Origin of the sequence: Lysobacter zhanggongensis (genome assembly GCF_046638635.1) — a bacterium.
Classification (GTDB): Bacteria; Pseudomonadota; Gammaproteobacteria; order Xanthomonadales; family Xanthomonadaceae; genus Novilysobacter; species Novilysobacter luteus.
Genome location: NZ_JBJXHK010000010.1, coordinates 1 through 50,513 on the forward strand (window position 1 = coordinate 1; position 50,513 = coordinate 50,513).

At 68.1% G+C, this 50,513-nt stretch carries 43 protein-coding genes, 2 tRNA genes and 1 pseudogene; 31 read left to right on the forward strand and 15 right to left on the reverse strand.

Annotation, left to right across the window (positions count from 1 at the left end; all coding sequences use genetic code 11):
- A partial coding sequence (locus tag ACKVMH_RS03200) for a hypothetical protein (RefSeq protein WP_412699203.1) occupies nucleotides 1-1,608 on the forward strand: 1,608 nt, incomplete at its 5' end.
- 90 nt (nucleotides 1,609-1,698) lie between these two features.
- Here the strand turns inward: ACKVMH_RS03200 and ACKVMH_RS03205 are convergent.
- On the reverse strand, nucleotides 1,699-2,130 hold the full coding sequence (locus ACKVMH_RS03205; RefSeq protein ID WP_215217937.1) for a c-type cytochrome: 432 nt from the start codon (nucleotides 2,128-2,130) through the stop codon (nucleotides 1,699-1,701).
- A gap of 11 nt (nucleotides 2,131-2,141) precedes the next feature.
- Nucleotides 2,142-2,504, reverse strand: a complete 363-nt coding sequence (locus ACKVMH_RS03210) for a c-type cytochrome (protein ID WP_215220315.1) — start codon at nucleotides 2,502-2,504, stop codon at nucleotides 2,142-2,144.
- Between the two features lie 270 nt (nucleotides 2,505-2,774).
- Here ACKVMH_RS03210 and ACKVMH_RS03215 point away from each other — a divergent pair, with 270 nt between their 5' ends.
- From ACKVMH_RS03215 to ACKVMH_RS03225, 3 genes are all read left to right on the forward strand, one after another.
- Nucleotides 2,775-3,911, forward strand: coding sequence for an efflux RND transporter periplasmic adaptor subunit (locus ACKVMH_RS03215; RefSeq protein ID WP_215217938.1), 1,137 nt, complete (start codon nucleotides 2,775-2,777; stop codon nucleotides 3,909-3,911).
- Between the two features lie 87 nt (nucleotides 3,912-3,998).
- Nucleotides 3,999-7,424 (forward strand): efflux RND transporter permease subunit, encoded by a 3,426-nt coding sequence (locus tag ACKVMH_RS03220; protein WP_412699228.1) that lies wholly within the window; start codon nucleotides 3,999-4,001, stop codon nucleotides 7,422-7,424.
- The gene (locus ACKVMH_RS03225) at nucleotides 7,421-10,498 is read left to right on the forward strand and encodes an efflux RND transporter permease subunit (protein ID WP_412699204.1); all 3,078 of its coding nucleotides are present in this window, start codon (nucleotides 7,421-7,423) and stop codon (nucleotides 10,496-10,498) included. The genes ACKVMH_RS03220 and ACKVMH_RS03225 overlap by 4 nt, the downstream gene beginning before the upstream one ends.
- An 80-nt stretch (nucleotides 10,499-10,578) precedes the next feature.
- On the opposite strand, the gene ACKVMH_RS03230 is transcribed toward ACKVMH_RS03225, so the two are convergent.
- The 7 genes from ACKVMH_RS03230 to ykgO form a co-directional block, all read right to left on the reverse strand.
- Nucleotides 10,579-11,784: a TraB/GumN family protein gene (locus ACKVMH_RS03230; protein WP_215220317.1), complete on the reverse strand. Its 1,206-nt coding sequence runs from the start codon at nucleotides 11,782-11,784 to the stop codon at nucleotides 10,579-10,581.
- A 172-nt stretch (nucleotides 11,785-11,956) separates the two neighbouring features.
- Entirely contained in the window at nucleotides 11,957-12,793 is an 837-nt protein-coding gene (locus ACKVMH_RS03235; RefSeq protein WP_412699205.1) for an alpha/beta hydrolase, read from the reverse strand.
- A 108-nt stretch (nucleotides 12,794-12,901) separates the two neighbouring features.
- Nucleotides 12,902-13,510 carry a TetR/AcrR family transcriptional regulator gene (locus ACKVMH_RS03240; RefSeq protein ID WP_412699206.1) on the reverse strand — a complete coding sequence of 203 codons (609 nt, stop codon included), beginning with the start codon at nucleotides 13,508-13,510 and terminating at the stop codon, nucleotides 12,902-12,904.
- Nucleotides 13,511-13,566: 56 nt separating this feature from the next.
- Entirely contained in the window at nucleotides 13,567-14,451 is an 885-nt protein-coding gene (locus ACKVMH_RS03245) for a carbon-nitrogen hydrolase (protein ID WP_412699207.1), read from the reverse strand.
- Nucleotides 14,452-14,525: 74 nt separating this feature from the next.
- On the reverse strand, nucleotides 14,526-15,563 hold the full coding sequence (locus ACKVMH_RS03250; protein ID WP_412699208.1) for an agmatine deiminase family protein: 1,038 nt from the start codon (nucleotides 15,561-15,563) through the stop codon (nucleotides 14,526-14,528).
- A gap of 16 nt (nucleotides 15,564-15,579) precedes the next feature.
- A complete protein-coding gene (locus ACKVMH_RS03255) occupies nucleotides 15,580-15,909 on the reverse strand; it encodes a hypothetical protein (RefSeq protein WP_215217944.1) in 330 nt (109 codons plus the stop codon).
- Between the two features lie 225 nt (nucleotides 15,910-16,134).
- Entirely contained in the window at nucleotides 16,135-16,260 is a 126-nt protein-coding gene (ykgO, locus tag ACKVMH_RS03260; protein ID WP_036206164.1) for a type B 50S ribosomal protein L36, read from the reverse strand.
- Nucleotides 16,261-16,416: 156 nt separating this feature from the next.
- Here ykgO and cmk point away from each other — a divergent pair, with 156 nt between their 5' ends.
- The 9 genes and pseudogenes from cmk (at nucleotide 16,417) to ACKVMH_RS03305 (ending at nucleotide 26,207) form a co-directional block, all read left to right on the forward strand.
- Nucleotides 16,417-17,109, forward strand: coding sequence for a (d)CMP kinase (cmk, locus tag ACKVMH_RS03265; RefSeq protein ID WP_215217945.1), 693 nt, complete (start codon nucleotides 16,417-16,419; stop codon nucleotides 17,107-17,109).
- 186 nt (nucleotides 17,110-17,295) lie between these two features.
- On the forward strand, nucleotides 17,296-18,990 hold the full coding sequence (gene rpsA, locus ACKVMH_RS03270) for a 30S ribosomal protein S1 (protein ID WP_215217946.1): 1,695 nt from the start codon (nucleotides 17,296-17,298) through the stop codon (nucleotides 18,988-18,990).
- 143 nt (nucleotides 18,991-19,133) lie between these two features.
- Nucleotides 19,134-19,436 carry an integration host factor subunit beta gene (locus ACKVMH_RS03275; protein ID WP_215217947.1) on the forward strand — a complete coding sequence of 101 codons (303 nt, stop codon included), beginning with the start codon at nucleotides 19,134-19,136 and terminating at the stop codon, nucleotides 19,434-19,436.
- 79 nt (nucleotides 19,437-19,515) lie between these two features.
- Nucleotides 19,516-19,785, forward strand: coding sequence for a lipopolysaccharide assembly protein LapA domain-containing protein (locus tag ACKVMH_RS03280; protein ID WP_412699209.1), 270 nt, complete (start codon nucleotides 19,516-19,518; stop codon nucleotides 19,783-19,785).
- A 1-nt stretch (nucleotide 19,786) separates the two neighbouring features.
- Nucleotides 19,787-21,057: pseudogene (gene lapB / locus ACKVMH_RS03285) on the forward strand (lipopolysaccharide assembly protein LapB).
- 154 nt (nucleotides 21,058-21,211) lie between these two features.
- Nucleotides 21,212-22,051 carry an MraY family glycosyltransferase gene (locus ACKVMH_RS03290; protein WP_412699210.1) on the forward strand — a complete coding sequence of 280 codons (840 nt, stop codon included), beginning with the start codon at nucleotides 21,212-21,214 and terminating at the stop codon, nucleotides 22,049-22,051.
- The gene (locus ACKVMH_RS03295) at nucleotides 22,048-23,961 is read left to right on the forward strand and encodes a polysaccharide biosynthesis protein (protein ID WP_215217951.1); all 1,914 of its coding nucleotides are present in this window, start codon (nucleotides 22,048-22,050) and stop codon (nucleotides 23,959-23,961) included. Before ACKVMH_RS03290 ends, ACKVMH_RS03295 begins: the two co-directional genes overlap by 4 nt.
- The gene (galU, locus tag ACKVMH_RS03300) at nucleotides 23,961-24,860 is read left to right on the forward strand and encodes a UTP--glucose-1-phosphate uridylyltransferase GalU (protein ID WP_412699211.1); all 900 of its coding nucleotides are present in this window, start codon (nucleotides 23,961-23,963) and stop codon (nucleotides 24,858-24,860) included. Before ACKVMH_RS03295 ends, galU begins: the two co-directional genes overlap by 1 nt.
- Nucleotides 24,861-24,902: 42 nt before the next feature.
- Entirely contained in the window at nucleotides 24,903-26,207 is a 1,305-nt protein-coding gene (locus tag ACKVMH_RS03305; RefSeq protein ID WP_412699212.1) for an NAD(P)/FAD-dependent oxidoreductase, read from the forward strand.
- A 76-nt stretch (nucleotides 26,208-26,283) separates the two neighbouring features.
- On the opposite strand, the gene ACKVMH_RS03310 is transcribed toward ACKVMH_RS03305, so the two are convergent.
- The 3 genes from ACKVMH_RS03310 to ACKVMH_RS03320 are packed head-to-tail and all read right to left on the reverse strand — an operon-like array spanning nucleotide 26,284 to nucleotide 30,564.
- Nucleotides 26,284-27,504, reverse strand: a complete 1,221-nt coding sequence (locus tag ACKVMH_RS03310) for an acetyl-CoA C-acyltransferase (protein WP_412699213.1) — start codon at nucleotides 27,502-27,504, stop codon at nucleotides 26,284-26,286.
- Between the two features lie 20 nt (nucleotides 27,505-27,524).
- Entirely contained in the window at nucleotides 27,525-29,915 is a 2,391-nt protein-coding gene (locus ACKVMH_RS03315) for a 3-hydroxyacyl-CoA dehydrogenase/enoyl-CoA hydratase family protein (RefSeq protein ID WP_412699214.1), read from the reverse strand.
- Between the two features lie 28 nt (nucleotides 29,916-29,943).
- Complete coding sequence (locus ACKVMH_RS03320; RefSeq protein ID WP_412699215.1) at nucleotides 29,944-30,564, reverse strand: TetR/AcrR family transcriptional regulator; 621 nt, start codon at nucleotides 30,562-30,564, stop codon at nucleotides 29,944-29,946.
- A 239-nt stretch (nucleotides 30,565-30,803) separates the two neighbouring features.
- Between ACKVMH_RS03320 and ndk the strand changes: the two genes are divergently transcribed.
- From ndk to tadA, 13 genes are all read left to right on the forward strand, one after another.
- Nucleotides 30,804-31,229: a nucleoside-diphosphate kinase gene (ndk, locus tag ACKVMH_RS03325; protein ID WP_215217956.1), complete on the forward strand. Its 426-nt coding sequence runs from the start codon at nucleotides 30,804-30,806 to the stop codon at nucleotides 31,227-31,229.
- Between the two features lie 20 nt (nucleotides 31,230-31,249).
- Nucleotides 31,250-32,500 (forward strand): dual-specificity RNA methyltransferase RlmN, encoded by a 1,251-nt coding sequence (rlmN, locus tag ACKVMH_RS03330; protein WP_215217957.1) that lies wholly within the window; start codon nucleotides 31,250-31,252, stop codon nucleotides 32,498-32,500.
- Between the two features lie 43 nt (nucleotides 32,501-32,543).
- Entirely contained in the window at nucleotides 32,544-33,317 is a 774-nt protein-coding gene (gene pilW / locus ACKVMH_RS03335; RefSeq protein WP_412699216.1) for a type IV pilus biogenesis/stability protein PilW, read from the forward strand.
- Complete coding sequence (locus tag ACKVMH_RS03340) at nucleotides 33,317-34,126, forward strand: helix-turn-helix domain-containing protein (protein ID WP_412699217.1); 810 nt, start codon at nucleotides 33,317-33,319, stop codon at nucleotides 34,124-34,126. The genes pilW and ACKVMH_RS03340 overlap by 1 nt, the downstream gene beginning before the upstream one ends.
- A gap of 91 nt (nucleotides 34,127-34,217) precedes the next feature.
- On the forward strand, nucleotides 34,218-34,847 hold the full coding sequence (locus ACKVMH_RS03345) for a YfgM family protein (RefSeq protein WP_215217960.1): 630 nt from the start codon (nucleotides 34,218-34,220) through the stop codon (nucleotides 34,845-34,847).
- Complete coding sequence (bamB, locus tag ACKVMH_RS03350; RefSeq protein WP_412699218.1) at nucleotides 34,847-36,055, forward strand: outer membrane protein assembly factor BamB; 1,209 nt, start codon at nucleotides 34,847-34,849, stop codon at nucleotides 36,053-36,055. The genes ACKVMH_RS03345 and bamB overlap by 1 nt, the downstream gene beginning before the upstream one ends.
- A gap of 151 nt (nucleotides 36,056-36,206) precedes the next feature.
- Nucleotides 36,207-37,607, forward strand: coding sequence for a ribosome biogenesis GTPase Der (der, locus tag ACKVMH_RS03355; protein WP_215217962.1), 1,401 nt, complete (start codon nucleotides 36,207-36,209; stop codon nucleotides 37,605-37,607).
- Between the two features lie 14 nt (nucleotides 37,608-37,621).
- Nucleotides 37,622-38,746, forward strand: a complete 1,125-nt coding sequence (moeB, locus tag ACKVMH_RS03360; protein WP_412699219.1) for a molybdopterin-synthase adenylyltransferase MoeB — start codon at nucleotides 37,622-37,624, stop codon at nucleotides 38,744-38,746.
- Nucleotides 38,747-38,829: 83 nt separating this feature from the next.
- Complete coding sequence (locus ACKVMH_RS03365) at nucleotides 38,830-39,834, forward strand: DUF2272 domain-containing protein (protein WP_412699220.1); 1,005 nt, start codon at nucleotides 38,830-38,832, stop codon at nucleotides 39,832-39,834.
- Between the two features lie 37 nt (nucleotides 39,835-39,871).
- Nucleotides 39,872-40,759 (forward strand): bifunctional methylenetetrahydrofolate dehydrogenase/methenyltetrahydrofolate cyclohydrolase FolD, encoded by an 888-nt coding sequence (folD, locus tag ACKVMH_RS03370; protein WP_215217965.1) that lies wholly within the window; start codon nucleotides 39,872-39,874, stop codon nucleotides 40,757-40,759.
- An 87-nt stretch (nucleotides 40,760-40,846) separates the two neighbouring features.
- Nucleotides 40,847-42,304: an IMP dehydrogenase gene (gene guaB, locus ACKVMH_RS03375; RefSeq protein ID WP_412699221.1), complete on the forward strand. Its 1,458-nt coding sequence runs from the start codon at nucleotides 40,847-40,849 to the stop codon at nucleotides 42,302-42,304.
- Between the two features lie 3 nt (nucleotides 42,305-42,307).
- Nucleotides 42,308-43,873 carry a glutamine-hydrolyzing GMP synthase gene (gene guaA / locus ACKVMH_RS03380; RefSeq protein WP_412699222.1) on the forward strand — a complete coding sequence of 522 codons (1,566 nt, stop codon included), beginning with the start codon at nucleotides 42,308-42,310 and terminating at the stop codon, nucleotides 43,871-43,873.
- Between the two features lie 36 nt (nucleotides 43,874-43,909).
- Nucleotides 43,910-44,392 (forward strand): tRNA adenosine(34) deaminase TadA, encoded by a 483-nt coding sequence (gene tadA, locus ACKVMH_RS03385; RefSeq protein WP_412699229.1) that lies wholly within the window; start codon nucleotides 43,910-43,912, stop codon nucleotides 44,390-44,392.
- Here tadA and ACKVMH_RS03390 read toward each other — a convergent pair.
- The gene (locus tag ACKVMH_RS03390; RefSeq protein WP_412699223.1) at nucleotides 44,389-44,859 is read right to left on the reverse strand and encodes a DUF2721 domain-containing protein; all 471 of its coding nucleotides are present in this window, start codon (nucleotides 44,857-44,859) and stop codon (nucleotides 44,389-44,391) included. The genes tadA and ACKVMH_RS03390 overlap by 4 nt on opposite strands.
- 79 nt (nucleotides 44,860-44,938) lie before the next feature.
- On the opposite strand from ACKVMH_RS03390, the gene orn reads away from it, so the two are divergent.
- Complete coding sequence (gene orn, locus ACKVMH_RS03395; protein ID WP_412699224.1) at nucleotides 44,939-45,517, forward strand: oligoribonuclease; 579 nt, start codon at nucleotides 44,939-44,941, stop codon at nucleotides 45,515-45,517.
- Nucleotides 45,518-45,583: 66 nt separating this feature from the next.
- On the opposite strand, the gene ppsA is transcribed toward orn, so the two are convergent.
- Nucleotides 45,584-47,962, reverse strand: a complete 2,379-nt coding sequence (gene ppsA, locus ACKVMH_RS03400) for a phosphoenolpyruvate synthase (RefSeq protein WP_412699225.1) — start codon at nucleotides 47,960-47,962, stop codon at nucleotides 45,584-45,586.
- Nucleotides 47,963-48,093: 131 nt separating this feature from the next.
- Between ppsA and ppsR the strand changes: the two genes are divergently transcribed.
- The 4 genes from ppsR (at nucleotide 48,094) to ACKVMH_RS03420 (ending at nucleotide 49,774) form a co-directional block, all read left to right on the forward strand.
- A complete protein-coding gene (gene ppsR / locus ACKVMH_RS03405; protein ID WP_412699226.1) occupies nucleotides 48,094-48,915 on the forward strand; it encodes a posphoenolpyruvate synthetase regulatory kinase/phosphorylase PpsR in 822 nt (273 codons plus the stop codon).
- 101 nt (nucleotides 48,916-49,016) lie between these two features.
- The gene (locus ACKVMH_RS03410; RefSeq protein WP_215217973.1) at nucleotides 49,017-49,511 is read left to right on the forward strand and encodes a DUF1249 domain-containing protein; all 495 of its coding nucleotides are present in this window, start codon (nucleotides 49,017-49,019) and stop codon (nucleotides 49,509-49,511) included.
- Between the two features lie 45 nt (nucleotides 49,512-49,556).
- Nucleotides 49,557-49,632, forward strand: a tRNA-Ala gene (locus ACKVMH_RS03415).
- A gap of 66 nt (nucleotides 49,633-49,698) precedes the next feature.
- Nucleotides 49,699-49,774, forward strand: a tRNA-Glu gene (locus ACKVMH_RS03420).
- Nucleotides 49,775-49,894: 120 nt separating this feature from the next.
- On the opposite strand, the gene ACKVMH_RS03425 is transcribed toward ACKVMH_RS03420, so the two are convergent.
- Nucleotides 49,895-50,513 (reverse strand): TolC family protein (locus ACKVMH_RS03425; protein WP_412699227.1); only part of this gene is annotated, 619 nt, incomplete at its 5' end.

Consider the following 50,513-nt stretch of genomic DNA (forward strand, 5'->3'; position numbering starts at 1 on the left):
GTGACCGGCGCGCCGCCGCAGGCGCTGGTGGACCTGCTCGCGCAGCGCCCCTTGGCGGGGCCGCCCCGGCCGGCCGGTGAACTGACCCGCTGGCAGGCGTTCAGCGCGCTCTGGCGTCAACAGTGGCAACCCCCCGAACCCGAAGACCGCGGCGTGCGCTGGCTCGCCGGCGGTATTTCTGCGGTCTGGCATCTGGTGCTCGCAGGTCTGTTGTTGTGGTTGATGTACCTGGACCTGACGTCCGAGGCCACCGCGCCCCCGAAGGGCGAGGAGCTCGTCGTGCAGATCGAGTACGTCGGCGCCGGTACGCCGGAAGAGGTCGGTGGTGGGCCGGAGCTGCCGACCGAACCGCGTCCGGAAGTGGCGGCCGCATCGGCGCAACCGTCGCCCGCGCCGGCCGTGCCGACGCCGATCGCCCCGGAGCCCGCCCCGGCCCCGGCGGAACCCCAGGTCGCGCCGGACATGCCCGTGGTGGACCTGCGCCCGGTGGATATGTCGCAATCGGCCTTGGAGATGCCCGCGCCGGAGGTGGTTGAACGGGAGATCGCGCTGGCCGAGCCGGCACCCGCCCCACAGGAGCTGACGGTGAGCGAGCCGGTGCCGGATACGAGCGAGGCATTCGTCCTGCCGCCCCCGTCACCGCCGATTCCGGCGCCCGCCATCGCCATGCCGGAACTTGAAGCCACGATGTCGCAACTGGAGGTCGTCGACATTCCGCGCATGCCGCGGCCCAGCGCGCAACGCCTGCCGACGCCGACCATCGAGCAGCCGGTGTTGTCGGCACCGGCGCCGGAGGTCGCGATCCGTGACGTGCCCGCGCCAACGCCATCGCCTGCGCCTCAACCCGTGGTGCCGGTGATCCGTCCGCAGGCTCCCGAAGCGCCTCGCATGCAGGCCGACGTTCCGCCCGTGCGCGAGCGCGCTATTGCGGTGCAGCCGCGGGAAGTGCCGGCCACTCCAGCTTCCCCGGTGCAGTCGCGGCCGGAAACTGGCGCCGACGCGCCCGCCCGCCCGCCCGCGGCGGCGGCACCTGAGCGCGAGTCCGGCAGCGATGCGCGACCCGCGCCAGCGCCTTCGACGTTGGCCGGGCCGGAAAAGGCGCCGGCACCCGGTGGCTGGCCGACGCCGGAACGCGCGGACGACTGGGGCATGGCCGATACCGAACAACCCGGCGCGCAGCTCGGTCAACCGCCTGGGCTGTACAACAGCGATGGCAGCGTCCGCCTGGCCGAGACGCCGGGGTCCGCGGCGCCCGGCCAACCGCCCGGCACCATCACCGAAGAGATCGCCGACCTCGACCGCGCAGGCACCTGGCTGCGGCGCGCGCCCAACGACTACGAGCCGACTACGTTCGACCCGTATTGGCGCCCCAACGAAACCTTGCTGGCGGAGTGGGTCCGCAAGAGCGTCAGCACGATCCGGATCCCGATACCGGGAACCAACAAGCACATCGTCTGCCAGACCGTCCTGCTGGTGGTGGGTGGCGGTTGCGGGATCCAGGACCCCAACCTCAACGAGCAGCCCGCGACCGCACGTCCGCCGCCGGACGTTCCGTTCAAGCCAGAGCTGCAGGAAGACAACGGCAGCCGGTCGCCCGCCGGGGGCTGAGGCAACTCCGCAACGCGGCTGCCCTGCAAACCACCAAAAAAAAGCCCGCACGATGGCGGGCTTTCTCGTGACCGGTGCCGGTGGCGCCGGTCAGTCGTTCATCCGCGTCAGGTCGACCAGGTCGCCGTTGCGCGACGCGAAGTACGCCGAGAGGTCGGCGATCTGCTGGTCGGTCAGCGACTTGGCCTGCGCCGACATCAGCGCATGGTCACGCGTGCCGTTGCGGTAGCCCGACAGGGCATGGCCGAGGTAATCGGCGTACTGGCCACCCAGCTTCGGGTAGCTCGGATCGATCGGCGCATTGCCATCGGCGCCGTGGCAGTCGATGCAGGACTGGCCGGTGGCCGCACCCTTGGTGTTGGCGAGTTGCTCGCCGGCGGCGATGTTGCCTTCCGGTAGCCCGGCCGAGGACGAACGCGGGGCGCCGGCTTCGGCTTCGGCGTGGTCACCCGAGCCGGAACAGGCGGCGAGCAGCAGCGCAGCGGCGAGGGCAGGGGCGATGGCGAGGTTGCGAATCGTCATTGGCGGTCTGCTCACTGGCTCAGGCTGGAGAGGAAGGCGGCGATGTCGGCGATGTCCTGGTCCGAGAAGCTCTCGGCCTGGGCCTGCATCGTGGGATGCACGCGCGAACCCTGCTGGTACGCGGTCAGCGCGTTGACCAGGTAGACGGAGGACTGGCCGCCGATCCGGGGCACGTGATAGTTCGGGTAGGCGTTCTTGTAGCCCTCGACGCCGTGGCAGCCCTGGCAGGTGTACGCCAGCATGCGGCCATTCTCGAGGTCGCCGGCGGTCGGGTCGGCCGACTGTGCGGCGGCCGGGGCCGGGGTGTCCTGCGCCAGCACCGGAGTGGCGAAGGCAGTGGTAAGCGCCAAGGCGGCGATCGTCAGCGGTCGCATCATGTCGTGCAATCTCTGGTAGCTGGCAAAGGTATCGAAGTCGGCTGCGCGGCGGAGCGTATCCGCATCCCCTGCGCGCAATCCGCCGAGTATAGCCCGCGACCCCGGATCAACGAAGCCTGCCGGTCCGCGACGGTGCCACCGGGCGGTGCCGTCGCTCACCATGACCTCTGGCGCATGGTGTTTTCAGGAGTGGGTGATATACCTACATACAACACCGGCATACGCCCGGCATGACCACGTCCGCCACCTTCCATCTGGGGTCTTTCGATGCGCCACCACACCTTGTCCCGCGGCCACGTCCGCGCCGTTGTCCTCGCTCTGGCCTGCGTGCTTTCGGTGGCGGCCTGCAAGGGCGGTTCGCCGGATGGCGCCGCCCCCGGCGAGGACGGCAAGAAGGGTCCCGAAGCGGTGACCGTTGAAGTCGCAGCGGTCGAGACGCGCCCGGTTGCTGCCAGCTATTCCGGCACCGCGCCGTTGGAGGCGCCCGCCGAGGCGCAGGTGGTCGCCAAGACGTCTGGCGTGGCATTGAGCGTGCTGGTCGAGGAGGGCGACGTGGTGCGGGCCGGCCAGACGCTGGTTCGCCTGGACGCATCGCGCGCCGAATTGCAGGCGGCGCAGACGGCCGCGCAGATGAACAAGTTGCAGAACCAGTTCGCCCGCGCGCAGACGCTGGCGAAGGAACAGCTGATCGCCGCGTCGGACTACGACCAGATTCGCTACGACCTGGAAAACGCGCGCGCGGCGAACCGCCTTGCCAACCTCGAGCTGTCCTACGCGGCGGTGAAGGCGCCGATCAGCGGCGTGGTCGCCTCGGTAACGCCCAAGCCCGGCAACTTCGTGCAGATCAACACCCCCATCGTCCGTATCGTCGACACCTCCACCCTGGAGGCGGTGCTCAACGTGCCCGAGCGCGAGCTGGCGACGATGCAGGCCGGCCTTCCAGTCGACCTGCGGGTCGACGCGCTGCCCGGCAAGACCTTCACCGGCACCATCGACCGCATCTCGCCGGTGGTGGACTCCGGCAGCGGCACCTTCCGCGTGATCGCCGAGTTCGACAGCGGCGGACTGCTGCAGCCCGGCATGTTCGGTCGCATCGGCATCGATTACGACAAGCGTGCCAACGCGACAGTGGTGCCGCGCGCGGCGCTGCTGGATGCCGGCACCAATGCCGCGGTATTCGCGGTCCGCGATGGCAAGGCCGCGCGGGTACCGGTGACGCTGGGCTACATGGACGGCCAGTGGGCCGAGGTGCGCGAGGGCCTCGCGGTCGGCGAGCAGGTCGTCGTTGCCGGCAAGGCTGCCCTGCGCGACGGCAGCGCCGTCACGGTGATCGGGCAGCCCGGGGACAAGGCGGTCGCTGCGTCCGAAGGCGGCGCCGTCGCCCCCGTCGCAAACAACCAGTAACCCCGGGATCCGCACGTGAGCGATATCAATCGTCCTTCCCCGCGGCCGGACGAGTCCCAGGACTCGCACGCCTCGCGCAGCTTCAGCCTGGTGGAGTTCTCCACCCGCCGCCGGGTCACCGTGGCGATGGTGACGATCACCTTCCTGCTGTTCGGCCTGATCGCGCTGGGCAACCTCAAGGTCAACCTGCTGCCGGACCTGAGCTATCCCACCCTGACCGTGCGCACCGAGTACACCGGTGCCGCCCCCGCCGAGATCGAGACGCTGATCTCCGAGCCGGTGGAGGAGGCCGTGGGCGTGGTCAAGGGACTGCGCAAGCTGAAGTCGGTGTCGCGTACCGGCCAGAGCGACGTGGTGCTCGAGTTCGCCTGGGGCACCGACATGGACCAGGCCAGCCTGGAGGTCCGCGACAAGATGGAGGCACTGCAACTGCCGCTCGAGGCCAAGCCTCCGGTGCTGTTGCGTTTCAATCCGTCGACCGAACCGGTCGTGCGACTGGCGCTGTCTGCGCAGGGGGATGAGGACGCGGTGTCACAGCTGACCGCACTGCGCCGTTACGCCGACGACGACCTGAAGAAGAAGCTCGAGCCCGTCGAAGGTGTCGCTGCGGTCAAGGTCGGCGGTGGCCTGGAGGACGAAGTCCAGGTGCTGATCGACCAGCAGAAGCTGGCCCAGCTCAACCTTCCCATCGACCGTGTCATCCAGCGCCTGCAGCAGGAGAACATCAACATCTCGGGCGGCCGTCTGGAAGAAGGCTCGCAGCGCTACCTGGTCCGCACGGTCAACCAGTTCGCCAGCGTGGAGGAGATCGGCAACATGCTGGTGTCCACCAGCAGCGGGGGCGACAGCGCCGCGCAGGACGCGGCATTGCAGATGGCGCGCGTGGCCGCGGCGACCGGTTCGGCCGATGCGATGGCGGCGGCTGCGTCGGTGCAGAGTGCGTCTTCGGGCGCCGGCTCGACCGTGGCCGGCGGCATGCCGGTGCGGCTCCGTGACGTGGCGACGGTCAGCCAGGGCCACAAGGAGCGCGAGGCGATCATCCGGCTGGACGGGCGCGAAGCGGTCGAACTGGCGATCTACAAGGAGGGCGACGCCAACACCGTCGCCACCGCCGATGCCCTGCACGAGCGCCTGGAGCGGATCCGCGAGCAGGTCCCGCCGGACATCGAGCTGACCGTCATCGAGGACCAGTCCACCTTCATCCGGCACGCCATCTCGGACGTGAAGTTCGACGCGATGGTGGGCGGCGTGCTGGCGATCCTGATCATCTTCCTGTTCCTGCGCGACGGCTGGAGCACGTTCGTGATCAGCCTGTCGTTGCCGGTCTCGATCATCACCACGTTCTTCTTCATGGGCCAGCTGGACCTGAGCCTCAACGTCATGTCGCTCGGAGGCCTCGCGCTGGCGACCGGCCTGGTGGTGGACGACTCGATCGTCGTGCTGGAGTCCATCGCCAAGGCGAGGGAACGGGGGCTCGGCATCCTCCAGGCGGCGATCGAAGGCACCCGCGAGGTCAGCATGGCGGTCGTTGCATCGACGCTGACCACGATCGCGGTGTTTTTGCCGCTGGTGTTCGTCGAGGGTGTCGCCGGCGAGCTGTTCCGCGACCAGGCGCTGACCGTGGCATTGGCCATCGGCATCTCGCTGGTGGTGTCGATGACGCTGATCCCGATGCTGAGCGCACTCAAGGGACGGCCGCCGATGGCGTTCCCCGAAGAGCCGCCGCACCCGCAGTGGCGCCCGACCTCGAAGCTGCAGAAGCCGCTCGCACTGGCCGAGCGGGGCGTCGGCGCGGGGGCGCGTGGTGGGTTCTTCGGCCTGGCCTGGCTGGTGGTGCGCGCCTGGCGTGTACTGGTGGCGGTGGTCGGCCCGGTCATGCGCAAGGCGAGCGACATCGCGATGGCGCCGTACGGCCGCGCCGAGCGTGGGTATCTGAAGCTGTTGCCGGCCGCCTTGTCGCGTCCGGTGCTGGTGATGGGGTCGGCCGCCGCGGCTTTCGTGCTGACCCTGCTGATGGTGCCCTTGCTGGGGGCGGACCTGATTCCGCAGCTGGCGCAGGACCGTTTCGAGATGACCGTCAAGTTGCCGCCGGGCACCCCGCTGGCGGAGACCGACGCGCTGGTGCGCGAGCTGCAGCGCAAGCACGCCGACGAGCCGGGTCTCCACGCGATGTACGGCGTTAGCGGAAGCGGCACCCGGCTGGACGCCAGTCCGACCGAGAGCGGCGAGAACATCGGCAAGCTCAGCATCGTGATGGCCGACGGCGGCAGCGAAGAGGTGGAGGCGGCCACCACCGAGCGCCTGCGCGAGACCATGCAGGCCCATCCGGGCACGCAGGTCGACTTCAGCCGGCCGGAGCTCTTCAGCTTCTCACCGCCGCTGGAAATCGAGCTGCAGGGCAACGACCTGGCCGAGATCGAGCAGGCCGGGCGGCGCATGGCCGAGCTGCTGCGGGCCAACCCGCACTACGCCGACGTCAGCTCGACCGTGGAGCAGGGGTTCCCCGAGATCCAGATCCACTTCGACCAGGAGCGCGCGGCATCGCTGGGGCTGACCACGCGGCAGATTGCCGACGCGGTGGTCGCCAAGGTGCGCGGCGAGGTGGCCACGCGCTACAGCTTCCGCGATCGCAAGATCGACGTGCTTGTGCGCGCACAGCAGACCGACCGCGCTTCGGTACAGGACATCGGCAACCTGATCGTCAACCCGTCGGGCAGCGCGCCGGTGCGGCTGTCGTCGGTGGCCGACGTGGTCGCGACCACCGGTCCGAGCGAGATCCACCGCGCCGACCAGGTCCGCGTCGCGATCGTGTCCGCCAACCTGCGCGACATCGACCTGGGCAGCGCGGTGCAGGAGGTGCGGTCGATCGTGGAGCAGAACCCGCTCGGTCCGGGCGTGCGGATGAACATCGGCGGCCAGGGCGAGGAGCTGGAGCAGTCGCTGAACTCGCTGCTGTTCGCGTTCGGCCTGGCGATCTTCCTGGTCTACCTGGTGATGGCCTCGCAGTTCGAATCGCTGCTGCATCCGTTCGTGATCCTGTTCACGATCCCGCTCGCGATGGTCGGCGCGGTGCTGGCGCTGCTGCTGACCGGCTCGACGGTGTCGATCGTGGTGTTCATCGGCCTGATTCTGCTGGTCGGCCTGGTCACCAAGAACGCGATCATCCTGATCGACAAGGTCAACCAGCTGCGCGAAGCGGGCGCGGCCAAGCGCGACGCGCTGGTGGAGGGCGCTCGCTCACGCCTGCGCCCGATCATCATGACGACGCTGTGCACGCTGTTCGGCTTCCTGCCGCTGGCGCTCGCGTTCGGCGAAGGCTCGGAGGTGCGCTCGCCCATGGCGATCACCGTGATCGGTGGCCTGCTGGTGTCGACGTTGCTGACGCTGGTGGTCATCCCGGTGGTGTACGACCGGCTGGACCGCCGCTCGGACGAGCATTTCCGCGAGCGTGGCCGGCGTGCGGCGCGGCTGTCCGGCCGGCTGCCGGGTGACGAGGCGGAGCAGCCTGCATGAGCATCGCCGAGCTGAGCCTGAAACGGCCGGTCACCACGATCATGCTGTTCGTGTCGATGTTCGTGATCGGCCTGATCGCGGCGGTGCGCCTGCCCCTGGAGGCGCTACCGTCGCTGTCGTTCCCGGCGGTGTTCGTGCAGTTGCCGTACCCGGGGTCGACGCCCGAGGAGGTCGAGCGCACGGTGCTGCGTCCGGCCGAGGAGGCGCTCTCGACGATGAGCGGCCTGGAGCGGATGGAAGGCCGTGCCAACGCCGATGGCGCGTTCGTCGGCGTGTTCTATTCGGACTGGGACACCGACGTGCAGATCGCGGCGTCCGAGGCCCGCGAACGGCTGGACGCGATCCGCGATGAGCTGCCGGAGGACCTGCAGCGCTATTTCGTCGGCAACTTCTCGACCGACGACGAGGCCATCCTGCAGGTGCGCCTGGCGGGCACGCAGGACCTCACTGGCGCCTACGAGCTGATCGAACGCGAGTTCCAGCGTCCGCTCGAGCGCGTGGCCGGCGTGGCCAAGGTCGACATCGCCGGTGCACCGCCCAACGAGGTCGAGATCGCGATCGACCCTGAGCGCTTGGGCGCGCACGGCCTCAACCTCAACGAGCTCAACACGCGTCTGCGTGCAGTGAACTTCTCGCTGTCGGCTGGCCAGATCGAGGCCGGCTCGAAGCGGCTGCGTGTGCAGCCCGTCGGTGAGCTAACCGACCTGGATCAGCTACGCGACCTGGTCATCAACGACCGTGGCCTGCGGCTGCGCGACATCGCCAATGTCCGGCTCAAGCCGCAACGCATGGACTACGGCCGCCGCCTGGATGGGCAGCCGGCGGTCGGCCTGGAGATCTTCAAGGAACGCAACGCCAACCTGGTGGACGTGTCAAAGGCGGCACTGGCCGAGATCGAGCGCATCCGCCAGCACCCCGACCTGAGCGGTATCCAGGTCAAGGTGATCCAGAACCTCGGCGAGGACGTGACCAGTTCCCTGCTGGAGCTCGCCGAGGCTGGCGGCGTTGGTCTGGTGCTGTCGATCGCGGTGCTGTTCTTCTTCCTGCGCCACTGGCCGTCGACCCTCATGGTGACGCTGGCGATCCCGATCTGCTTCGTGATGACGCTGGGCTTCATGTACTTCGCCGGCGTCACCCTCAACGTGCTGTCGTTGATGGGACTGCTGCTGGCGGTTGGCATGCTGGTCGACAACGCGGTGGTGGTGGTGGAGAGCATCTACCAGGAGCGCGAGAAGTTGCCGGGCCAACCGATGCGCGCCTCGATCATCGGCACCCGCAACGTCGCCATCGCGCTTTCGGCCGGAACGCTTTGCCACTGCATCGTCTTCGTGCCGAACCTGTTTGGCGAGACCAACGACATCAGCATCTTCATGTCGCAGATCGCGATCACCATCTCGGTGTCGCTGCTGGCGTCCTGGCTGGTGGCGGTAAGCCTGATCCCGATGCTGTCGGCGCGGATGAAGACTCCGCCGGCCGTGCGCAACGAGCGCGGCGTGATCCACCGATTGCAGACGCGTTACGCCCGGTTCCTGCGCTGGACCCTGGAGCACCGCGGCTGGAGTGTGTTCGGCATCATCATGATCATCGCGGTCAGCATCGTGCCGATGACGCAGACCAAGTTCGACATGTTCGGCGGCGGAGAGCAGAGCGGCGAGGCCAACATCTTCTACCAGTGGAATGGCAGCTACACCAAGGAGCAGATCTCCGACGAAGTGCGCCGGGTCGAGTCGTTCCTCGACGACAACCGCGAGCGCTTCCACATCACCCAGATCTACTCGTGGTACAGCGAGCAGGGCTGGGCGGGCACCGAGGTGACGTTCGACGAATCGGTCAAGGATTCGAAGGCCCTGGTCGAGACGATTGGCAAGGAGCTGCCCAAGTCCGCCCGCGCCAAGATCGGCATCGGCGAGCGCGGCGGTGGCGATGAGGGCGGCAGCGTGCAGGTGCAGCTTGTCGGCGACTCGACGTCGGTGCTGGCCGAGCTGGCCCGCGACATCGTGCCGATCCTGGCCAGTAACAGCGGGGCCTTGCGCGACGTGCGGGTCGACAGTGGCGACCAGAACAGCGAGCTGACCGTGCGGGTCGACCGCGACCGCGCGGCCGCGTTCGGCTTCAGTGCGCAGGACGTGTCGCAGTTCGTGGCGCTGGCACTGCGTGGCGCGCAGCTGCGCGACTTCCGCCAGGGCGAGAACGAGGTGCCGGTGTGGGTGCGGTTCGAAGATGCCGAGAGCTTCGGAGTCGAAGACATCGCCGGCTTCACGGTGCGCGCGCCCGATGGGCGAACCGTGCCGCTGATGGCGATGGTCGACGTCGCCGTGATCCCGGGCGCCACCGAGATCCGCCGCGACAACCGCCAGACCACCCTGACCATCCAGGCCGGCCTCGCCGGCGAGACCACTGTCCCCGAAGCGCGCAAGGTGATGGAACGGACGATGGAGAGCATCGCGTTCCCCGCCGGCTATGGCTACAGCTTCGACGGCAGTGCATTCCAGCGCGATTCCGACGCCCAGTCGCAGATGTTCTTCAACCTGATCATCGCGCTGGTGATGATCTACGTGGTGATGGCCGCGGTGTTCGAGTCGCTGCTGTTCCCGTCGGCGATCATGAGCTGCGTGCTGTTCTCGGTGTTCGGCGTGTTCTGGCTGTTCTGGCTCACCGGCACCGCGTTCTCGGTCATGGCCTTCATCGGCATCCTGGTGTTGATGGGCGTGGTCGTGAACAACGGCATCGTGATGATCGAGCACATCAACAACCTGCGGCGGATGGGCAAGTCGCGCACCGACGCGCTGGTGGAAGGCAGCCGCGAACGCCTGCGGCCGATCATGATGACGATGGGCACGGCGATCCTGGCGATGGTGCCGATCGCGCTGAGCACGACCGAGGTGCTGGGCGGGATCACCTATTACCCGATGGCACGTGCGGTGGCCGGCGGCCTGGCCTTCTCGACGGTGGTGAGCCTGCTGTTCCTGCCGACGATCTACGCGATCCTCGACGACCTTCGCAACGGCACGGTGCGGACGGTACGTCGCGCACGGGGCGCGGTCCCGGCGGGTTCCCGGGCGGAACCGGCCTGACAGGGCCCGGCTTTCGCTTGGACGGGCCCGGCGCGGATGCGTCGAGCCCGTTCGAAGGGTGACTGGCCCGATACCGCCGGTCAGACCAGCGTGCCGAGCATCCTGAGGCCGCCCGTCCACACACCGATCGCCGTGCCCAGGCTGGTCAGGAAGAAGTTGAGCAGCACCCGGGCCACCCGGTTGCGCCACCAGCCGCGCACCGTCTGTACGTCGCCACGCAGCGCCATGAAGTCGGCGTAGGTCGGCTTGCGTAGCCACGCTTCGGTCAGGGCACTCAAGGTGCCGGAAGCGAGGGCGGGGTGGAGCGGGGTGATGGGGGAGGCGAGGAACGCGACGATGATGCTCAACGGGTGGCCGCCGGCGATGGCGCAGCCGATCGCGCCGAGCACGCCGGTCGCCAGCACCCACTGCAGCAACAGGTCCGACCCGACGTCGATGCCGCCCTGCCAGAAGCCCCAGGCAAACCCGCCGATGACGAAGGTCGCCAGTGCGAGCGTGAACCAGGGCACGCCGCTCTTCTCCGGCAGCGCCTCGAGCGATTCGCGGATGCCGGCCGCCGGGCGCTGTTCCTCGCGCAGGTGGCGCGCCATTCCCTGGAGGTGGCCTGCGCCGACCACGGCCAGTACCTCGCGTATCTCAGGGCCGGATGTTTCGCCGACTTCCCGCAGGCGGGCGGCCATGTACCGGTCGCGCTCGGCGATCACGGTTTCGTAGATTTCCGGGCTCTCGCTGGCGAACTCATTAAAGCTCGCTTCCAGCATGTCGCCCTGCTTGAGCTTCTCGATCTCGTCGTGGCCGACGTCCTCGCTGACCAGCAACGATCCCAGCAGGCCACCGCCGAGCTTGGCGCGGCCCCAGAAGCCCAGCCGGGCCGACGCACGCTTGAAGGTCAGGCCGACCTCACGGTCGATCAGGTGCACCGGCAGCCCCTGTTCGCGGGCCTGCAGGGCCGCCAGCTTCAGCTCGGCACCGGGTTCGATCCCGAGCTGCTCGGCGAGCCGGCGCTGGTAGGCCGACAGGGCCAGGTTGGCGGCGAACATCGCCGTGCGTCCGGTGCGGATCACCTGGATGAGGTCGAGCTTCGCCAGTGCGTCCGGTTCCGTGAGCGCCTGCAGTCGCGGTTCATCCAGCTCGACCGCCACGGCGTCGTAACCGCCGTCCGCGATCGCGCTGCGGACGGCATCCACGCTCGCCTGCGAGACGTGCGCGGTGCCCAGCAGGGTGTAGCGCACGCCGTCGCGCTCGACGATGGCATGGGGTTGTCCCTCCGGCACGCCCGGCGGCATGCCCTCAGCCACGGCCGTGACCCGCCATGTCGATGCGCGGCGCAGGGCGGGAAGGCAGGGTCGTCGGGACAATAAGCGGCATGGGGCATTCGGCTCGTTGACGCACGGGCGTGCGCGAACCGCTCAGCTTAGGGCCTGCATCAGGCCCCAGCAAACCCGACCGCGCAGCGGTTCATGCAACGCCGTAGGGCAGGTTGGGGGACGACACCAGACGGTCGCCGACGGCGTCGCCACCGAGGAACCTGAGGATCGCGTCAAGCACCATGGGATCGCCAAGGATGCGGTGGTGGCCGAGTCCACGAGTATCGAGCAGGCGGGCACCGCGCCAGTGCCGCGCCCAGCGCTCGCCTTCGCACCACGGGACCTCGCGGTCCTCGAGGTCATGCACGATCAGGGCGGGGCGGTTGATCGCCGGTGCGTTGCGCTCGGCCATCAGATCCTCGAAGTGGATTGGCAGGCGCGCCTCGAACAATTCGAACATTCCGCGACGCAGGTGCTCCGCGAGGCCGACCTGCCGTGCGAACCGCCGGCCGGCATCGACCGGGTCCGCGGCCGGTGCCAGCAGCACCGCGCGATCAGCCTGCAGCCCGCGGGCGAGCGCAAGGCCGGCCGCGGCGCCACCGAGCGAGTGGCCAAGGACCGCTGCCGCCGGTCCGGTCACGCGGCCCACCTCGAGCAGCCGGTCGGTGAACTCCTCGAGGTTGCTCGTTTCGCCGTCGCTCCGCCCGTGCGCGGCCTGGTCGAACCCGACAACGGCAAAGCCTGCCGTACGCAGCGCAGGGACCCATGGGAGCACCCGTGCGCCGTGGCTGGACCACCCGTGCGAGAACAACAAGTAAGGCTGCGTGGCCGGGTCGCCCCAAAGGTAGCGGGTGATCGACGCACCGCCGGCCCGCATGACATCCTGCCGCGCGCCGCCGGTCGCCGCGGACAGGGCGCGCTCGCGTGAGCCGGGATAGGGCGTGCGGAACAAGGTGGCGGCGCGCTCGACCGTGGCGGTTGGGCTCAAGAGTCCACCCGCGCGGAAGCCGAGGCGGAGCGCTTTCCACTTGATATACGTGCGAACGTTCGTGCTAATCATGAGGGTGGCCTGTTTTGGGGGACGTCTCTGTGGCTGTCAGGGGATCGCAGCTGCCTCGATCAATCGCTCGAACGCACGGATCCCGCGGGAACGTGCCGCCTCGTAGCCGTACAACCCGGCGTCGTGATGGACCAGCAGAGGCAGTGCGTAGATCTCGAAGACCAGCTGTTCGACGTCGATATCGGGACGCAGCTCGCCTTCCTCGATTGCCAGGGAAACCGCTTTGGCGAGCGCCTGGCGCCATTGCCGGTCCTGCTGCAGCAGCAGGTCGCGCTGCGGCCCCGGGCGGTCGTCATACTCGCTGACGGCCGCGAGGAACAGGCAGCCGCCGTCATCCTCGTGACGCACCCAGTCGAACCACTCTTCGATGACCGCGCGAAGCCGTGCAAGACCACGCGGCCGACGCACGGCTGGCTGGAACACGTGCGAGACGAAGCGCTGCGCTGCGGTTTCCAGTACTGCCAGCTGCAAGTCCTCGCGCGAACCGAAGTGCGCGAACACGCCGCTTTTCGACATGCCGACCGCATGGGCCAAGGCCCCGATCGAAAGGCCTTCAAGCCCCGCCGAACACGCGATCGCATAGGCGTGGTCGAGGATCGCGTCGCGGGTGGCGGCACCCTTCGAGGTGGAGGACAGTGCAGGCATGGGCGGAAAATAGCACGCCCGTTCGATTATTGCCTGCCGTTCGTCGGCGCTCCTGATCAGTCCCGATAGCGCTTGAGCAGGTCACCGTAGGCGTCGATCCGGCGGTCGCGCAGGAACGGCCAGATACGCCGCACGTGCTCGCTGCGTTGCAGGTCGACCTCGGCCATCAGGATTTCCGGGTCGCCACCCGCTTCGGCGAGGAACTCGCCCTGCGGTCCCAGCACGTGGCTGCTGCCCCAGAAGTCGATCCCCGAAGCGTTCATCGGCGACGGTTCGTGCCCGACGCGATTGCAGGACAGGACCGGCAAGCCATTGGCGACCGCATGCCCGCGGTGGCTGAGGATCCACGCATCCCGCTGGCGGGTCTTCTCGGCCTGGTCGTCGTCGGGATCCCAGCCGATCGCGGTCGGGTAGAGCAGCAGTTCCGCGCCGGCCAGCGCCATCAGTCGCGCGCCTTCGGGATACCACTGGTCCCAGCAGACCAGCACGCCCAGGCGCCCCACCGAGGTGTCGATCGGCTCGAAACCGATGTCGCCCGGTGTGAAGTAGAACTTCTCGTAGAAGCCCGGATCGTCCGGGATATGCATCTTGCGATACTTGCCGGCGACGCTGCCGTCGGTTTCGAAGACCACCGCGGTGTTGTGGTACAGCCCGGCCGCGCGGCGCTCGAACAGCGAGCTGACCAGCACGACGCCGTGCTCGCGGGCGAGCCGGCCCAGCCGCTCGGTGCTGGGGCCAGGAATCGGCTCGGCCAGGTCGAACTCGCAGACATCCTCGTGCTGGCAGAAGTACGCGCCGTTGTGCAGCTCCTGCAGCAGCACCAGGCGTGCGCCGCGGCGCGCGGCCTCGGCCACGCGTTGCTCGATCACCGACAGGTTGGCGTCCGCATCACCGTGGTTGCGTTCCTGGATCAGGGCGACGGGCAGGGTCTGCTTCTTCATTGCGGGGGTCCGGGTTGGGCCGCCGGGTCGGGCGGCTCGACGGCCACGGTCGCATGGCTGCCGTGGCCGGAAGGTCAACTGGCGACGAGGCCTTCGGGCAACTGCATGGTGATGCAGTGCAGGCTGCCGTTCTGCCAGATCAGCGGGCGGCAGGGCACCTGCACGATCTCGCGATCGGGGAAGGCCTGCGCCAGCACGCCGGCGGCGACGCTGTCGGCCGGATCATCATAGGCCGGCATCAGCACCGCTCCGTTGACGATCAGGAAGTTGGCGTAACTTGCGGCCAGGCGCCGGCCTTGGTCGAGCACCGGCTCCGGCCACGGCAGTTCGAACAACCTGTAGGGTTGGCCATCGCGCGTGCGCAACGCGGCCAGCTCGGCCGCCATCGCCCGGAGCTCGGCGTAGTGGGAGTCGGCGGGGTCGTTGCAGCCCTGGTAGACGATCGCGTCAGGAGCGGCGAAACGGGCCAGGGTGTCGATATGGGCGTCGGTGTCATCGCCCTCGAGGTAGCCGTGGTCCAGCCAGAGCACGCGGTCCTGGTGCAGCCAGCCCGACAGCCGGCGGTCGAGCTCGCCGCGGGACGCCTGCGGGTGGCGTTCGTGCAGGCACTTCCAGGTGGTCAGCAGGGTGCCGGCACCGTCGGTTTCGATGGCGCCGCCTTCGAGAGCGAAGTCGATGCTGTCGTGGCGGTCGGCGCGGAAGGTGTCCCGCTCGACCAGCCCTTCGACCAGCTCGTCGTCGCGAGTGGCCTCGAACTTCCCGCCCCAGCCGGTGAAGCGGAAATCGAGCAGGCGGAACCCGTCGCCGTCGCGGAGCGTGATCGGGCCCGAGTCACGCAGCCAGGTGTCGTCGTAATCGATCCCGATGAAGCGGACCCGATCCATGTCGACCCGCGCCGAGGCGAGCCGCGCGCGCGCATACGCCTCGACGTCGTCATTGGCGACGCACACCAGCACCGGCTGGAAGCGGGTGATCGCCACGACCAGGGCGATGTACGTCTCCTCGACCTCGCCCAGCCGCTCGGCCCAGTCCGTCTCGGCATGCGGCCAGGCGATCAGGATCGCCGACTGGCGCTCCCATTCGGCGGGAAAGCGTGGTGCGGTTCCGGTCATGCGGGCGTCTTAGTGGTCAGAGGATGGGCGGCTTGGGGCCGATTTCGGCCGTGGTCGCCTTGTTGGCGACGACGTCGATCACGCGGTTCTTCTCGAAGTACACGGTGAACTCCGGGTAGGCCCAGCGGTTGATCGTCGGCCACTGGCTCTTCTGCCCGCCGCGCGGATCCATGCGTTCGGCCGGGGCGCCGAAGCGGGCCTCGACCTGGGCCATGCTCTGGCCACGCAGCGGCAGGCTCGCCGCGGGTTCGTGCTGCACGCGCTCGATGAGCAGGGTCTCGGCGGAAGCGGTGCCGGCAACCGCCAGCAGGGCGATCAGCGGAAGTGCGGCGATGCTGGTCTTCATTGGAGTCCCCTGTCGTAATCGGGTGATGGTTCGGATGACATGGCTGTTCACATGCGGGCCGATTGTATGCGGCTATGCCGTGCCGGGCAGCAAACCACGGTCACGGAACCCGGGGCATGGGACCGCGGCGCGCACCACAAAAAAGCCGCCCGGAGGCGGCTTTCTGGTCGAACACGCCGATCGAACCGATCGACGGATGCCGGCGGGACCGGCACCGTTCGCGTCTCAGCGCTGGCGGGCCTTGAAACGCGGGTTCGACTTGCAAATCACGAAGACCTTGCCACGACGGCGGACGACTTTGCAGTCGCGGTGACGGTTCTTCGCCGACTTCAGGGAGGACAGGACCTTCATGACAGACCTCGGCAACGGGGAAATTAAGCAAGCCCGCGATGATAGCGGGTCTTTGCCTGTCGGATCAAGTGGTTGCGACCAGCCGTTTGGGGATTGCTCCTGCCGTCGCCAGCCGCGGCCCGTGGGGGAGTTCCGCGGGGGCCGCATAATACGCGGATGACGACCAACGACACCCCCGTTCTGACCATCGACGGCCCTTCCGGTTCCGGCAAGGGCACCATCAGCCGCCTCGTGGCCCGCCGCCTGGGCTGGCATTACCTCGACTCCGGCGCGCTCTACCGCGCGATCGGCGTGGCCGCCGGGTGGGGTGACATCGACCTGGCCGACCCGGCCGCGCTGGTGCGCTGCACCTTCGATACCGAGATCGGCTTCCGTGACGAGGGCGAGGAGCTCCGCGTCCTGGTGAACGGCCAGGACGCGACCGATGAGCTGCGCACCGAGACCGCCGGCGCCGCCGCCTCGGCCATCGCCGCGATCCCCGAGGTCCGGGCTGCCCTGAAGGAGCGCCAGCGGGTGTTCCGCCGACCGCCCGGGCTGGTGGCCGACGGGCGCGACATGGGCACGGTCATCTTCCCTGACGCGGGCTGGAAGGTGTTCCTGACGGCGAGCGCCGAGGAGCGGGCCGAAAGGCGCTATAAGCAGTTGAATGACAAGGGGGTTTCCGTTACATTGGCTGGTCTGCTGCGGGAGATTCTGGCCCGCGACGCCCGCGATGCCAGTCGCGCGGTGGCTCCCTTGCGACCGGCCGATGACGCCGTCCGCATCGATACCACCGGTCTTGGCATCGACGAGGTGGTCGAGCGCGTGCTGGCATTGATGCCGGAACGCGATGTCGGGTCGGGGGCCTGACCGACCGCGGCAGAACAGTCCCGCCGCGCTGCAATGGTGCACCACGGCGGATCAACCAACCGACACATGGTGCAGTTCCATCGCACCACATCAACGGGTGGGTCGACCACGTGTTGCCTGCGCTGCCCCACCGGGGAGCGAGTGCCAACCGGTGCGGCCCGTGTGTTCAACCGGAAACATTTTCCAATGACCGAATCATTTGCCGAACTGTTCGAACAGAGCCAGGCGTTCCTGGCCAAGCTGAAGCCGGGTGCCATCGTCACCGGTACCGTCGTCGAGGTCCGTGGCGACGTGGTGGTGATCAACGCCGGCCTGAAGTCCGAAGGCATCGTGCCGATCGAACAGTTCCGTAACGACGACGGCGAGATCGACGTCGGCGTGGGCGACCAGGTAAAGGTCGCGCTCGACGCCATCGAGAACGGCTTCGGCGAGACCGTCCTGTCGCGCGAGAAGGCCAAGCGCGCCATGGTGTGGGACGAGCTCGAGGAAGCGCTCGAGAAGAACGAGACCATCACCGGCCGCATCAGCGGCAAGGTCAAGGGTGGTTTCACCGTCGACATCAAGGACGTCCGCGGCTTCCTGCCCGGTTCGCTGGTCGACGTGCGCCCGGTGCGCGACTCGACCTACCTCGAGGGCAAGGAACTCGAGTTCAAGCTCATCAAGCTGGACCGCAAGCGCAACAACATCGTCGTCTCCCGCCGTGCGGTGGTCGAGAGCGAGCATTCGGAAGAGCGCGAGCAGCTGCTCGAGAAGCTGGTCGAGGGCGCGGTGCTGAAGGGCGTGGTCAAGAACCTCACCGACTACGGCGCGTTCGTGGACCTGGGCGGCATCGACGGCCTGCTGCACATCACCGACATGGCCTGGAAGCGCGTGCGCCATCCGTCCGAGGTGGTGGAAGTCGGCCAGGAGCTCGACGTCCGCGTGCTCAAGTACGACCGCGAGCGCAACCGCGTCAGCCTGGGCCTCAAGCAGCTGGGCGAGGATCCGTGGGACAACATCGCACGCCGTTATCCGGCCGACACCCGCGTGTTCGGCAAGGTCTCCAACGTCACCGATTACGGTGCGTTCGTCGAGATCGAGCCGGGCGTCGAGGGCTTGGTGCACGTCTCCGAGATGGACTGGACCAACAAGAACGTCAACCCGTCCAAGATCGTGCAGGTCGGTGACGAGGTCCAGGTCATGGTGCTGGACGTGGACGAGGAGCGTCGCCGCATCTCGCTCGGCATGAAGCAGGTCACCAGCAATCCGTGGGAGACCTTCGCCGTGCTGCACAAGAAGGGCGACAAGGTCGAGGGCCAGATCAAGTCGATCACCGACTTCGGCATCTTCATCGGCCTGGACGGCGGCATCGACGGCCTGGTCCACCTGTCCGACATCAGCTGGAACACCACCGGCGAGGACATCGTCCGCAACTTCAAGAAGGGCGACACCCTCGAGGCCGTCGTGCTGGCGGTCGATCCGGAGCGCGAGCGCATCTCGCTGGGCGTCAAGCAGCTCGAGCAGGATCCGTTCGGCCAGTACATGGCGTCGAACGCGAAGGGCTCGATCGTCAACGGCAAGGTCAAGGAAGTCGACGCCAAGGGCGCCACGATCGAGCTGGCCGACGGTATCGAGGGCTACGTTGCCGCCCGCGACATCGCCAAGGAGCGCGTGGACGATGCCACCAAGTTCCTGAAGGTCGGTGACGACGTCGAGGCCCGCTTCATCGGCATGGACCGCAAGGGCCGCACGATGCAGCTGTCGATCAAGGCGAAGGACGAGGCGGAAATGCAGGAGGCCGTGGCCGACTACAACCGCTCCGCCGCTTCGGCCGAGGCGGCCAGTGGCACCACCAAGCTGGGTGCCCTGCTGCGCGAGCAGCTCAACAGCAAGTCCGAGTAATCGGTCCCGCTGCGTGATGCATGCCGCATCGCTGTAACAGGGAACGGCCCGGCTCCGGCCGGGCCGTTCCTTTGTGGTAATCCGCTACACCCGCGTTGTGGGCGCACCGCCCGAAGTCGTTCCAGTCGAGTGCCTTTCCACCCATGACCAAGTCCGAACTGATCGAAATCCTTTCCCAGCGCCAGGCCCACCTGAAGGCCGAGGACGTGGATCTTTCGGTCAAGGCGCTGCTTGAGATGATGGGCGGCGCACTGGCCAACGGCGAACGCATCGAGATCCGCGGTTTTGGCAGCTTCTCGCTGCACTACCGTCCGCCCCGCCTGGGGCGCAATCCCAAGACCGGTGAATCGGTCGCGCTGGCGGGCAAGCACGTGCCGCATTTCAAGCCTGGCAAGGAGCTGCGCGAGCGCGTGAGCAACGCCGTTCCGCTGGACGAGAACGACTGACCGGGGCGATTTCGATATCGCCGCCGACGGCACGTCGGCTAAGCTATCCCCCGTACAGGGAGTTGTCCGGAGTTCCGCCATGCGTCTTATCCGCTTGCTGATCGCGATTGCCTGCCTGGCAGTGGGCGCGGTGATAGGCGCGCTCAACCGGCAGCTGGTCTCGATCGACCTGGGATTCACGCACCTGCCGACCAACCTCGGCGTCGCACTGATCGTCGCGTTGCTGCTGGGCGTCATTCTCGGCGGACTGGCCATCAGCGCCAGCATCGTGATGCCCCTGCGCCGCCGCCTCGCGCGTGCCGAGCGCGACGCCACCGCTGGGACCACGGCACCAGGTGCGGGGATCTGACGTGGCATTCATCAGCGAGTGGTTCTGGTTCTTCCTGTTGTTGCCACTGGCGGCCGTCAGCGGCTGGGTGATCGGCCGTCGGGGTGGCGAGCGCCACAGCGACACCCAGGTCAGCCGGCTGTCGACCACTTATTTCCGTGGCCTCAACTATCTCTTGAACGAGCAGCCCGACAAGGCGATCGAGCTGTTCCTTCACATCGCCGAGCTCGACAAGGACACCTTCGAGACGCAGGTCGCGCTGGGACATCTTTTCCGGCGCCGCGGCGAAGTGGACCGCGCGATCCGGCTGCACCAGGCGCTGGTCCAGCGCCCCGGCCTGAGCGACCAGCAGAAGGTCCAGGCACTGCTTGCCCTGGGCGAGGACTACATGCGCTCGGGCCTGCTGGATCGTGCCGAAACAGTCTTCAGCGATCTGGTCAATCTCGACATGCGCGCGCCACTGGCACTGCGCCACCTCATCAACATCTACCAGTCCGAGCGCGACTGGGACAAGGCGATCGAGAACGCGCAACGCTACGAAGCCGCCACCGACGAGCCCATGGGCAAGCTGATCGCGCAGTTCGAGTGCGAGCTGGCCGATCGCCACCGCGCCGCGGGCGACGACGCCGCCGCGCGCGCCGCGGTCGCCCGTGCCTACCAGGCCGACGCCAACTCCGTGCGCGCGGGGATGCTGGAAGGACGCATCGAGGTGGATGCGGGCAACCACCAGGCGGCTATCCGAGCATTCGAGCGGGTCGCGCGCCACGACCCGGATTACCTGCCGGAAGTGATGCCGTCGCTGCTNATGCGGGCAACCACCAGGCGGCTATCCGAGCATTCGAGCGGGTCGCGCGCCACGACCCGGATTACCTGCCGGAAGTGATGCCGTCGCTGCTGGCCAGTTACGACCGGGTAGGGGACATCCCGGGGGCCCGCGCGTTCCTGGCCGAGATGTGCGAGCACTATCGCGGCATCGCCCCGGTGCTCGCCTTGACCCGCATGGTCGAGAGTGGCGAAGGCGTGTCTGCCGCGCGCTCCTACCTGGCCGAACAGCTCAAGGACCGCCCCTCGGTCCGCGGCGAGGCGGCATTGATCGATCTCAGCCTTGCCGACGGCGCGGACCCGGCCGCGACCCTGGTCGACCTCAAGCACATCACCGACCAGCTGCTGGTGCGCAATCCAAGCTACCGCTGCACCCGCTGCGGCTTCGGTGCGCGTAGCCACCATTGGCAATGCCCGAGCTGCAAGGAGTGGGGGACGGTCAAGCCGCTCCTCAACTACGCGGTGGTCTGACCGGATGACGGGCTGGTTGATCCTGCATGCCGCCATTGCGGCGATGGCCACGTGGGCGGCGCGACGGTATGCCATCGGCCGCGACCTGCTCGACCACCCCGGCGAGCGCCGTAGCCATGCGGTGGCGACGCCGCGGGGCGGTGGCATCGCACTGGTGCTGGCCCTGCTGGTCGCCGCCTGCGCGCTCGCATTTCGTGAGCCCCAGCATCGCGTGCTGCTGGTGGCGTTCGTCGTCGGGATCACGATGGTCGCCGTGGCCGGACTGGTCGACGACCACCGGCCACTTTCGCCGTGGCTCCGGTTGCTGGTCCATGCGCTCGCCGGGCTGGTGTTCGGCGCGGCGATGCAGCTGACATTCGACCTGCCGTGGCTGTCCGTGGTAGCCGTGTTCGCAGTGCTGGTGCTGACCAACATCTGGAACTTCATGGACGGCATCAACGGGATCGCGGCGTCGCAGGCGCTGGTCGTCGGGGTCGCGCTGGCGTGGGTGGCGAGCGGCGTATGGGCCTGGCTCGCTCTGGCGCTGGTCGCGGCATGCATCGGGTTCCTGCCGTTCAATTTCCCCCGCGCGCGGATATTCATGGGCGACGTGGGCAGTGGTGCACTCGGTTTCGCCGTCGCGGCGATCGGTGCGGTGGCCTTGGCCCAACGCGGTCCGGTCGGCCTGCTGCTGTTGCTGCCGCTGTCTGCCTTCCTGGTGGACGCCGGCCTCACCCTCTTGCGCCGTGTGCTTCGCGGGGAGCGCTGGTGGACGGCGCACGCGCAGCACGCCTATCAAGTTGGCGCGAGACGGGCTGGTCACACAATCGTCACATCGATTTATGTCGCATGGACGGCGCTCGGACTGGCGATGGCGGCCGTGCTCGCCAGTCGCGGCGCGGACGTGGCGGTGGCTGTCGGCACGGCGTGGTACTTGGCGGCCGCGTTTGCATGGTGGGCCGTCCAGCGGCTTGAGCCAGGAATGGCTTCGAACAACAACAAGGGCAAGGCATGAGCAAGTGGGGCGATCGCTGGTCGAGCGCGTTACCGCGGGTGGCCGTGGTGGTGCACGACCTGGCGATGGTGTGGCTGGTTTGGGAGGGGCTGCATCGCCTGCGTTTCAGCGTCATGCCCGACCCGCCGGACATGCCGCTGTGGTCGACCGAGGTCGCGCTGGTGCTGGTCGCACAGGGACTCGTGTTCTGGCAGGTCGGCCTCTACCGCGGGCTCTGGCGGTTCGCGAGCGTCCCCGACCTGTGGAACATCTTCAAGGCATGCGCGCTCGGGCTTTTTGCGATCGTGCTCGGGCTGTTCCTGTACAACCGGCTGGACCTGGTTTCGCGCACCGTACTGGTGTTGTATCCGCTGGTGCTGATGGGCCTGCTGGGTGCACCGCGCCTGCTGTACCGCGCCTGGAAGGACAGCCGCGTCGACCGTGGCGACCAGGCGTCGGTGCGCATCCTGATTCTCGGAGCGGGCCATTCCGGTGAAGCACTGGTACGTGACCTGAGGAGATTCGGCAGTTACCAGCCGGTCGGCTTCCTGGATGATGCCTCGCAGTTGCGTGGCACTAAAGTCCAGGGCGTGCCGGTGCTCGGCCGTGTCGAGGACGTGGCCGAGATCGCGCGCGAAACCGCCGCGGGCCTGCTGGTGATCGCCATGCCATCGGCCGATGCCGATGCGATGCAGCGCGTGGTGGTGGCCTGCGAGCGCTCCGGGCTGCCGTTCCGGATGGTTCCGCGACTGCGCGACGTGCTCGAGGGGCGTTCGCTGCCGGGCCAGCTCAAGGAAGTCGCCATCGAGGACCTGTTGGGCCGCCAACCGGTCCTTCCAGACTGGAAGGCCATCCGGGCCTGGTTGGGCGCGCGTTCGGTGCTGGTGACCGGGGCGGGCGGCTCGATCGGTTCGGAATTGTGCCGGCAGTGCGCGCGTCACGGCGCTCGACGGATCACCCTGGTCGAGCTTGACGAGCTGTCCCTGATCACCACTGAAGCGACGCTGCGGCGGGACTTCCCGGACCTCGAGTACGTGTCGGTCCTGGGTGACTGCGGGGACCCCGCGGTGATCCACCACGCGTTGGGGCTGGCACAGCCCGAGGCCGTGTTCCATGCCGCCGCCTATAAGCAAGTGCCGCTGCTGGAAACCCAGGTCCGCGAGGCGGTGCGCAACAACGTGCTTGCCACCGAAACCGTCGCGCGCGCCTGCCGCGCCGCCGGCGTCGGGACGTTCGTGCTGATTTCCACCGACAAGGCCGTCGACCCCGGCAACGTCCTCGGTGCCACCAAGCGGCTGGCCGAGATGGGCTGCCAGTCGCTCGCCGACCAGCGGGGCACGCGCTTCGTCACGGTGCGCTTTGGCAACGTGCTCGATTCGGCCGGCAGCGTGGTCCCGCTGTTCCGCGAGCAGATCCGCAGCGGCGGGCCGGTCACGGTCACCGATCCGGAGGTCACGCGCTACTTCATGACCATCCCGGAAGCCTGCCAGCTCATCCTGCAGGCGTCGGCGATCGGCAGCCACGAGGCCATCTACACGCTGGACATGGGTGAGGCGGTCCCGATCCGCGTGCTGGCCGAGCAGATGATCCGGCTCGCCGGCAAACAGCCCGGCCGCGACATCGCGATCGCCTACACCGGCCTGCGACCCGGCGAGAAGCTGCACGAGACCCTGTTCCACGCCGACGAGCGCTACCGGGCGACGGCGCACCCGAAGATCCTGCAGGCTGAACCACGCGCGATCCGGGCCGATGTCGTGCATGCCGGATTGCAGCAGCTGCGCGAGGCGTCCAACCGCTACGACTGCGAGACGCTGTCGGCGGTGCTGCGCGAGCTGGTGCCCGAGTTCCAGCCGATTTCGCACCGCGCCACCGTGCCGGTCGACCGCGCCACCGTCGTCGCATTTCCATCCCGCACCGCCAGGAAGTATTGATGTCCGTACGCATTCGCAAGGCCGTGTTCCCAGTGGCCGGCCTCGGTACCCGCTTTCTCCCCGCCACCAAGACCGTTCCCAAGGAAATGCTGCCGATCATCGACCGGCCGCTGATCCAGTACGCCGTCGACGAGGCCATCGAGGCGGGGTGCGACACGCTCATCTTCGTCACCAACCGCTACAAGCACGCGGTCGCGGACTACTTCGACAAGGCCTACGAGCTCGAGCAGAAGCTCGAGGCCGCCGGCAAGCACGAGCAGCTGGAGTTGATCCGTAACGTACTTCCTGCCGGCGTTCGCGCAGTGTTCGTGACCCAGACGGAAGCACTCGGGCTCGGGCACGCGGTGCTGTGTGCCAAGCCGGTCGTCGGGGACGAACCGTTCGCGGTGATCCTGCCTGACGACCTGATCTGGAACCGCGGCGCCGGCGCCCTCGCGCAGATGGCCGACGCTGCCGAGGCAACCGGCGCCAGCGTCATTGCGGTGCAGGACGTTCCGCGCGAGAAGACCGCCAGCTACGGCATCGTCGCCACCGACGACTTCGCCAACCGGCAGGGTCGCATCCGCGCAATCGTCGAGAAGCCCGATCCCGCCGACGCGCCGAGCACCTTGGCGGTGGTGGGGCGCTACGTGTTGAACCCGCGCATTTTCGACCTGCTGGAAGCCACCGGCCGCGGCGCCGGCGGTGAGATCCAGCTCACCGATGCAATCGCCGCGCTCCTGCAGGAGCAGCCGGTTAATGCCTATCGGTTCCAGGGCACGCGATTCGACTGCGGTACGCACCTGGGCCTGATCGAGGCCACCATCCGCTACGCGCTCGATCACGAAAAGCTCAGCGACGCGGCGCAGGGGTTGATGCAGGACGCGCTGCGCGAGATGGGTGTCACCGAGCTCGAGTAGGGCGTGGTTGACAACCGGCGCCACCGGCGGCTGACTGGTGGTGTGACGAGCTCCTACTACCAGGCCACGCTGGCTCGCGCCGGGCACTACGCGGAACTGGGTGGTCGCAGGCAGGCACGCGTCTGCGTCATCGGCGGCGGATTCGCGGGTTTGAACACCGCCCTGGGACTGGTCGAGCGCGGTATGCAGGATGTGGTCCTGCTCGAAGCCCACGCGGTGGGCCACGGCGCGTCAGGGCGCAATGGCGGGTTTGTCTTCGGCGGGTTTTCCCTGGGCGAAGAGCGTTTGCTCCAGTCATCGGGCAAACAGCGTGCGCGCGAGCTGTACGCCGGCACCGTGGAGGCCGTGGAGACGATCCGCAACCGGATCCGGCGGTACGGGATCACGTGCGATGACACGCAGGCCGGGGTGCTGTGGGCCAACTGGTTCGACGACCCGGCGGTGCTGCTTGCCCGCCAGCGCATGCTTGCCGATGTCTACGGCGTCGACTGGGAGTGGGTCGACCGCCGCGAACTTCGCGACCGGTTGCACACCACGCGATACGGAGACGCGTTGTTCGAGCCTCGGGCATTCCACTTCAATCCGCTCAAGTACATCACCGGGCTTGCCGCTGTGGCGAGCGCTGGCGGCGTCGCGATCCACGAGCACACACCGGCCGTCTCGCTCGAGCGGGTGGGGCCCGGCTGGCGGATCGGCACCGCGGACGGCGAAGTACTTTCCGACGAGGTTGTTCTCGCGTGCGGCGGTTACCTGGCCGGATTGCGCCGCGAGGTCGATGCGGGTGTCATGCCGATCGCCACCTACGTCATGGCCACCGAGCCGCTTGGCCCGCGCTTGCAGGAGGTGATGTCGACCCCGGCGGCGGTCTACGACACCCGCTTTGCATTCGACTATTACCGCCCGTTGCCCGATTCACGGCTGCTGTGGGGCGGGCGCATCTCGGTACGGGACCGGCCGCCGCACGAGGTCGAGCGCCTGCTGCGACGGGACATGCTCCGTGTCTTCCCGCAGTTGGGCGACGTGCGCATCGAGCAGGCCTGGTCCGGACTGATGAGCTACGCGCGCCACCAGATGCCCCAGATCGGCCAGGTCGAGCCGGGCTTGTGGCTGGCACAGGCCTTTGGCGGCCACGGCGTAGCGCCCACCACCTTTGCCGGCGAACTGCTGGCGTCGGCAATCGCGGAAGGTGATACCCGCTGGCGCGGGCTTGCCGACTTTGGGCTGGTCACGGCCGCAAAGCCCGCCGGACTGGCGGCTGCGCAGCTCAGCTACTGGTGGGCGCAGTCGCTCGATGCATGGCGCGACTGGCGTGAATCCCGGGGCAGGGCAGCGGCCGGGGAGGACTGACCCGCCACGAATCCCCGGCTGTTACCCGCCGGAAGCGGGCACGGTGTGTGACCCGCTTTCCCCGACCGGCCCGGGGTCAGAGCGCCTCGAAGATACCGGCGGCGCCCATGCCGGTGCCGATGCACATCGTCACCAGCCCGTACTTCTGCTGGCGGCGGCGCATGCCATGCACGATGGTCGCCGTACGCACCGCGCCGGTGGCTCCGAGGGGGTGTCCGAGCGCGATCGCGCCGCCCAGCGGATTGACCTTGGCGGGGTCGAGCTCGCTGTCACGGATCACGGCCAAGGCCTGCGCAGCGAATGCTTCGTTGAGCTCGATCCAGTCGAGCTGGTCCTTGGTGAGGCCGGCCTGACGCAGTGCCTTGGGAATCGCCGCGATCGGGCCGATGCCCATCACCTCCGGGCGCACGCCGGCCACCGAGAAGCTGACGAAGCGCGCGAGCGGGGTAAGGCCGTAGTCCTTGATCGCCTGCTCGGACGCCACCAGCACGGCGCCGGCGCCGTCCGACATCTGCGAGCTGTTGCCGGCGGTGACGGTGCCGCCGAACTGGCCATTCCGGAAGACCGGCCGCAGCTTCGCCAGCCCCTCGATCGTCGAGCCGGCACGCGGGCCCTCGTCGGTATCGACCAGGGTCCTGCGCAGTCGAATCGTGTTGCCGTCGAGGTCGGGCAGGTGGGACACCACCTCCAGCGGCGAGATCTCGTCGCGGAACTCGCCGGCCTCGATTGCACGCAGTGCCTTCAGATGCGACTCGAGCGCGAACGCGTCCTGGTCCTCGCGGCTGATCTTCCACTCCTCGGCGACCTTCTCGGCGGTGATGCCCATGCCGTAGGCGATCGCCACGTTCTCGTCCTTCTCGAACACGCTGGGCGCCAGGGCGACCTTGTTGCCCATCATCGGAACCATCGTCATCGACTCGGTGCCGCCGGCCAGTACCAGGTCGGCCTGTCCCAGGCGGATCTGGTCCGCCGCCAGCGCGACCGCCTGCAGCCCCGAGGAGCAGAACCGGTTGATGGTCTGCGCGGCGATGGTGTTGGGCAGCCCTGCGAGCAGCACGCCGATGCGCGCGACGTTCATACCCTGCTCGCCCTCAGGCATCGCGCAGCCGATGATGGCGTCCTCGATGCGACTGGTGTCGATCCCCGGCGCCTGCGCGACCACCGCCTTGAGTACGTGGGCGAGCATGTCGTCGGGGCGGGTGTTGCGGAACGCGCCACGTGCCTTGGCGACCGGTGTACGGGTGGCGGCGACGATGTAGGCGTCCTGGACTTGCCTGTTTGCGGTTTGCTTGGTCATCTGTATGTCCTCGTCGTCGCTCAGTTGCGCAGCGGCTTGCCGGTCTTGAGCATGTGGGCGATGCGTTCCTGGGTCTTGGGCATCTGCGCCAGTGCCACGAAATGTTCGCGCTCCAGTCGCAGCAGCCAGGCTTCATCAACCACCGAATGCCGGTCGACTTCGCCGCCGCACAGCACGGTCGCGATCCGGGTGGCGATCTCGTAGTCGTGGGCGGAGATGAAGCGGCCCTCGAGCATGTTCACCAGCATCATCTTGAACGTCGCGATGCCGACATCGCCGGCAACCCGGATCGCGCGGGCGGGCAGGGGCGGGCGGTATCCCGATTCGGCCAGCGCACGGGCCTGCGCCTTGGCCACGTGCAGCAGTTCGAACGCATTGAAGACGACGACGTCGTCCTTGCGCGCGAGCTGGAGCGACTTGGCTTCCATCGCCGAGGTCGCGACCTTGGCCATCGCCACGGTTTCGAACACGGTCTTGAGCCCGGCAAACACGTCACCGTCGGGGCCCGCCGCGTCGGACGCACGCACGGCCAGCTCCTTCAGGCCGCCACCGGCCGGCAGCAGGCCGACGCCCGCCTCGACCAGGCCGATGTAGCTTTCCAGCCCCAGCACGGTGCGGGCCGAGTGCATCTGGAACTCGCAGCCGCCGCCGAGCGCCAGGCCGCGCACCGCCGCCACCACCGGCACCAGCGAGTACTTGATCGCCTGGCTGGTGCGCTGGAAGTTGGCGACCATCGCGTCGAAGCCCGCCACGTCGCCCGCCTGCAGCAGCCCCAGCGCGCCGGCCAGGTCCGCCCCTGCCGAGAACGGCTCCTTCGGCTGCCAGATCACGAGCCCGCGGAAGTCGCGTTCGGCGATCCGCACCGCTTCCTGCAAGCCATTGAGGACGTGGTCGTTGACCGTGTGCATCTTGGTCTTGAAGCTGACCACCGCGATGTCGTCGGACGCACCGTCGGCACCCTGGTCGATCCACATCCGCACGCCTTCGTTCTCGAACACGGTGCGGCCCTGGGACGCCTTCTCGCCGAGCAACGCGTCGGGGAAGCGCTGGCGCGCATACACCGGGTTGGACGAGCGCGGCACCAGGGTGTCGCGGCCGGGGCTGTAGCTCCCGTCGCTGGTGTGCACCGCGTCGCGGCCGTCGAACACCCAATCGGGCAGGGAGGCGCTGCTCATCGCGTCGCCGGCGACGATGTCCTCGGCGATCCACTCGGCAACCTGCTTCCAGCCCGCGGCCTGCCAGCTCTCGAACGGACCGACGGACCAGCCGTAGCCCCAGCGCATCGCGAAGTCGACGTCGCGCGCGGTCTCGGCGATGTCCTTGAGGTGGTAGGCGCTGTAATGGAAGGTGTCGCGGAAGCAGCTCCACAAGAACTTCGCCTGCGGGTGCGCGCTGGCGCGCAGGGCCGCGAACTTCGCGGCCGGGTCACGCTCCTTCAGCAGCGCGGCGACTTCGGGGTCCAAGCTGGTGTCGGAAGCGCGGTAGTCCTGAGCCTGCACATCCAACACCAGGATGTCCTTGCCCTTCTTGGTGTAGAAGCCGGCACCGGTCTTCGCACCGAGCGCGCCCTTGTCGACCAGGCCCGACAGCCACTTGGGGGCCTTGAAATACTTGTGCCACGGGTCTTCCGGCAGGGTGTCGGCCATGGTCTTGATGACGTGGACCATGGTGTCCAGCCCGACCACGTCGGCGGTCCTATAGGTTGCCGACTTCGGCCGGCCGATCGCCGGGCCGGTCAGCGCGTCAACGGTGTCGAAGCCCAGCTTGAACTGCGTGGTGTGGTGCATCGCCGCCAGCATCGAGAACACGCCGATGCGGTTTCCGATGAAGTTCGGTGTGTCCTTGGCGATCACAACGCCCTTGCCGAGCGTCGTGGTCAGGAATGCCTCCAGCCCCCGCAGCACGGCTGCGTCTGTGCTGCGCGCCGGGATCAGCTCGGCCAGGTGCATGTAGCGCGGCGGGTTGAAGAAGTGCACGCCGCAGAAGCGGTGGCGCATCTCCTCGGGCAGTACCTCGGCAAGCTTGTTGATGCCCAGGCCGGAGGTGTTGCTGGCCAGCACCGCGTGGGCCGGCACGTGCGGGGCGATCTTGCGGTACAGGTCCTGCTTCCAGTCCATCCGCTCGGCGATCGCCTCGATCACCAGGTCGCAATCCTCCAGCAACGCCAGGCCGGTGTCGTAGTTGGCCGCGGTGATGCGCCGGGCGAGCGCCTTGTCCGCCAGCGGCGCCGGGTTGAGCTTGGCCAAGCCCGCAATCGCCTTGTTGGCGATGCCGTTGGGGTCACCTTCCTTGGCCGGGAGGTCGAACAGCACGGTGTCGACCCCGGCATTGGTCAGGTGGGCGGCGATCTGCGCGCCCATGACGCCCGCGCCAAGCACCGCTGCGCGACGTACAAGCAATTTGTCAGACATGTCTTGTAACTCCATGGAAATACGGGGTTCAGCTCTTGAATCCGGCGGCCGCGAACCGGATCAACTCGCGCGCGCAGCGTTCGCGGTGGGCTTTCTCGCCGACGCCGGCCGGCCGCTTGATGAGGCCGAAATCGGCCATCGCGTAGGTCAGCGCGCCGGCCAGGAAATCCAGCCGCCAGTACAGCTCTTCCTTGCTCAGGCCGGGGACACAGCCCGCAATCGCCTTGGCAAACTCGCGCAGGACATGCCCGTAGTGGTCGGACAGGAACTTGCGCAGGGTGTCGTTCTTCTCGGCGTAAGCGCGGGCGACAACCCGCACGAACGCACCGCCGCCGTGGCGGTCCTGCGCAAGCGCCAGGGCGGGCTCGACAAAAGCCGCGAGGATTGGCTCCAGCTCGCCGGGATGCTGCGTGGTGGCGGCTTTCAGCGCGTCGATCCGCTGCCGGCTCATGTCGTCCATGCGACGGCGGAACACCTCGTTGACGAGGTTTTCCTTGCTGCCGAAGTGGTAGTTGACCGCTGCGATGTTGACATCGGCGCGGCTGGTGACCTGGCGGAGCGAGGTGCCGGCAAACCCGAACTGGGCGAACAGTTCCTCGGCGGCGCCGAGGATCCGGTCCTTGGTGGAGAAGTGGGTGGTGGTGGCCATCTCGGGGTCGCGGGCTCGTCATGAATCAAACGCTTGTTTGATGCTAGGCCGATGCAAGTGAACCGTCAAATGCCGGCACCGGCGGATAAGCGAAAATCCGTGCAATCCCGACCGCCAATCCGGTAGCATTACCGCAGCCATATCGGCTAAACCCGCGTCCTGACGCGGGTTTTTCTGTTATCCTCGGGCGCGTACCGATACCTCATGACGGCCGCGACCCGCCAACCGGAGACATCCCCATGGCGCTGGAGCGCACCCTGTCCATCATCAAGCCCGATGCCGTCGCCAAGAACGTCATCGGCGAGATCTACACCCGTTTCGAGAAGGCCGGCCTGAAGGTCGTCGCCTCGAAGATGAAGCACCTGTCCAAGGCGGAGGCCGAAGGGTTCTACGCCGTCCACCGCGAGCGTCCGTTCTTCGGTGCGCTGGTCGAGTTCATGATTTCCGGCCCGGTGATGATCCAGGTGCTGGAGGGCGAGGGTGCGGTGCTGAAGAACCGCGACCTGATGGGTGCCACCAACCCGAAGGACGCCGCCGCCGGCACCATCCGCGCGGACTTTGCCGACAGCATCGACGCCAACGCCGTGCACGGTTCGGACAGCCTGGAGAACGCCGCGAACGAGATCGCGTACTTCTTCCCGGCGACGGACGTCTACGCTCGCTGATCAACACGTAACACCAGGCCATGACCACCCGCGACAACGCCATCGACATCGTCCTCGCCACCGCATCGCCCGAAGCGGCCACGCGGGGCACGGCAGCGCCTGCGGGAGACAAGGCCGGCAATGCCGCGGCGGGGTCGAAGACCAACATCTTCGACCTCGACCGCGTCTCGCTCGAGGACTTCTTCGAAAACGTCCTGGGCGAGAAGCGCTACCGCGCGCACCAGGTGATGAAGTGGATCCACCACCGCTACGTCACCGATTTCGACCAGATGACGGACCTCGGCAAGGCGCTGCGCGCCAAGCTGCACGAGCACGCCGAAGTCCGCGCGCCGATGGTCCTGCTGGAGAAGCCTTCCACCGACGGCACCATCAAGTGGCTGATCGGCATGGACCCGAAGAACGCCATCGAGGCGGTCTACATCCCCGACAAGGGCCGCGGCACGCTGTGCGTGTCCAGCCAGGTGGGCTGCGCGCTCAACTGCACCTTCTGCTCCACCGCCACCCAGGGCTTCAACCGCAATTTGACCACCGCCGAGGTCATCGGCCAGGTCTGGATTGCCGCCCGCCAGCTCGGCAACCTGCCGCACCAGCAGCGCAAGCTGACCAACGTGGTGATGATGGGCATGGGCGAGCCGCTCATGAATTTCGATAACGTCGTGCGCGCGATGAGCATCATGCGCGACGACCTGGGTTACGGCCTGGCCAACAAGCGGGTGACCCTGTCGACCTCCGGTCTGGTCCCGCAGATCGACCAGCTCGGCCAGGCCAGCGATGTCTCGCTGGCGGTGTCGCTGCATGCGCCCAACGATGCGCTGCGGACCGAGTTGATTCCGCTCAACAAGAAATACCCGATCGCCGAGCTGATGGCGGCCTGCCAGCGCTACGTCAAGCGTAAGCCGCGCTCCTCGATCACCTTCGAGTACACCCTGATGAAGGGCGTCAACGACCAGCCCCAGCATGCGCGCGAGCTCGCTCGGCTGATGCGGCAGTTCGACAACGCGGTCCAGATGAAGGACGCCGCGAAGGTCAACCTGATTCCGTTCAACCCTTTCCCGGGCACGCAGTTCGAGCGGTCGCCGGAGGACGACATCCGCGCGTTCCAGAAGTTGCTGCAGGATGCGCGCGTGCTGACGACCGTCCGCCGGACCCGCGGTGACGACATCGATGCCGCCTGCGGGCAGCTCAAGGGCCAGGTGATGGACAGGACTCGTCGCCAGGCGGAGTTCCGCAAGACACTCGCGGAGCGGGGGATCGACGATGCGGCCGCTTGAGCGCGGCACTGCACGGCGTGTGGAGTGGGGGTTGTGCGTATTGATGCTGCTGGCTGCCTCAGGCTGCAACCGCCTCACCTTCGTAAAACCCGACCTCGGGCGGGGCGACTTCCACCGCACCGCACCGGAACTGGACATCCGCACCGATAATCGCCAGGACGGTGCCCGCAAGGCGTTGCAACAGGCCCAGGCCGCGTTTGCTGCCGGTCGGATCGACGAGGCGGGCGCGTTCGCCGACGAGGCGCTGAAGCAGGACCCGGGCTCGGCGGCGGCCCACACCGTACGGGCGGTTGTCGCCGACCGGCGGGGCGAGGTCGCCAGCGCGGGGGATCATTATCGCCGCGCCGTGGAGCTGGCGCCGCACCAGGGCGCCATGTTCAATAACTACGGCACCTGGCTGTGCGCGAATGGCCGCCCGGTCGAATCGCTCGAGTGGTTCCAGCGGGCGTTGGCCGACCCCAATTATCCGCGCCGGACCACTGCGATGGCCAACGCCGGCGCCTGCGCGATCGATGCTGGGCAGGCCGAAGCGGGGGTCGAGCTGTTGGAGTCCGCGTTGCAGTCCGATCCTGAGAACCCGGTGGCATTGGGTGCGATGGCACGCCACGAGTTCAGCGCCGGCCGGGCCTTCCAGGCGCGCGCGTTCTCGCAGCGTCGGCTGGCGGCGGCACCGGCGGATCCGGCCGCGTTGTTGCTTGCGTCACAAATCGAACAGAAACTCGGCGACAAGGAGGCCGCCGACCGATACGTTCAACGGCTGCGGGCGGAGTTCCCGGCGACGTCGGGCTCCGGAACAGGGGATGACGGGAAACGATGATGCAGTCGAACCAGACGACGCCAGAGGGCGGCGACAGCTGTGGCGCCCGCCTTCGGCAGGCACGGGAGCAGGCGGGCATGTCCCGCGAGCAGGTTTCCGCCCGGCTGAAAATGCCTGTGCGGGTCATCGATGCACTTGAATCCGACGATTGGGCCGTCATCGGCGCCCCGGTGTTCGTCCGCGGGCAGCTGCGCAGCTATGCGCGCCTGATGCGCATCGACCTGGAGGCCGACCTCGTCCAGTCCCAGGTTGGTCCTGTCGCACCGCCCGAGCTGGTCAGCCACAGCCACATCCCCCGGTACCGCCACCTGCTGGAGCAGGGCACCCGGCGTGCGGTGTACATCGCGATCACCGCGGTCATTGCCGTGCCGGTGTGGCTGGCGACCCATCCGCACCTTTCCAACGACCCGCAGGTCGAATCGCTGGACGTGCCGGCGTCACTGGCCGAGGCCTCCCGGCCCGAGCCGGCTGCAACCCCCCAGCGCACGCCGCTGATCGCCTCGATGGGCACCATGCGCGGCGCGCCGGCCCAGCGCCAGTCGGCGCCAGCACTGTCGCTCGCGTTCGAGGGGGAAAGCTGGGTGCAGGTGTTTGCGCCCGACGGCAGCTCGCTGGAGAAGGGTCTGCTGGATGCCGGCGATCGCCGCACCTACGACAAGGGCGAGGTCGGTCGCATCGTCCTCGGCAACACCTCTGCGGTGAAGGTGCTCAGCGCAGGCGAGCCTGTGGACCTGGCGCCATTCAGCCGCGCGAACGTGGCCCGCTTTACGCTATCCTCTGAGGGTTCCCTCGCGCCGGTCGTCGACTGACCCGACGGGTCCGACCCACCGGCCCGCCCTGCGGGCTCGTCCGTAATCAATCGACTCCGGCCCACGGCCGGGGCGGGATAGCAGCTACCGCATGGCAATAGACGACCTGCTCGACGAACACGAACAAAGCGAACGCGTCCTTGAGTGGCTGCGTACCAACGGCGCCGGCCTGATTGGCGGCATCGTCCTGGGCCTGGCGGCCATTGGCGGCTGGAAGTGGTGGCAGCAGCACGACCTGCAGCAGGACCTCGCCGCGGCCGACAGCTATCACGCTGCGGTCAGCGCAATCGAAGCCAATGATGAGCAGGCCGCCGCCAAGGTCGCAGCGCTGGAAGATGGCGTGTTCGCCAACCTCTCCGCGCTCGAGCTGGCGGCCGCCCAGGTCGACGCCGGTGAAATCGACAAGGCCATCGTGACGCTACGCGCGATCAAACCGGGCAACCCGGCCGTGGCCGACGTCGTCAACCAGCGGCTGGCCCGGTTGCTGATCGCGACCGACCAGGCCGATGCGGCGCTGGCATCGCTTGCCGATGCAAGCACGCCGTCCGCGCTGGAGGTCCGTGGCGACGCGCAGCAGGCGCTGGGCCGGACCGAACAGGCGCGCGAGGACTACGCGCAGGCATTGGCGGCACTCGACGTCGCCGCGCCGCAGCGCCAGTTGCTCGAGCTCAAGCTGATGGAAGTCGGCGGTACGCCCACCACCCCCGAGGCGAAGTCCTGATGAAGCAAGTATCGATTCCGCTTTCCGGCGCATCCGCGCCGGCGGCCGTGCTGCGCGTTTCCGCGCTGGCGCTCTGCGTGCTCGCCGTTTCCGGCTGCAGCACCGTCAAGGGATGGTTCGACGGCAAGGACAAGGACAACACCAAGCCGGCCGCACTGACCGAATTCACCCCGACCGCATCCGTCAGCGAGCTGTGGTCGGTGGACGCGGGCAAGGGCGAGGGCGCGCTGGGCGCGCGTCAGCATCCGGCCATCGCCGACGGTCGGGTCTACGCGGCTGCGGTCGAAGGCGGCGTGCACGCGTTCGAGCTGCAGTCCGGCAAGCGCGTCTGGCATTACGAAAGCGAATTGCGCCTGAGTGGCGGTCCCGGTGTTGGTGAGGGCCTGGTCGCGGTCGGCAGCCTCGACGGCGACGTGATCGCCCTCGACGCGGCCACCGGTGAGGAGCGCTGGCGGGCAAAGGTCGGCAACGAGATCATCGCAGAGCCCGCGGTCGGGCTGGGGATGGTGTTCGTCCGCTCCAACGACGGTCGGCTGACCGCGTTTGACGCGGCCACCGGCGAACGCCGTTGGTTCTGGAACCGCGACGTGCCATCGCTGTCGGTCCGTGGCAACGACGCACCGGTGCTCGGCCCGGGCTATGTTTTCGTTGGCAGCGACGATGGCAGCGTGGCCGCGTTGGCCGCCGCCGACGGGCGTCCGCTGTGGGAGCAGGCGGTGGGCCAGCAGGAAGGGCGCACGGAGCTCGACCGCATGGCCGACGTCGACGGTACCCCGGTCCTGGACGACACCACGCTGCTGGCGACCAGTTACGACGGCCGCACGATGGCCATCGATGCCCCGTCCGGCCAGCCGATGTGGCTCAGCGACCATGGCGGCCCCGGCCGGGTCGCCGCCGCTGACAGCGTGGTCGTCGTCAGCTCCCCCGACGGCAGCGTCCATGGATTGGACAAGCGCGGCGGCACCGCGCTCTGGACCCAGGCGGCCCTGGCCCGTCGCAACCTGACGGCACCCGCGATCCACGGCGGCTACGCGGTCGTCGGCGACTACGACGGCTACCTGCACTGGATGGACCTCGGGACCGGCGCATTCGTCGCCCGTGCCCGCGCCGGCGGCGATGCCCTGCGCGGCGTGCCGGTGGTGGATGGCGACATCCTCGTCGTGCAGGACGTCGACGGCGAACTGAGCGCCTTCCGCGTCGCCCAGTAACCGATTGGCGAAAACCCGGGACGGCGGCCGATAATGGACGACACCGTCCGTCCGGCCGCCGTCCCTGTTTCCGGGGACCGGCGACTCCACGTGTCGACGCGGTATGTTTGCCGCATCGCCTTCCGCATTACGCCCCCAACCGGCTGAATCCATGCTTCCGCTCGTCGCGCTCGTTGGTCGACCCAACGTCGGCAAATCCACCCTGTTCAACGCGCTCACGCGTACCCGCGACGCGCTGGTCCACGACCAGCCGGGGGTGACGCGCGACCGCCACTACGGCGTGTGCCGGCCCGAGGGACAGCGCCACTTCGCACTGGTGGATACCGGGGGCATCGCCGGCGAGGACGAAGGCCTGGTCGGCGCCACCACCCGCCAGGCGCGGGCGGCGGCGACCGAGGCCGACCTGGTGCTGTTCATCGTGGACGGGCGCGAGGGCGCCTCGGCGATGGACGACGAGATCCTGGCCTGGTTGCGCAAGACCGCGCGGCCGACCGTGCTGGTTGTCAACAAGACCGACGGCATCGACACCGAGGCGGCGATCAACGAGTTTGCCCGTTACGGCATCCGCGACGTCGTCGCGACCTCTTCGGCGCACCGGCAGGGCATCGACGACCTCATCGACGAGATCGTCGCCCGGTTGCCGGAGGAGGGCGCGACCAGCGAGCTCGACACCGATCCGTCGCGCATCCGGGTCGCCTTCATCGGCCGCCCCAACGTGGGCAAGTCCACGCTGGTGAACCGCCTGCTCGGCGAGGAACGGATGATCGCGTCCGACGTGCCCGGCACGACCCGCGACTCGGTCGCCATCGACATGGAGCGCGACGGGCGCCTGTATCGCCTGATCGACACTGCCGGCCTGCGCCGCAAGTCGCGTGTCGACGAGGCCGTCGAGAAGTTCTCCATCATCAAGACCCTGCAGGCGATCGAGCAGTGCCAGGTCGCGGTGGTGATGCTGGATGCCGGCGAGGGCGTCACCGACCAGGATGCCAGTGTGCTGGGCTACGCGCTCGACGCCGGCCGCGCGCTCGTGGTCGCGGTCAACAAGTGGGACGGGCAGAGCGATTACCAGCGCCAGCAGGCCGAAGCGCTGCTGGCCCGCAAGCTTTCCTTCGTGGACTGGGCCGAGGCGGTGCGCATCAGCGCCAAGCACGGTTCGGGCCTGCGCGAGCTGTTCAACGCCATCCACCGGGCCCATGAGTCGGCCACGCGCGAGTTCAGCACCAGCGAGATCACCCGCGCGGTGGAGATCGCCTACGAGGCCAACCCACCGCCGGTGGTGCGTGGCCACGTCGCCAAGCTGCGATTCGCGCATCCGGTGGGCAGCAACCCGCCGACGTTCGCAATTCACGGCAACCGCCTGCGTACCCTGAGCGAAACCTACAAGCGCTACCTGGAGAACTTCTTCCGCAAGCGCTTCAAGCTGGTCGGCACGCCGGTGCGCTTCATTTTCAAGGAAGGCAGCAACCCGTACGAGGGCAAGAAGAACGTGCTGACCGACAAGCAGGTCGCAAAGAAGCGCCGCCTGATCCGGCACGTCAAGCGGGGCAAGTAGGAGCCGGGCAGCACATGGCGGTCGACACCATCACCCCAGCCGAGGCCCGTCGCCGCCAGCTCGGGGGTGCCGTGCTCATCGATGTCCGCGAGCCGCACGAACGCGCACTCGGCATGGCCGAAGGGGCGCTGGGCGTGGCGCGTGGCGAGCTGGAAGCCGCCCCCGGGGCGGTGTTGCCCGACGCCGATCGCGAGATCGTTCTCATCTGCGAGGTGGGCGGGCGATCCCTCCAGGCGGCCGAGGCTCTGGCGCAGGCCGGCTATCGCCGCGTCGCGTCGGTCGAAGGTGGCACGCGCCAGTGGCGGCTCGACGACCTGCCACTGGTGGTCGCCCACGGTGACCTGGACTTCAACGACCGCTACTCGCGGCACCTCCGCCTGCCCGAGGTCGGCGAGGCCGGTCAGCGACGGCTGCAACAGGCGACGGTCGCCGTGGTGGGCGCCGGCGGACTGGGTTCCCCGGCCGCCTACTATCTCGCCGCGGCCGGCGTCGGCACGCTGCGCCTGGCAGACGACGACGTGGTCGACCGCAGCAACCTGCAGCGGCAGATCCTGCACACCGACGCGCGGATCGGCGTGCCCAAGGTCGAGTCGGCCCGCATGTCGCTGGAAGCGCTCAATCCGACCATCCGCGTCATCGGCATGCGCGAGCGCATCACCGCCGAGAACGTCGAAAGGCTGATCGCGGATGCGGACGTGGTGCTCGACGGCGCGGACAATTTCCCGGTGCGTTACCTGCTCAACGACGCCTGCGTGAAGCTTGGCAAGCCATTGGTGTACGGGGCGGTTCATCGTTTCAATGGCCAGGTCAGCGTTTTCGATGCGGGGCGCCACCGCGGCCAGGCGCCGTGCTATCGCTGCCTGTTCCCCGAACCCCCGCCGCCGGAGGCCGCACCGAACTGCAGCGAAGCCGGCGTGCTGGGCGTGCTCCCGGGGGTCATCGGAATGCTGCAGGCAACCGAGGTCGTGAAGCTCATCCTCGGCATCGGCGAGCCGCTGGCCGGGCGGCTGCTGCAGTTCGACGCGCTGTCGATGCGCTTCCACGAGACCCGCCTGCAGGCCGATCCCGGCTGCACCGTCTGTGCACCAGGCGTACCGTTCCCCGGGTACATCGACTACCAGCAGTTCTGCGCGGGCTGACCGCAGCGCACAGGTGCGGCTGCACCTCCCGCTCACGCGACGCCCGGACCATGCGGGGATAGACGCACGGCGGAGAGTGATCGATGGCGACAACGGGATGGCGATGGGCCTGGCTGGCCGCGGCGTGCTTGGCACTGTCGCTGGTGCCCGCGGACAGGGCGTCCGCGAACTGCACGGGCGCTGCTCCCGTCCCTGCCGACACCCTCGGCGAGCGCATCGCGACAATGGCCTGCCAGGAGAGCCTGCTCTGGTACGAGCCTTTCATCAACGCGCAGGGACACCTTGCGAGCATGTCGATGACGGAAGCCGAGGCCGGTGTGCTCGCGGATGGTGCGACCCCGGCCTGGAAACGCGTCGCCGAGTACTGGCGTGGCAGCGGCCTGCTGTGGGAGATGAATGCCTTCCCGGGTGCGGGCACCTGCGCGCGGGCGGGATCACTGGCCTATCCGGCGCCGGACTGCCGCGCCTTCGTCATCGACCAGCCCTGGTCGGCGGCGTTCATTTCGTTCGTGATGGTGCGCGCGGGCGTGCCGGGGTTCCAGCCGTCTCCGCGCCACGTCGACTACGTGCGCAATGCGTACACGGGATCGGGCACCGGACCGTACCGGCTGGTCGACCCCGATAACGCCTCCCCCACGGCCGGCGACATGCTGTGCTATGTCCGCGGCGCATCGCCGATGGGGCATGCCGGCCTGCGATCGTGGCTGGCCGGCAATCCGACGGCGTCCCTGCCGATGCATTGCGAGATCGTGGTCGCCGCCGGTGGTGGCCGGCTCCAACTGGTGGGCGGCAACGTGCTGCACAGCGTGACGACGCGGATCCTTCCGCTCAACCGCGACGGCCGCATCTGGGGGCTGCCGCGCGGGACCCCGGCATGCTCGCCGGCAAACGAGGCCGGCTGCAGCTTCAACCGCCAGGACTGGGCCGCGCTGTTGAAGCTGGACCCGTCGCTGCGGCCCGTGGCTGCACCGGCGCAGGCGCTTCCCGGGCCGGGGCAGGCCGCCCCCGTGCAGTGTTGTGTGCAGTGCGTCGTCGGCTCCGGCGTACCTCGCTGCCCGGCCGGGACATCTCCACCGGTCGATCAGTGATAATGGCAGGCCGCATTGACCGCAGGCCCGCTCCTCCATGACCGACATGCCCGCCACCGCCCGCATCCTGGATGGCAAGGGCATCGCCGAGGACCTGCTCGACAATCTCAAGGCACGGGTAGCCGCCCGCGTCGCCGACGGGCGCAAACCGCCGGGCTTGGCGGTTGTGCTGGTCGGCAGCGATCCGGCTTCGTCGGTGTACGTACGCAACAAGCGCCGTGCCGCCGAGAAGGTCGGCATCCGCGCGATCGACTTCGACCTCCCCGCCGACACCGGCGACGACGAACTCCTCGCACTCATCGATCGGCTCAACGCCGATCCCGACGTGCACGGCATCCTGGTCCAGCTGCCCTTGCCCGACCGTCGCGACGCCACGGCCCTCATCCACCGGATCAGCCCTGCGAAGGATGTCGACGGCTTCCACCCGGAGAACGTGGGCCACCTGGCGCTGCGCCAGTTCGGCCTGCGTCCGTGCACGCCGCGCGGCATCACGACGCTGCTGGCCTACACCGATCGCCCGGTCCGCGGCGCCAGCGCGACCGTGGTGGGCGTTTCCAACCACGTCGGCCGGCCAATGGCCCTGGAGTTGCTGATCGCCGGCTGCACCACCACGTCCTGCCACAAGTTCACGCCGCCGGACGTGCTGGAGGCCGCCGTGCGGGGCGCCGATATCCTCGTGGTCGCCGTCGGGCGCCCGCAACTGATCCCCGGTGAGTGGGTCAAGCCCGGCGCGGTGGTGATCGACGTGGGCATCAACCGGCTCGACGACGGCCGCTTGGTCGGTGACGTCGGGTTCGAGGCGGCCTCGCGCCGGGCCAGCTGGATCACTCCGGTGCCGGGTGGGGTGGGGCCGATGACGGTCGCGACCCTGATGCAGAACACGCTGGAAGCGGCGGAGGCGGCCGACAAGGCCTCCGGCGCCTGACCGGCTGGGATCCCGGGTGGCCGGCACGCGCATGCGGGGGCCCCGAACGCGGTAGAATGACGCGCTTCATCCTCCCCGGGCCCGCCCATGTTGCGCATCCAGGCTGAAGCGCTGACTTTCGACGACGTATCGCTCGTCCCCGCGCATTCGACCGTCCTTCCGAAGGACGTCTCGCTCTCCACCCGCGTCACCCGTGACCTCACCATCCGCCTGCCGATCCTGTCGGCGGCCATGGACACCGTGAGCGAAGCCCGCCTCGCCATCGCCATGGCGCAGCTTGGCGGCCTGAGCATCCTGCACAAGAACATGACGCTGGCCCAGCAGGCCGCGCAGGTGGCGCAGGTCAAGACGTTCGAGGCCGGCGTCATCAAGTCGCCGTTCACCGTCGGACCCGAGACCAGCATCGCCGACGTGCTCAAGCTGACCCGCGAGCGCAACATCTCCGGCGTGCCGGTGGTCGATGGCGGGCAGCTGGTCGGTATCGTCACCAGCCGCGACATGCGTTTCGAGACGCGCCCGGAAGATCCCGTCCGCAACATCATGACCCGCAAGGAACGCCTGATCACGGTCAAGGAGGGCGCGGCCGACGACGAGGTGCTCGGCCTGCTGCACAAGCACCGCATCGAGAAGGTGCTGGTGGTCAACGACGCGTTCGAACTGCGCGGCCTGATCACGGTGAAGGACATCCAGAAGAAGTCCGACAACCCCAACGCCGCCTACGACAGCAGCGAGCGCCTGCTGGTCGGCGCCGCGGTCGGCGTCGGCGGCGACACCGAATCCCGGGTCGAGGCGCTGGCCGCGGCCGGCGTCGACGTGGTGGTGGTTGACACCGCGCACGGCCATTCGCAGGGCGTGCTCGAGCGCGTCCGCTGGGTCAAGAAGAACTTCCCGCAACTGCAGGTCATCGGCGGCAACATCGTCACCGGCGATGCCGCACTGGCCCTGATGGACCACGGCGCGGATGCGGTGAAGGTGGGCGTCGGCCCAGGCTCGATCTGCACCACCCGCATCGTTGCCGGCGTGGGCGTGCCCCAGATCACCGCCATCGACATGGTCGCCGAGGCGCTGCAGGACCGTATCCCGCTGGTCGCCGACGGCGGAATCCGCTACTCGGGTGACATCGGCAAGGCGCTGGCCGCCGGTGCGTCGACGGTGATGGTCGGCGGCCTGTTTGCCGGCACCGAGGAGTCGCCCGGCGAGACCGAGCTGTTCCAGGGCCGCAGCTACAAGAACTACCGCGGCATGGGCAGCCTGGCGGCGATGGAGAAGGGTTCCAAGGACCGCTATTTCCAGGACGCCAGCGACGCCGACAAGCTCGTACCCGAAGGCATCGAAGGCCGCGTCCCGTACCGCGGCCCGTTGCGTGGCGTGGTCCACCAACTGACCGGCGGACTGCGCGCCACGATGGGCTACGTCGGTTGCGCAACCATCGACGAGATGCGCAAGCAGCCGCAGTTTGTCCGGGTCACCAACGCCGGCACGCGCGAGAGCCACGTGCACGACGTGCAGATCACCAAGGAACCGCCGAACTACCGCGCCGGCTGACCCATGACCGACATCCATTCCGACAAGATCCTGATCCTCGACTTCGGCGCGCAGTACACGCAGCTGATCGCCCGCCGCATCCGCGAGATCGGCGTCTACTGCGAGATCTGGGCGTGGGACCACGACCCGGCGGAGATCGCCCGTTACGGCGCGAAGGGCATCATCCTCTCGGGCGGCCCGGAGTCGACCACCGTGGCGGGTGCGCCGCGGGCGCCGCAGGAGGTGTTCGACGCCGGCCTGCCGATCCTCGGCATCTGCTATGGGATGCAGACGCTGGCCGCGCAACTAGGCGGCAGCACCGAAGCCGCCGACGCGCGCGAGTTCGGCCATGCCGAAGTGGACCTCGTAGCTCACGATGCGCTGCTCGGCGGACTGTCGGACCACGGCGGCGAGCCACGCCTGAATGTCTGGATGAGCCACGGCGACCACGTCGCCACCGCGCCGCCTGGTTTCATCGTGACCGCGCAGACCGACCGGATCCCGGTCGCCGCGATGGCCGACGAAGACAAGCGCTGGTACGGCGTGCAGTTCCACCCCGAGGTCACCCACACGCTTCAGGGCCAGACCCTGCTGCGTCGTTTCGTCACCGAGATCTGCGGTTGCCAGACGCTGTGGACCGCCGCCCACATCATCGACGACCAGATCGCCCGCGTACGCGAGCAGGTCGGCGACGACGAGGTGATCCTTGGCCTGTCGGGCGGGGTCGACTCCTCGGTGGTCGCCGCGCTGCTGCACAAGGCGATTGGCGAGCAGCTGACCTGTGTGTTCGTCGACACGGGGCTGCTGCGCTGGCAGGAAGGCGACCAGGTCATGGCGATGTTCGCCGAGCACATGGGCGTCAAGGTGATCCGCGTAGATGCCGCCGACCGCTACTTCAAGGCGCTCGAAGGGGTCGCCGACCCGGAGGCCAAGCGCAAGATCATCGGCAACCTGTTCGTCGAGATCTTCGACGAGGAAGCCGACCGGTTGCGCAACGCGAAGTGGCTGGCGCAGGGCACGATCTACCCCGACGTGATCGAGTCGGCCGGCAGCAAGACCGGCAAGGCCCACGTCATCAAGAGCCACCACAACGTCGGCGGTCTCCCCGAGCACATGAGAATGGGCCTGGTCGAGCCGCTGCGCGAGTTGTTCAAGGACGAGGTCCGCCGCCTCGGCGTCGAGCTGGGCCTGCCGGAGACGATGGTCTACCGCCACCCGTTCCCGGGTCCGGGGCTGGGCGTGCGCATCCTGGGCGAGGTGAAGCGCGAGTACGCAGAACTGCTCGGCAAGGCCGACCACATCTTCATCGACGAACTGCGCAAGGCGGGGCTGTACGACAAGACCAGCCAGGCCTTCGCGGTGTTCCTGCCGGTCAAGTCGGTCGGCGTGGTTGGCGACGCTCGTGCCTACGAGTGGGTGATCGCGTTGCGCGCGGTCGAGACCATCGACTTCATGACCGCGCATTGGGCGCACCTGCCGTACGAGTTCCTCGGCCGCGTGTCCAACCGGATCATCAACGAGCTGCGCGGCGTGTCCCGGGTGGTCTACGACATCAGCGGCAAGCCCCCGGCCACGATCGAGTGGGAGTAGCCGGTGGGCGGCGCCGATAGCGCGACGCCCAGTGGCCTGCAGGACCTGCGGGCCCGGGACGAGGGTTGGATGCGGCACGCGCTCGCGCTGGCGGTGCGTGCCGAACGCGAGGACGACGAGATCCCGGTCGGCGCCGTGCTCGTGTCGGGTGATGGCGAAGTCCTGGGCGAAGGCTGGAACCGCAACATCGGTGACCACGACCCGACCGCGCACGCGGAGATCATCGCGATGCGGCAGGCCGGTCGCCACCTGGGCAATCACCGCCTGCTGGCCAGCACGCTCTACGTAACGCTCGAGCCATGCGCGATGTGTGCCATGGCCATGGTCCACGCCCGCATCGCCCGCGTCGTATTCGGTGCATTCGACCCCAAGACCGGCGCCGCAGGGAGCGTATTCGAGCTGCTGACCGACCCGCGCCACAACCATCGCATCGACGTCGCCGGCGGCGTATTGGGTGACGAGGCGGGCCTGATGCTGAGCAACTACTTCCGACGGAAGCGCGGCAAACCGCCGCTCTAGGCCGGACGGCGCACGCGCACGCGCGTGTGCGAGCGGTCCATTTCCTCATTGAGGATCGCCACGGCGATCGTCGACTCGCGCGACATCAGCAGGCTGGAAGCGAACAGGCCCAGCACGCCCAGCCCCGCGAAGGTGGTCGGCAACGCGCCAGCCGGCGAGGGCAGGAAGACATCCAGCATCACCATCAGGCTGGTGCCCACGAACAGGCTCAGCGACAGATACAGCAGCTGGTTGGCACGCAGGATCAGCCGGCTGCGGCGACGTTGCCGGGAGATGCGGTGGTCCAGCCACTCGAGTTCGTCCTGGTCGGTGGACTGCTCCATTTCCTTCATCAGCTGACGCAACCGGTCGACCACGCGAGCCAGTCGATTGCTCGCGGAAATCAGCAACGACCCGGTCGCCGTCATGAAGAAGGCGGGGGCGAGCATCGCGGTCAGGATGGCGTAGTCCGGGTCGGTCGTGATCACGGTAGAGGCACCGGCAGGCGTCGCAGTCGGACGGGAAGGCGTGGGATATCATGCCGCCTCGACAACCGGACGGCGACCCATGGGCACACGAGCAGGGAATGGACAACGACTGATCTGGATCGATCTGGAGATGACCGGGCTCGATACCGACAACGACTCGATCCTCGAGATCGCAACCGTGGTTACCGACGCCAACCTCGAGGTGCTCGCGGAGGGCCCGGAACTCGCCATCCGCCATCCACTCCAGCAACTGGAGGCCATGGACGACTGGAACCGCAACCAGCACCGCAAGTCCGGCCTATGGGCGAGGGTGCTGGAGGAAGGCGTGACGATGGCCGAGGCGGAGTCGAGGACGCTCGAGTTCCTCGCGCAGTGGGTCCCCGCGAGTGCGTCGCCGATGTGCGGCAATTCGATCTGCCAGGACCGGCGTTTCCTGCACCGGCTGATGCCGTCGGTCGAACGGCATTTCCACTACCGCAACCTCGATGTCAGCACCATCAAGGAGCTTGCGCGACGCTGGGCACCGGAGGTGATGGCCGGTGTCGGCAAGGAGGCCAAGCACACCGCGCTCAGCGACGTGCATGACTCGATTGCCGAGCTCAAGCACTACCGGTTCTTCATGGGCCGGCTGGGCGGGCTGGAACCTGCCGAAGGCTGACGCCGCTGTAAAGAAAGAAGCCCCGCATGTGCGGGGCTTTTCCGTTTCCGCGGATTGGCGCTGGCCTCAGCCGGCGTTCGCCTTGGCCTTGGCCAGGCGCAGCCAGGTGTCCACCACGGTGTCGGGGTTGAGCGACACCGACTCGATGCCCTGGTCCATCAGCCACTCGGCGAGGTCGGGGTGGTCGCTGGGGCCCTGGCCGCAGATGCCGACGTACTTGCCCTTCTCGCGGGCGGTCCGGATCGCCATCGCCAGGAGCTTCTTGACTGCCGGGTCGCGTTCGTCGAAGAGGTGGGCGACGATGCTGGAATCGCGGTCCAGGCCAAGCGTCAGCTGGGTCAGGTCGTTGGAGCCGATCGAGAAGCCGTCGAAGATCTCCAGGAATTCCTCGGCCAGCAGCGCGTTGGACGGGACCTCGCACATCATGATGATCTTCAGGCCGTCCTTGCCCTGCTCAAGACCGTTCTCGCGCAGCACCTCGACCACCCGGCGGCCTTCGTCCAAGGTGCGCACGAACGGGATCATCACCCAGCAATTGGTCAGGCCCATCTCCTGGCGGACCTTGAGCACCGCGCGGCACTCCAGTGCGAACGCCTCGGCGAAGCTTGGATCGACGTAGCGGCTGGCGCCACGGAAGCCGATCATCGGGTTCTCCTCGTGCGGCTCGTAGCGGCTGCCGCCGATGAGGTTGGCGTACTCGTTGGACTTGAAGTCGCTCAGGCGCACGATCACCGGGTTCGGCGCGACCGAGGCGGTGATGGTCGCGATGCCTTCGGCAAGACGGTCGACGTAGAAATCCACCGGGTTGCCGTAGCCGGCGATGCGCTCGTCGATCTTCTTCTTCGTCGCCGCGTCCTGCTGGTCGTACTCCAGCAGGGCCTTGGGGTGTACGCCGATGTGGCTGGCGATGATCATCTCCAGCCGCGCCAGGCCGACGCCGGCGTTGGGCAGCATCGCGAAGTCGAACGCACGCTCCGGGTTGGCAACGTTCATCATCACCTTGAGCGGCGCCGGCGGCATGTGCTCCAAGTCGGCGGTGTGGCGCTCGAAGGGCAGGGCGCCGTCGTAGATGAAACCGGTGTCGCCTTCGGCGCAGCTGATGGTGACCATCTGGCCGTCCTGGATCGCATCCAGCGCGTTGCCGGTGCCGACCACGGCCGGTACGCCCAGCTCGCGCGCGATGATCGCGGCATGGCAGGTGCGGCCACCACGGTTGGTGACGATGGCCGCCGAGCGCTTCATCACCGGCTCCCAGTCCGGGTCGGTCATGTCGGCAACCAGCACGTCGCCGGGCTGCACGCGCGCCATGTCGTCGAGCGAGCGCACTACCCGGGCGACGCCGCTGCCGATCTTCTGGCCGATCGCGCGGCCCTCGCAGACCACCGGGCCACGCTCGCCGAGCTGGTAACGCTCGATCTGGGTCGCCTTGGCGCGTGACTTAACCGTCTCGGGGCGCGCCTGGACGATGAAGAGCTTGCCGCTGACGCCGTCCTTGGCCCACTCGATGTCCATCGGACGCTGGTAGTGCTTCTCGATGGTGAGTGCCTGCCGGGCCAGCTCGTGCACGTCCTCGTCGGAGATCGAGAAGGCGTTGCGCAGTTCGGCCGGCGTGTCCTCGGTGCGCACGCGCTCGCCGGGCTGGTCGGAGTAGACCATCCGCAGCTGCTTGGCGCCGATCGAGCGGCGCAGGATCGCCGGCCTGCCCTGGGCCAAGGTGGGCTTGTAGACATAGAACTCGTCGGGATTGACCGCGCCCTGCACGACCATCTCGCCCAGCCCATAGCTGGAGGTAATGAACACAACGTCGCGGAAACCCGACTCGGTATCCAGGGTGAACAGCACGCCCGAGGCACCGACATCCGAGCGCACCATCAGTTGCACGCCGGCGGACAGGAACACGTCCTCGTGCTTGAAGCCGTGGTGCACGCGGTAAGCGATCGCGCGGTCGTTGTAGAGGCTGGCGAAGACTTCCTTGACCTTCAGGACGACGTCGTCCTCGCCGGTCACGTTGAGGAAGGTTTCCTGCTGGCCCGCGAACGACGCATCGGGCAGGTCCTCGGCGGTCGCCGAGGAGCGCACGGCCACGGCCACGTCGCCGCCGCCGTTCTCCGCGCACAGCTGTCGGTAGGCGTCGCGGATGTCCTTGTCGAGCGCCGGCTGCAGCGGGGCGTCGATCACCCAGCCGCGGATCTCGCCACCGGCACGCGTCAGCGCACCAACATCCTCGACGTCGAGCGAGGCCAGGCGGTCGAAGATCCGTTGGTGCAGGTCGTTGTGGGCAATGAAGTCCTTGAACGCCTCCGCCGTCGTGGCATAACCGCCCGGCACGGAAACACCGAGATTGGCCAAGTTGCCGATCATCTCGCCGAGCGAGGAATTCTTGCCGCCGACACGGGCCAGGTCGTTGAGGCGCAACGCGTGCAGCCAGAGGATGTTCTCGTTCAAGCGGGGTCTCCGAGGGGTCCGACACGCCGACCGGCGCGGCCAAGCGGATATGATCGCTCCTGCGCCGGACCCATACAAGGTTGATCCGGCGGGGTTTTCCTGTAGATCGACGATATTGGCGAGGTAATCCGATGGCAGTGGTACGGCCGGTCTTCTACGTATCCGACGGAACCGGCATCACCGCCGAGACGATCGGCCATGGGTTGCTTACCCAGTTCACCGACACCAAGTTCGTCAGCGAGCGCATTTCCTTCGTCGACAGCATCGAGCGCGCGCGCGAGGCCGCAAACCGCATCCGCGCGGCGGGCGAGACGCACGAGGTCCGCCCGATCGTCATCAACTCCTGCATGGACAGCGAGGTCGGCGAGACCCTGGCCGACAGCGGGGCGCTGATGCTCGACGTGTTCGCCCCGTTCATCGAGCCTTTGGAGCGCGAGCTGCAGGAGAGCCGCCAGCGGCATGTCGGACGCGCCCACGCGATCGTCGACTTCGAGGCGTATCACCACCGTATCAATGCGATGAACTACGCGCTGACCCACGACGACGGACAGGCGATCGACTACGAGGATGCCGACGTGATCCTCGTGGCGGTGTCGCGGGCCGGCAAGACGCCCACCTGCGTGTACCTGGCGCTGCACTACGGCATCCGCGCGGCCAACTACCCGTTGACCGAGGAGGACCTGGAGCACGACCGCCTCCCGCCGCGCTTGCGGGCGTACCGGCAGAAGCTGTTCGGCCTGACGATCGACCCGGTCCGGCTGCAGCAGATCCGCCAGGAGCGCCGGCCCAACTCGCGCTACGCACAGCTCGAGACATGCAGGCGGGAGGTTGCGCAGGCCGAGGCGCTGTTCCGCGCCGAACGCATTCCGACCCTCAGCACCACCCACACGTCGATCGAGGAGATTTCCAGCAAGGTGCTGTCGACCCTCGGCATCCGGCGGGAGATGTTCTGAGACGGCGCCCGGAAATGCGGCCGGGCAAACCCTGAACCTACGTCCGGCCACCCGGCCCGTCAACGCTGCCGGGCAGGGCAGGCGCCGTGTAGCATCGGGCCATGAACTCGCTGGCCCGCCGCCCCGTGCGGATCCCCACCCTGAGCCGCCTCGGCTGGCTGATGGCCCTGTACAACGAGAACCACGGTCGGCTCGCGACGATGTTCGCGCCGGCCGGGCTGGAGCCGGGGTGTTTCGTCTCCAGTGTCGGCGACGGACTGGACCTGCGGGTCGAGGTGCTGGAACAGCACCGCTACACCACCGAGCTGCGACTGACCTATGCCATGCACGACCCGGTGACCGGCCAGCCCGATCCGTCGGCATACCTGCGGCAGTACCACGATGCCCACCAGGTGGAGGCCACCCATTGCTACATCGGCCGCCGGTGGCAGGACGTCATCGGCATGTATCCGCCGCCGGCCGAGCTCGTCGGGCATCGCCTGCGGATGAACACTTTCCTCGGCAAATGGCTCCAGTACCTGTCCGAGCGCGGCCACGGATTGGCCACTCTGGCACCGGCTGGAAAAATCCGCACCGGGATCAAAAAGATTGCTTGACGACTTCGGGAAGCGTCCTTAAGCTTGTCGACTTTCCAGCCCCGTGGGGCCATAGCTCAGCTGGGAGAGCGCCTGCATGGCATGCAGGAGGTCGGCGGTTCGATCCCGCCTGGCTCCACCATTTCAAATGGTTCTTCGTTACCCGACTGAGTGAAAGCAGTCGACCAACGGTGCGAAAAACCACTGCGTCCCCATCGTCTAGAGGCCTAGGACACAACCCTTTCACGGTTGCGACCGGGGTTCGAATCCCCGTGGGGACGCCACTTTATACAAGCAGAAGGGTCGCCGAAAGGCGGCCCTTCTTGCTTGATGCCGGCAGCTTGAACGCGTGTTGCACGACGACTTTCACATGCTCCGTCGGGGGCCTTCCCTGGCACGCCGGCTCACCGTGTCGAGGCGACATCCTCCCGCACCGGAATCCGCGAGGGCCAACCTCCCGCCATCGCCTTGTAGACCGCGATCGCGGCGATGGCCGCGCGGGTGCGCACGTCGGCCAAGGCATCCTGCGCCTGCAGGCGGGTCCGTTCGGCCTCCAGCACTTCCAGCAAGCCGGCGGCACCGGCGTCGTAGCGCAGGCGGGCGAGTCCCGCCGCGCGCGTGCTGTCCTCGGCGGCCTGTTGCAGATGGCTGTCCTCGATTCGCGTATTGCGGTAGCGGACCAGCGCGTTCTCGGATTCTTCCAGCGCCAGTGCGACGGTCTTCTGGTAGCGCGCCAGCTCGCCGGCGGCGTCGGCATTGGCGGCCGCGATGCGCGCGCGCACCCGGCCGACGTCGAGGAACGACCAGTCGATCCCGAGTGCGACCAGCCGGGTTTCGCTGTCGCGTTCGAACAGATCGCCCGCGTCGATCGCCTGGCTGCCGATGAGTCCGCCGAGGGTGAAGCGCGGAAAGAGGTCGGCGGTGGCGACGCCGATCCGCGCGGTCGCCGCGTGCAGGCGCTGCTCGGCCGCCGCGATGTCCGGGCGACGGCGAAGCAGCTCGCCGGGCGTGCCGGGATCGACC

Excerpts from the sequence above, each read along its gene's own strand:
- moeB (WP_412699219.1), top strand. The coding sequence starts at position 37,622 with ATGGCGGTCGACACCATCACCCCAGCCGAGGCCCGTCGCCGCCAGCTC.
- ACKVMH_RS03210 (WP_215220315.1), bottom strand. The coding sequence starts at position 2,504 with ATGCGACCGCTGACGATCGCCGCCTTGGCGCTTACCACTGCCTTCGCC.
- bamB (WP_412699218.1), top strand. The coding sequence starts at position 34,847 with ATGAAGCAAGTATCGATTCCGCTTTCCGGCGCATCCGCGCCGGCGGCC.
- orn (WP_412699224.1), top strand. The coding sequence starts at position 44,939 with ATGGGCACACGAGCAGGGAATGGACAACGACTGATCTGGATCGATCTG.
- ACKVMH_RS03250 (WP_412699208.1), bottom strand. The coding sequence starts at position 15,563 with ATGACCGGAACCGCACCACGCTTTCCCGCCGAATGGGAGCGCCAGTCG.
- ACKVMH_RS03365 (WP_412699220.1), top strand. The coding sequence starts at position 38,830 with ATGGCGACAACGGGATGGCGATGGGCCTGGCTGGCCGCGGCGTGCTTG.
- pilW (WP_412699216.1), top strand. The coding sequence starts at position 32,544 with ATGCTGCTGGCTGCCTCAGGCTGCAACCGCCTCACCTTCGTAAAACCC.
- ykgO (WP_036206164.1), bottom strand. The coding sequence starts at position 16,260 with ATGAAGGTCCTGTCCTCCCTGAAGTCGGCGAAGAACCGTCACCGCGAC.
- rpsA (WP_215217946.1), top strand. The coding sequence starts at position 17,296 with ATGACCGAATCATTTGCCGAACTGTTCGAACAGAGCCAGGCGTTCCTG.
- ACKVMH_RS03240 (WP_412699206.1), bottom strand. The coding sequence starts at position 13,510 with ATGCCTGCACTGTCCTCCACCTCGAAGGGTGCCGCCACCCGCGACGCG.
- cmk (WP_215217945.1), top strand. The coding sequence starts at position 16,417 with ATGACGACCAACGACACCCCCGTTCTGACCATCGACGGCCCTTCCGGT.
- folD (WP_215217965.1), top strand. The coding sequence starts at position 39,872 with ATGACCGACATGCCCGCCACCGCCCGCATCCTGGATGGCAAGGGCATC.
- ACKVMH_RS03245 (WP_412699207.1), bottom strand. The coding sequence starts at position 14,451 with ATGAAGAAGCAGACCCTGCCCGTCGCCCTGATCCAGGAACGCAACCAC.
- ndk (WP_215217956.1), top strand. The coding sequence starts at position 30,804 with ATGGCGCTGGAGCGCACCCTGTCCATCATCAAGCCCGATGCCGTCGCC.
- ACKVMH_RS03255 (WP_215217944.1), bottom strand. The coding sequence starts at position 15,909 with ATGAAGACCAGCATCGCCGCACTTCCGCTGATCGCCCTGCTGGCGGTT.
- ACKVMH_RS03230 (WP_215220317.1), bottom strand. The coding sequence starts at position 11,784 with ATGCCGCCGGGCGTGCCGGAGGGACAACCCCATGCCATCGTCGAGCGC.
- ACKVMH_RS03295 (WP_215217951.1), top strand. The coding sequence starts at position 22,048 with ATGAGCAAGTGGGGCGATCGCTGGTCGAGCGCGTTACCGCGGGTGGCC.
- ACKVMH_RS03340 (WP_412699217.1), top strand. The coding sequence starts at position 33,317 with ATGCAGTCGAACCAGACGACGCCAGAGGGCGGCGACAGCTGTGGCGCC.
- ACKVMH_RS03225 (WP_412699204.1), top strand. The coding sequence starts at position 7,421 with ATGAGCATCGCCGAGCTGAGCCTGAAACGGCCGGTCACCACGATCATG.
- ACKVMH_RS03215 (WP_215217938.1), top strand. The coding sequence starts at position 2,775 with ATGCGCCACCACACCTTGTCCCGCGGCCACGTCCGCGCCGTTGTCCTC.
- ACKVMH_RS03315 (WP_412699214.1), bottom strand. The coding sequence starts at position 29,915 with ATGTCTGACAAATTGCTTGTACGTCGCGCAGCGGTGCTTGGCGCGGGC.
- ACKVMH_RS03205 (WP_215217937.1), bottom strand. The coding sequence starts at position 2,130 with ATGACGATTCGCAACCTCGCCATCGCCCCTGCCCTCGCCGCTGCGCTG.
- ppsR (WP_412699226.1), top strand. The coding sequence starts at position 48,094 with ATGGCAGTGGTACGGCCGGTCTTCTACGTATCCGACGGAACCGGCATC.
- guaA (WP_412699222.1), top strand. The coding sequence starts at position 42,308 with ATGACCGACATCCATTCCGACAAGATCCTGATCCTCGACTTCGGCGCG.
- ACKVMH_RS03275 (WP_215217947.1), top strand. The coding sequence starts at position 19,134 with ATGACCAAGTCCGAACTGATCGAAATCCTTTCCCAGCGCCAGGCCCAC.
- ACKVMH_RS03345 (WP_215217960.1), top strand. The coding sequence starts at position 34,218 with ATGGCAATAGACGACCTGCTCGACGAACACGAACAAAGCGAACGCGTC.
- ACKVMH_RS03310 (WP_412699213.1), bottom strand. The coding sequence starts at position 27,504 with ATGACCAAGCAAACCGCAAACAGGCAAGTCCAGGACGCCTACATCGTC.
- ACKVMH_RS03280 (WP_412699209.1), top strand. The coding sequence starts at position 19,516 with ATGCGTCTTATCCGCTTGCTGATCGCGATTGCCTGCCTGGCAGTGGGC.
- ACKVMH_RS03410 (WP_215217973.1), top strand. The coding sequence starts at position 49,017 with ATGAACTCGCTGGCCCGCCGCCCCGTGCGGATCCCCACCCTGAGCCGC.
- galU (WP_412699211.1), top strand. The coding sequence starts at position 23,961 with ATGTCCGTACGCATTCGCAAGGCCGTGTTCCCAGTGGCCGGCCTCGGT.
- ACKVMH_RS03320 (WP_412699215.1), bottom strand. The coding sequence starts at position 30,564 with ATGGCCACCACCACCCACTTCTCCACCAAGGACCGGATCCTCGGCGCC.
- der (WP_215217962.1), top strand. The coding sequence starts at position 36,207 with ATGCTTCCGCTCGTCGCGCTCGTTGGTCGACCCAACGTCGGCAAATCC.
- rlmN (WP_215217957.1), top strand. The coding sequence starts at position 31,250 with ATGACCACCCGCGACAACGCCATCGACATCGTCCTCGCCACCGCATCG.
- guaB (WP_412699221.1), top strand. The coding sequence starts at position 40,847 with ATGTTGCGCATCCAGGCTGAAGCGCTGACTTTCGACGACGTATCGCTC.